This window comes from Nostoc sp. (assembly GCF_036917275.1).
Taxonomy (GTDB): Bacteria; Cyanobacteriota; Cyanobacteriia; order Cyanobacteriales; family Nostocaceae; genus Nostoc.
Map to the genome: position 1 here is coordinate 57,672 of NZ_JBALDF010000030.1, position 57,671 is coordinate 115,342.

Here is a 57,671-nt window from a genome sequence, read left to right on the forward strand (position 1 = left end):
AACCTAATAACCATTAGTCTCATCAATGGAGTTATTGCCAAAAACTGTCTCGTGATCATCGGCATGATCATCTAAATCTACTGATAATAATTGTGCCTTTGCAGCTTTCAATTAGTCTGCTCGTAGAAAGTTTGTTCCAATTATTATCTGTGTTTGTCGTAATTTTTACGGTATTTAAAAATAGCATCGTCTTGCTCCCACCAATTAGCGGATAGCCTAACAACCATCGACTCAGGTGATGATAAATATTCCCATAACAGATAAGACTTTTAAGTATTAGCAGCTAACTGCAATAGTTCATCATCTAGCAGTCCGTCGTAGTACAAAATGCTCAACAAATGCAGCATTAGGGGTTGATGGACAAGGGGAGATAATTCTTTTAACTTCGATTGGCTGGCAAATAAGCCTGTGTGTTTTCATAATGTAAAGAAATTTTAAGCGATCGCCCCACTGAAAATCCTCTGATTTGATTGATTGCGATATAGGGTTCTGTCAACGAGTGGCGAATACTCAGGTTCATTTAATTACACAGTGGCAGCTGCCTATGCCAACTATGATCGATTTATCAGTTTGCGAAAACAGGTAACAATCGGGAAAACAAAGTTTTGTATCAAAGCTGTTTTCTGATTGGTAAAAAACAGTGCTTGGGTAATTGAGTAGAGTATGAGCGATCGCCCTCTAAAATTATTGTTAATCGACCAAGACCCAATTTTTCGTCTGGGATTACGGGTAGCTTTGGAAGCAATTACTAATCTGCAAGTTACAGGAGTGGTAGAAACTGATACTGCTGCCTTGCAAATTTTAGCAGAAATTGCCAAAGAGGACCCTAACCAGGTAAATTTGGTGGTTTTAGAATTCGGTAATGGCCGCTCCACCACCAGTCAGCAGCTAGGTTTACAATTCTGTCGCCAACTCAGAGCCTTATATCCCAACCTACCAATTTTGCTCCTCAGTTCTGTTCAAGAACAAGGACTAGTATTGGCTGCAAAATCTATTGGTATTAATGGCTACTGTCCCAAAGGCACACCACTTACTGAGTTAGTCGCCGCCATGCAAGAAGTTGCAGATGGTGGTTCCTATTGGTTTCAGGACACGGAAGCAATAATCACTCCTAATTCCTCACTCCTCATTGCCCCTAATCCCCAGAGGGAGCCGCGAGTTCCCCACTCTCCACTTCCCTTTTTTAGACTGCGAAATAATTTACGTTTGTCAGGAATTGCTTACATTGACGCTACCCTAGCCGCAGTAACAGCACAATTACAAGTTCCGGGACTACCAGTATTAGATCGAGCAATTCTGGCTGGACAGTGGCGAGAACTGCTAGCGGCTCGTTGGTTAATAAATCGGTTGTTGGTTTCATCACAAGAAAGGCAAGACAAACATATCCCCATTGCTAATCAGCCGCCTGTGGTTCCTTCATTGAGTAGTGCCATTCAACAAAGACAAACAGTGTCGCCTTTACTTAGTCCGGGAACACTACAATCTGAGTTGTTTGCATCTTGCGTTACTAAACTTCAATTTACTTTACGAAATATCACAGATATTCCTTTAGAAATTGACATCTTTCGTGAAGACAAAAAACGGGAGTTACTTTATCTTATCCTACAAAAATTGGCTGAACAGTTGGATGAACTGCGTGCTTCTCAAATAGAGATAAATCAATTATATGAGGTAAAATTTATCCTATTACGTGATTTATGGCAAGCAGCAATTACAGAGTTTTTTGGAAAATTTTCTCGGATAAAATTAGGAAATCAAAATATAGAAACTGTTAATTTTTTGCTCCAAAATACAGAGGTTGTGCAAAGAGATATTCTCAATAAAATTCCCCTATATTGTGAGTTTTATTCTTATCTGCTATTTCAAACAGAATTAAACATTGATAATACTTCTTATCCAGTAGTGAGTGCTGAAGCCAAGTCCCAAGCATTAATGATTTTAGAGAACTTGTTGATTCAGGTAGCAAATGGGGTAGTGCAACCACTGCTAAACTCTCTAGCAGATGTAGAAACGATTAAAAAAAAATTTTATGGACGCCAATTAATTTCCACACGAGAGATTGAACGATTTAGAAATGATTTATCGTGGAAATATCGTTTAGCTAATTATATAAATGAGCCGAAAGCAGTTTTTGAAAGTCGGTATGAGCTATTTGTAATTACGCCTCGTGGCATTGCCAATACTTCAGTTTATGCTCCTCGAAATCAGGAGTTAGTAAAACTTTCTAATATTCCTTTAGTAGTGACGTTGCTCTTAGAATTTAGTGATGCGATCGCACCGCGTTTAAAATCACTATTAGCTTTTTTAGGTAGTGGTATAGTCTTTATCCTTACCCAAGTAATTGGTCAGGGTTTAGGTTTAATCGGTCGTGGTATTCTTCAAGGTATTGGTAGTGTTTCGTTAGGAGAAAAGAACTTTAAACGAAATAGCGATCGGTCTAAATGAAGAAGTACTATTGATAATTGACCAATGCCCTATGACAAATGGCAAATGACTAACAATGATTTTATCGGGCTAGCAATTTCTTATGTTTACGCGATTAGTCTGCTTGTGATTGGCGAGGGACTGCGTAGGCTGTTTGCTGTAAAGCCGGATTTGACCCGCAAAGTGATCCATATTGGTGCAGGGATGTGGGTTTTCGGCGTCCTGCTGCTGTTTAAGCACTGGGAAATTGGAATTATACCTTTTGCTACCTTTATCGGACTTAACTACCTGTTTTACCGCTACCGAATCATCGGTGCAATGGATACCCAGGATAGCTCACCTGGCACAGTTTATTTCGCTATCTCAGTGACACTGCTTTTCGGGCTACTGTGGCGACCAGACGGGCCAGTAGATAGTGCCCCAATCGCTGTAGCCGGAATAATGGCGATGACTTGGGGGGATGCACTAGCAGCATTAATCGGTAGACGCTTCGGACAGCATAAATACCAAGTGGGAAATTCTGTGCGTTCCTGGGAAGGTTCGGCAGCAATGTTTGTAGCGAGTACAGTAGTTATTTTCTTAGTGCTGTTGCTGCTACCTCGTTCGTCGCTGAGTCCCCTAGCAACGCCTTTAGGTTTAGGATCGGCTTTGTTGACGGCGGTAATAACTGCTACTTTTGCCACCATAGCAGAGGCAGTCTCACCCCACGGTACAGATAACCTCAGCGTGCCTCTGGTAGCTGCGGGGGTAGTGTGGGTAGTGATGCACGGATTTTAATGCACTCCCAATTACCTCATTCCCAGTCTCAGACTAGAATTTAAGTCACTAATAATACTAGTAATATACATATAAATACAGTAGCTATTGACACCACCTCACAGTTAGCCCCCGAAAAGTTTGGAATGGATATTTAGGAAACTGCATGAAAGCTGTGAATTTCGCGGTTGGCTAGTAAATCCGTAGTTTGTGATTAGCTGATGGCGGTGGGGTAAATCAGTGGAAAGTTATGGGACTTCCAGAAATTAAATTATTCAATTCTGAGAGCAAAGATGAATATGAGATTCTTTCTCCCCCTGCTCCCCCTAGCAACTGTATATTTATTTACTTGGAAGCCCCTTGTACGCCGATTGTTAATTAGCGATGAAGCACCCACTGTTGGTGTCTATCGTTATTATTGCATTCATCAATAAAAACGGGCTGTCGATTACCAGGTTTAGAAATGGTCAGGCATTTGCCTGACTGCAATTCACGGATTTGTCCGACTGAAGTGACGGTAAATTGTTGGTTTGGACCATAATAGCAACGCCAAAGTTGTACAGGAGTGTTGTCCTTGACAGTGCGACCACGAATATCAAGACACAAACCAAAAAGACCAACGACGGCACTGGAATTGTCTGCACCATCGGTAAAAGTCCAGCGTTGGTTTTGACGTCCATGACATCTGTATATGTAAACTTCGCGACCTTCCTGATGTTGATCTTCGCTGGCATCAAGACAGTACCCACTATTGAACTTAGATTGAACAGTGAAGTTAACGCCGTGTTCAAAAGCAATACTGGGATAACTTGCCGTTACTGTACCGAAAAACACTACTCCTAGGGCAATGCTACTTGAAGCTAGTTTTTTTAACACGAAAACTCCCCTATCCATAGACTGATTTACTGATTTAGACTTCCTGGTTTCATAAAAGGTTCAATTAGACTTACGTCAATGTTGTGTAGTTAATATGTCAATTTTGTGCTTCTTACCCGCTGCCTTTTTTTTGCTCTTAACCTCGCCACAAATTACAGCAAGCGATCGCCAAGCTGGGGAATTTTGGCGGCGGTCAAAGAATCGGGAAGAGGTTAGCCAATAGCAGGAACCTGTTATTATTGCCAAAACTTGTTATTCCAAATATCTAAGAAAATAGATGCGGTATGTCAGCTTGCCGAGAAGCAAACTCATCCGCGATGGCATCCGCCCGCAAGCGATCGCGTCATCAGCTGGAGTGCCAGAAATAGTATCGTTTAAATTAGTAATAGTGATGTATAGCACCAACTGCGATCGCAACCTTAGCAGTAGATGTGGAATGGGGCAAATTGGATTATTTATTAATAGATTTACCTCCCGGTAGAGGTAATGCTCAAATAACAATTATCCAAGAAACCCCAGTTTGTGGAGTTATTATAATGACAACACCCTACTCACAAATTCCAATTGCGGCGAAAATGGAAGAAGCCTTCTAAAAATTCTTGCAAAGCAATATTACTATTTAACCTCTGCTTACTCCACTCTCTTGCAGTTTGCTCCAGAATTTCTGAGAAACTGGGATAGACAGGAGATAGATTTACTAAATCTTTAATTTTAATTTTTTGGGACATTGCCAAAGCAATCAAATTAATCAACTCTCCAGCTTCTGTCCCCAATATCGAAGCTCCCAAAATTTCACCGTCGTGTAGCACAATTAATTTATACATCCCAGTGGTTTCGTCCCGAAGTTGGGCTGCTGCCACTGTTTTAAAATATTGTCGCAAAACTAAAATTTCATCTCGACCAAATTGGCTTTTTGCCTGTGCCTCTGTCAAACCCACTTGCGCCACCATCGGTACAGAAAACATTGCCCAAGGAATGGAGTGATAATTTACTTTTAACCTGGGGAAAAAGAGGGCATTGTTCAGAGCAATTTTTGCTTCATAATTAGCGATATTGGCAAAGTCGTAACCACCAATTACATCACCACAAGCGTAAATGCGGTGGTTAGTAGTTTGTAATTTATCATTCACTACTAAACTACGCCGATGCCATTTCACGCCTACCGTTGCCAAATTTAGAAATTCAAAATTCGGCTGTTGTCCAGTCGCCACTAGAATTTCATCAGTTTCAATGGCTTTATCTCCTGCTTGAATCCACTTTTTATCCTCAATTAGCCTCACCTGAGTTACTGGTTTATCAGTGAGGACGCATACACCTTCAACTTCCAACTGTGCCTGAAGCAGTATGGCTATCTCAGGGTCAAGATGGAGTAAAACATAGGGATGCTTGACTACCAGCGTCACACTGCAACCAAACCGGGCTAAAGTTTGAGCGATTTCAATGCTTTGGGGAATCCCGCCAATAATTACCCAATTTTTGGGTAATGTCGCTCCCTTTAAGGATTGCCAAATATTAGATAGGGTAAAGTAGCCAGTGGCTTGCAATCCTTCAATCTCTGGAATTTCTGGACGCGAACCACTGGCCAGCAAATAGGTACGGGCGCGTAGTAGGCGATTGTTAACAGCAAAAGCTAGTTGAGGTGAAGATTGAAATTGACCACTACCAACTATTACATCTACCCCCAGCGCGGCTAGGATGGCTGGAGAATGCTGTTCTTTGAGATTTGAGGCGATGCATTGAGCATACAGCATCGCCTCTTGCCATGCCATAGATATGTGGCATTCTTCTGAGGTATCAGTGTGTGTGGCATGAATACCAAAACTAGCGGCATCATTCAACTTCTGCGCCAGTTTACCGATTTCGGTAAGAGCATGGTGATCAGTAAACCCGTAGTCTACTTTGGGTTCCACCAGGGCAACTGTAGCACGTAGTTGGATGGCAGCAAGGGCAGCGTAGTATCCAGCAAGACTGCCACCAATAATTACAACATCATAGTCAACGGTCACGCGAATTTAAAGTTAGTAGTTAGGAATTAGGAGTTAGGAGTTAGAAGTTAAAACCCTTTTTATAGGGCTTCTGGATTGAGTTCAATATAGACCTAACCCCCAGCCCCTTCCCTGCAAGAAAAGGGGAGTAAGATTCAAAGCCTTTCTCGTTTTAGGAGAGAGGAATGGAAGTGAGGTCAGAGTGGATTGCATACAAACGATCGCTCGCTATAAACTCATAACTCATAATCTTATAACTTATAACTCCTAACTCTCTTTTAGCGCTGTTAGTAAGCGTTGGTTATCGGACTCTTCACGTACAGCAACCCGGAAAAAGCGATCGCCTAGTTCTTTAAAACTAATGCAATCGCGGATTAAAATCTGGTGATGCTGGAGTAATTGTTGCTGTAACTGCGAAGTAGACTGTTGGGACTCAACTAATAAAAAGTTAGCAGCACTAGCTTGGGGTTGCAATCCTGGGATTTTAGCTAAACCCTGAAAGAGTTGGTTTCGTGCAGGTGATAGCCATGCCCAGGTTTGCTGTTGAAACTCTGTATCCTGGAGGGCTGCAATTGCTGCCGCTGCCGCTAGCGTGTTTACGGGCCAAGGGTCGCGCCATAGCTGCCATTTAGCCAGCCAGTCGGGGTGTGCGATCGCATATCCCAATCGCAGTCCTGGGAGACTGTAAAATTTGGTCAGCGATCGCAATACTACTAAATTTGCATATTCCTGCACCACCGGAATTAGGCTTTGTTCCTCATTAGGCGGCACAAAATCCATAAATGCTTCATCCACCACAACCAAAGCAAATTGCTCCAGGTAGGGCAAAATAGAGTCCCGCGAAAGTAGTTTTCCGGTTGGGTTGTGGGGGTTGTTTAGCAGTAAGGCGCAGTCAGTAGAATCAAGTCCTGAGTGCTGAGTCTTGAGTAAAACTTTTAACTCAGCAACACCAGTTGCTACAACTTTAGGAAAGTTAGCAACACACTGGCTCTTCAGGACTGGTTGCTCAGAACTAATCAGCGGACACTCCAGCACTTTAGCGTTGTATGCCCTCAGGGTTCGGTAATAGTCGCCAAAGGCTGGAGTGATTAAAATTGTCGCGGCTAATTGAGCTAATTCCCTACCTACTAAAGTGAGTAATTCTGCGGAGCCGTTACCCGGCAGAATCCACTCAGGCGGCAATTGATGGAAGTGACTGAGAGCTAGTCTCAGTTCACTATAGTTTGGGTCTGGATAGTGCTTAAGATTACCAATTTGGGACAGGATAGCAGCGATCGCGCTGTTTGGAGGCCCCAACGGGCTGATACTAGCAGAAAAATCCAGAATAGCGTCAGGGGAACAGCCAGCCAGTGCTGCTGCCCAGGCTAAATTTCCCCCGTGTGCAGGTTGCCGCATTAAAAAAGGGTTCCAGAAGATAGAACCTATGATTTTGGGGGTGCTACCTTTTCTCTAAACAGTTTTCCTGCCGAGAAAGCAGGAACTCTCGTCGCTGGAATCTCCATTTTTTCATTTGTTTTCGGGTTGCGACCTTCGCGGGCTTTACGTTCCCGTGATTCAAATGAGCCAAATCCTACCAACGTTACCTTATCACCAGAGGAAACTGCTTCAATAATCGTTTCCAAAGCGGCAGTTAAGACTGCATCCGCTTGTTTCTTGGTAACACTAGCCTTTTCAGCTACGGCATCAACTAATTCACCTTTGTTCATGTCAAACTCCTGAAGGTTTACTTGAGATTCTTTACGGATGTAGTTTGGTACATCTGTACTAAAATCTTTGTTCGTAGAAATACAAAAATCATCCTTTGGGAGTATTTTTACTCAAAATGGCTGTACATCCCATCGGCTCGACTTTTCAATGAATCATTCTAAGGTGTTGTAGCCTGATGTGGATAGATGAAACCATTAATTTATATAGATTTCAGGATGTTTTGTCATTTTAGGGTACTTGTTTCACTAAAAACCACCCCAAAAGTAGGAAAAAATACTTATTAAAACTGCGTAGGCGCAGCCTGCGGCAGGCATCGCCAAGGGAATAAGGGAGTGGGAAGGTGAGAGATGGTTAGTATTTGTTGAGATTAATTAAGGATTTGAAGAGTTATTGAAAATTGAAGCCTCAGATCCCGGACAACTTTTACGAAGTTGGGGATATTGTTGACTTTTCACCTGATTTGGAAAAATCAAAGCTTCTCCCTGTCCTGACTTTTTAGCTAAATACAAAAGACCTCTAAGAGGTTTTTCTACGCAAAACCGTCCCTCTCCGACTCGGAGAGGGACAGACTTGAACTTTAGTTCAAGGCAGGGAGAGGTTCGAGGATTTGAGCCAGAGGTGACTCACCTACCCATTATCTTTATTACCTACCAGGAACCTTCAAGCCCCGACGCTCAAGGATTTGCCGCACCTCTGGGCTGGGGGTGTAGTTATAGCCGTAGGAAGAGTTCTCTGTGTCATCCATAATCTGAGGTGTGAGTAACACAATCACCTCATTGCGCTGGTTATTTCTGTTTGTACTTCTAAACAGCGCACCAATCAGTGGAAGATCACCCAAAATGGGAACCTTGGAAACAGTTGTCCGGTCTGCATCTTGAATGATGCCACTCAGGATTAGTGTCTGACCATCTCGTAAGCGAATTAAGCCAGAAGTAAGGGAGCGCTGAGCCACTAAAGTAATAGTTCCATTTCCTGTATCTTGTGAGCCTGAAGGAGCGCTAACAGTAGGAGCAACCGATAGAGAAACGAAACCATTATCGTCAATGCGCTCAATTTTCACATTCAAGGTTAAGCCAACGTTTTGTTTAACAATGTTTCTTTCTGTCCTAGAACCACCAGAAGTATCCGTTGTTTGGAGGGTTATATTTCCTACTACTTCTTGAGTCAGGTTGATAAGAGCCTGCTGACCTTCTTGCACAATCAAGGTTGGGTCAGTCAAAATCTTGGCATTGCCATTTGTAACCTGAGCCTGCAAGCTAGTGAGAAGAGATTTGGTGAACTTGTATGGAGAGGTGAAAGCAGATGTTAGATTCTCAATCGTTGGTGGACCTAGACCTCCAGGAGTTAGTGCATTTGGAACGCTACTTCTTACTTCAGAACTAGTAGGTGTTCTGGAACCGCCAAAATTTAGAGTTGCTGCACCACCATCATTTGAAAAGAAGCTGTTGCCAAGCCCAAAAGAAAAGCTAGAGTTGTAGTCCTGAATGTTATTGAGATTAACATCGATAATCTTGACGTTAACTACCACTTGACGACGGCGAATATCAAGCTGAGTTAGTTGAGCCATCGCCATCTCGACTAGCCGGGGAGCGCCAATTAAGGTAATGGCATTGGTGCGCTCATCTCCTAATGCCTGTAAACCTCTCAGTAATGGGCTAGAGTCTGTAAAATTAACACGTTGAGTTTCAACTCTGGTTTCTGTGGTCGTCTGAGTTTGGGTGATAGGAGCAACTCCAGTCCCAACAGGCACAGCATCAACACTGGTAACTTGTCGTTCGCGGCTGACGGCACTTTCTGCCCCTAAGCCGACCAAAAAGTTCAGGGCTACTCCCACTGATACCTGATTGAGTCGCAGGCTACGCATAATCATGTCACGGGTCGCATTAGGTAGTTTAGCCCCTACAAAAACTGTACGACCACTGCGGTTAGCTTCTAGACCACTTAAGCGCAAGACGTAGTTAAACACATCTTGCACTGGCTCATTTTCTATATCTAGGGAGATTGTTTGAGAGGTTGCTTGTGCAGCGCCACCTTTCTGACCTCCAGCAGCTTGTTCACCTCCAATATAAGCCAGGTTCAAATTAGCAGCACGGGCAAGCAGTGACAAAACCTCACGCACCGGCGCATCTCGCAGCACTAGGCGGGGTACACGTTCCTGAGTTCCTAAGTCAATGCTGCTAGGAGAAGCATCAGTATTGGAGATGGCAATATCTCCCACAGGTGGGGCGACGGCTCTAGGTAAGAAAGGTGGAGCCTGACTCACAGGTTGACCTGTCCCAGGAGCTTGTGCAGGTTTTCCGTCAATCGTGATTTCTGGGTTAGGAACCAGAACACCTGGCTTTTGACCCGGTTGGGCTGGAGTAGTAGCAGGCGGTGCTGTGGATGTTGGCACTGTTGGCGTTGGTGCTGATGCTATAGTGCCTGCGGATGGGCTAAACCTGAGTGTAATTCCATTTGGCGATCGCACCACTGGTTGACTGCTAGGTACGTTATTGCTGCCAGTTACCGTCACCCGAATGCTATTGGCATCAAGCTGACTAACCTCCACGGAAGCAATTCCTGGTGCTGGGCTATCTTGACGAAAGCTATTGCCTTGTGGTAATCGTAATTGAGTATTGATAACATCTGCGACTAAAGCCTTACCTCTTTTTGTCGTGAAAACTTGGGGGCGCGACCCTGAAGAAGTTTTCAAAGCAACGCTAATTCCACCATTAACTGGATTTAACTGTACATTAGTAACTTGACTAATTTGTGCCCAAACTGGTTGAGCTACCAAAAATACAAAAGCGGCAGTACCTAATATAAAACTATTACCGTGAAGCTGTTTCACAGTTCATTCCTCACTTAATAAAACCTTGTTTACAAACAATTGTGAATAGTTAGGAGTGAGGAGTGAATAGTCAGGAATGATAACTCATAATTCCTAACTCCTGTATAGACACGATTAATCGCGTCTCCTAACTCCTGTACAGACGCGATTAATCGCGTCTCCTAACTACTTTTTCGGGGCAGTTTTAGCGGCAGCTGCCGCCGCAGCCGCTATTTCTTCTGGACTAAGTGGCATCAATATCTGCAACTGAAATGATGTATTAATCGCTGCTGGGCCAACCTGCACAGGCGTTTTATCTAATGGGGATCTTGACTCTACTGGAGCCAAAGTTGCTTGATAATCTTTAATTATTAACAATGGCTGTAAACGCTCAATGTTACGGATTATTGATTGCGTTTGTTCATAAGTTCCTGTAATTTCAGCATTGATATTGCTACGTTCCAGCTTGCCGTCAACCAGTAGTCCTAAACTTCCATCAATAATTGGTTCTGGTTTTTGAGAAACTGGCACAAATTTCTTCAGTTTGGCTCTTACTGCATTTATAGAAGTTGGAGTATTGCCAGACTCAACTAAACGATTCATATCCAACAGCAATGTATCCGAAGTTTTTTCGTTAGCAAATAAACTTAAAACTTGAACTTTTTGCTGTTTTGCCTGTGCTAGTTCGTTTTTAACTTGATCAATCTGTTTGATATTGGCTTTTTTTTGGGCAACTTGCGCTTGCAGTTCCAAGCTTTTTGCTTGCTGCTGCTGATAACTTTCCCAAGCTGGCATCAGCAGGTTTAAAAATATATAAGCTGCTCCCGCTAAACCAATTACCCCTACCAAGATCCCAATGATTTTTGGTGTGAAGGCAATGCCAAATACCACAGGGTAGGCTGGCGTTGCAGAATCAAATTCCCCACCATGTTCGGCAAAATTTAAATCATCACTCAGCGTCATTTTGAAATGACTCCTGTTTGTTGCATACTACGAATTCGAGTCACTAACCCCACTGTGCCTTTTTTTTCTAACTCCCGAATTAATTCCGAAGCTGGAACATCGTTCATGCTCGATTGAATAGTGTATTTTACTAGTTGGGGTGGCTTAATTATTACACTACTAATAGGTTGACCCACACCTGGTGTTAAGGGAGCATCTACTAACGTTGCCGTCAGAATTCTGCTTTCTGTGGATTTCAAGAACTGAGACTGTTGTAAAGTCAATAAAAAATCATTGACATCGTTAAAAGAACGAGCCAATCCAGTAATTTCTAATCCCCCGGCGGGATTGTTTGCTGGCTGACCTACTGCTGCTACAATTGGTGGGATTTGCTTGATATTCTCGATTTGCACTGCTGCTGGGGTGCGATCGCGCAAATCTTGCAGCATTGCTGACCAAGGTCGAATTTGGTCAAATACAGTGACCAAAGCTTGGGTTTCCCCTTTTATTGCATTCGTCTCGGCTTTAATTTTGTTAATATTTCCGATTTCTGTATCTAATCTCTTGCTTTCTTGGTCAAGTTGTGCTATCTGACCATTTAATTCAACAATCTTCCCTTGCAAAAACCACCAACTAACTCCCAATAAAGCTGGAAGACCTACACCTATCGCAACTCCCACATACACTGGTGTTAAATTCCCCGTAGGCAGATTTAGGGATATGCCTCCTTTTCTCTTAGGCTGTTCCTGGTATGCTGGGCGGTCTTTAAGAAAGTTAACATCCAAACTGTACATTTTCTCACACCAACTACGAATAAATATTATGGTTTGAGAATTCTCAAACAGCGTGACTGTCAAAACAGATAATCTTTTCGGCTTGGTGCAGTTGCTCATGAGGAGCCACTGCGGTGGACGGGTTACCCGGCATAAAAGAGGCAGTGCGCCCTTGCGGTTTCCCGATTTGTTCGCGCAGCGTCTCCCCTTGGGAGAGGCTAACGCCAAGGGAGAGGACTGCGTTGCTTCACCAAAATTTAAAATCCAAAATCTAAAATTGGTATTACACCTCCCGCATTCCTAGACCAAGTACAATCGCCAAGCCAGAGCGTTGCACCTGTGGATATTTATCAGTGTCAACTTCCAAGGACAAAGCCCCGATTGGATCTATTTGGGTAGTTGGCAAGCTCAATCGTTGGGTAAAGAATTCATCTAGCTGTTGGAGTCCACCTCCTGGCCCAGCTAATAAAATCTGCGCTACCTCCAAATTTTCACTTTGATTAAGGTAAAAATCGATGGAACGGCGCAGTTCATCCGTTAGTTCTCCCAATACTCTCAATATGGCTGCCATCCCAGGATCAAGTTCAGTAACGCCGGTTTTCCCACCGTCTATGGGAGTTGGGGGAATAATCATTCCGTGCAAGAGTTCCATATCTCGTGATGTGGGTAAGCTCATTGTCCTTGCTAAGGCAGTTTGCATTTGATAAGTCCCGATTGGGACTGTGCGCGAAAATTGCGGCACTCCGTTAACGATGATGGCGATTTCTGTACTATCGAACTCTATATCAACTAGTACTGCTGCTTCTTGCGGTCCAAATTGTCGCAGCTGATCGCGAATAGTCCGAATCAGAGCAAAACTGTTAATTTCTAAAACATCGATTTGTAATCCTGCCTGCTCGAATGTATTTATATAGGTATCCGTTATCTCCTTGCGGGTAGCTACTAGGAGTACATATACTTTTTCAATGCCATCTTCATCTACAAAATACCCAAGTTTCTGATAATCTACATCAGCCTCTTCACGAGGATAGGGTAAATACAAACCTGCTTCATGGTTCAGCACCATTTCTCGCAGTTCTTTGTCGTCTAACTCAGCTGGCACTGGTATAATCCGAACGATGGAATCTCGCCCCGGTACACCAGTGGCAACACGAGAAGTTTTGATTTTGCTCTCAGCTAGCCCCTGCTGGATTAATTGCGCCATTGCTGCGGGGTCGTTAATTTGACCATCGGTAACTATGCCTTCTGGAACTGCTACCGATGTAAAGGTTTCTAGTTTCAAGCCTTGACCCTGCTTGCGTAACTGAACTATATTTACCCGTTCGGGAGCAAGTTCAATCCCAACCCCTTTATTCGATTTGCCAAACAGACCATTGAACCTTTTTACTACAAGTTCAAGGCCGACCCCTTTATTCGATTTGCCAAACAGACTAGTGAAGCTTTTTACCACAGTTGTGCCCGCTGGACTGCTAAATTGAAAATTTAAATGATGCTAAAAAACGGACTTTGTGCTAAGTAATTTATTTAGCCGATAACCTCGACAATTCTGCCTAAGCTTTTCACACTGAGCAAGCGTAAAAATACTGGGAAAATGATTCAATTGCGAAAATTTAAACAACTTGTTGCTTTTGTACTGCTTGGCTTATTAACCAGTTGGATTGTAAGTTGCAGCATAGGTAATGTTGGTACAGGTACAAAACAAGCTAGTTCAGGAACGGGAACTGTTGAGTTTTGGACGATGCAACTCCAACCTCAATTTACCGACTACTTCAAAAGCCTAATTGCGAGTTTTGAATCGCAAAATCCTGGTATAAAGATTAACTGGGTTGATGTACCTTGGGCGGCGATGGAGAACAAAATTTTAACTGCTGTCTCAGCAAAAACGCCACCTGATGTAGTTAACCTCAATCCAGGTTTTGCTTCCCAACTTGCGGGACGAAATGCCTGGTTAAATTTAGATGCTAAAGTCTCAAACGATGTACGTTCCTCCTATCTACCAAATATCTGGAAGGCAAGCACGCTTAATGGCAAGAGTTTTGGGATTCCCTGGTATCTCACCACACGGTTAACCATTTATAACACCGATTTATTAAAACAGGCAGGTATCAATAAACCACCTGCAACCTACAGAGAATTGGCACAAGCAGCTCAACAAATTAAAGATAAAACTGGCAAATATGCCTTTTTTGTGACTTTTGTACCGCAAGATTCTGGTGAAGTGCTGGAATCTTTTGTGCAAATGGGAGTCACCCTAGTAGATGCTGAGGGGAAAGCAGCGTTTAATTCAGCACAAGGTAAAGCAGCGTTTCAGTATTGGGTAGACTTGTATAAAAAAGGGTTGCTTCCAAAAGAAGCTTTGACGCAAGGACATCGCCACGCGATCGATTTATACCAATCTGGAGAGACTGCGTTTCTAGCTTCTGGACCAGAGTTTCTGAAAACGATCGCTAATAATGCCCCGAAAATTGCTCAAGCTTCGGGAATAGCCCCTCAACTCACTGGTGACACAGGCAAGAAAAATGTTGCGGTGATGAACATAGTTATTCCCCGCGACACTAAACAACCAGACGGCGCTGTGAAGTTTGCTTTATTTGTTACTAATGACGAAAATCAGTTAGCCTTTGCTAAAGCTGCAAATGTCCTACCTTCTACAGTGAAAGCATTGTCTGATAGTTACTTTAAAGATATTCCAGCTAATGCTTCAACAGTAGAAAAAGCGCGAGTTATTAGTGCTAAAGAACTACAACATGCAGAAATATTAACCCCGACTTTGAAGGATTTCAACCTTTTGCAAAAAGCAGTTTATGAAAACTTGCAAGCAGCAATGTTAGGCGAGAAGAGTGTGGATAAAGCCGTAGAAGATGCGGCACAACAGTGGAATCAAAGATAAATTTTGTAATTCGTAATTATGATTTACGAATTATATTGGTTGTAGATAAAAAATCGCCTACTAAATAAAGGGAACCACACAAAACGATTAAATCGTCTGTGGTAGCAGTTGAGGTTGCGGCTTCTAATGCTGTGAATAAATCTGGATAGATTTGGCGATCGCCTAATTCTGGACAAAGGCTGTAAGCTAGGTTTGCTAGGTAGTCTAAATCAGCAGAAGTTCTACCCGGCCAAGGTTCTATTGATATTGGTACTAGATAAAGGCGATCGCCTGGGCGCAGCAGGGCGGCAAAAATATCTGCATGATCCTTATCGGAAAACATTCCTATAACCCAATTGACTGGCTTGTGGTTAACTGCGTCTAAGCTATCAACATACTGACGAAGAACTTGGGCAGCAGCTGGATTATGAGCACCATCAATTAATAATTTATGGTTGTTCCAAGTAGTCCATTGCATCCGCCCCGGCCACTTAGTTTTTGCCATGCCGTTAATTATGGCTTTGTCTGAAATCTGCCAACCCTGTTGTTGGAGAATTTCTAAAGCAGTTAAAGCCAAAACTGAATTAGTTAATTGAATTTGTCCGGCTAATGGTAAAGGATATTTAATTAATTTAGAATTTTGAATAGTTTGATATTCTGCCCATCCTGACGCTATTTGACGGGCGGGTTGAGGCGTAAAAATCGAACATTGTAATTCTAAAGCACGCGATCGCACAACTTTCTCTGCATCCGGTAGCAATGGCCCAACCACAACCGGACATCCAGTTTTGAGAATACCTGCTTTTTCTCTAGCAATATCGGCGACGGTGGGACCAAGTTGCTGCCAGTGTTCCCGGCTGATGGAAGTGATAATAGTAACCAGCGGTTTTAAGCAGACATTGGTAGCATCCAAGCGCCCTCCTAGTCCGACTTCTACCACAGCCACATCCACTTGCTGCTGGGCAAAATACAACCAAGCAGCTGCGGTAATTACCTCAAACTGAGTTGCCGATTCGTCCTGAGGACGAATCGCAGCTTGGACTTTTTCTAATAATTGGCTCAATTCCTCTGAGGAAATTGGCTGTTCATTTAAACAAATACGTTCCGTCCAATCAACTAAATGGGGGGAAATGTAGCGTCCTGTCCGATAACCAGCCTCAGTAAGTACTGAGGAAAGATAGGCACAAACCGAACCTTTGCCATTAGTGCCAGCAACGTGAATTACTGGGATTTGGTGATGAGGATTACCGAGATTTGCCAATAGGTTGACAATGCGATCAAGTCCCAAATGGACACCAAAGCGTTGAAGGGGTTGTATTACAGAATCGATATTCAAGGAAGAAGGAGTGGGGAGTCGGGAATCTTACTTGTTTAGGACTTACGCAAGAATTGCTAAAAAGCTTAATTTATTGTAGACATGTAGTGGCTTGCCGCAGGCTACCGCCAATTATACCAGACACTACGTGAACGCCTTTAGTCTCACACAGAAGACGCTAAGAGAGCCAACTCTACCAGATGCTGTGCGATCGCACAGCATCTGGTAAAGAAGAATTCGGAGAGTGTGCCTAAGTCCTATTCTTTACTTAGAACTTGGAAAAGAGAAACTGACTGCCCCTGTGAAGAGAAACAGTCGGTTGAAGAGTGATGATATTGAGCCGAATTTAAGCTTCCCGATCAAAAAAGCCTTGAATTTGTCTTAAAGCCGCAGCGCCAATATTAAACACTGCCCAGCTAGCGGCAATGGCAATTGGTGCTAAAACTATCGCTATACGGAAATCGATATCCATATTTAGAACCCCTCTTTTAAGTAGAAATTAAAGTTTTGTCAACTGCTCTCATTTTTATTTTTAGCTGAAGTGGGCAACTTTTCCCAACCTATATGTAAAGAATGTTTAAATTATGGGGCATTGGACAATTCAATTTTGGATTTTCGATTGACGATAGCGCAGGTTATCGAGTCCGCGTTCGCGTAGCGTCTCGTAGAGAGCGTCTTTTTGATTAAATTTAAATCGAAAATCTAAAATTCTTACTCCTGACTCCTTAAAACTTCTTAAACCCGATATCAGTACCCTTGCCAGCATGAACTAAAGCTAACTTTTGGTAACGTTTAGCGTGTTCAATGAGTTCTGCGGCTTCAGCTTCTGCTACTTGCCGTAACACTTTGCCAGGAATGCCCACAACTAAGGACAACGGAGGTACATCCTTAGTTACGACTGCGCCAGCACCGATAATACTACCAGCACCCACTCTTACCCCGTCTAAAATCACCGCGCCAATGCCAATCAAACTTCCACGCTCAATGTAAGCGGAATGTATCACAGCGCGATGCCCTACGGTAACATGATCTTCTAAAATTGTCGGAAAACCAGGATCACCATGTAGAATTGCCCCATCTTGAATATTTGTATATTCGCCAATTTCAATCCGTTCTACATCTCCTCTAACCACTGCTCCATACCAGATGCTCGCCCCTGCTGCTATATTTACCGAACCCATGACAACAGCATTAGCTGCGATAAAGGCAGCTTGAGAAAAATCGACAGATGTCCAGTAAGAAGCGGTAGACACGATAGAATATGAATATGGTACCCAGGAACACTGGAGAAAATCCAACTTGTGAGGCTAGTTTCACAACCAGGATATCACAGCGTCAAGCCTTTACGCTGAGGAAAACACTAGTTAGCAATGTTACTGCTGCAAGCCCGTGTCTTTGCAGAAGTGAGTAAGTAACCCAAAGTGGCGAAGCTGAAGTGTATAATCCAACCTACTAGTGCTGGTGAAGACAAAATTATGTTTGTACGCACTTCATGATGAATCTAGGCTTGCAGTACCCGATGTTTGGACCTGAAATACAGTGTCCCCATTGTCGCCAGACTATTCCGGCGCTGACATTAACAGATACCTATTTGTGTCCGCGTCATGGCGCGTTTGAAGCTAATCCTGAAAATGGAGAGTTAATCCATTTGCAATCGGGACGTCATTGGCGAAGGTGGAATAATGAATGGTATAGGCAGCATACTCATCCCGATGGTATTCGCTTTGAAATTCACGAAGCATTAGACAAGCTTTATACCCAAGGCTATCGAGCAACAAAAGTGATCATCGCTCAACGCTATCAGGAATTGATGAGTGGCTACTTGGAACGCAGTACACCTTGGCGTTCTGGACAACCGGAAGCTACTGCTGCTCGACTATACGGCTTACCCGTGGAGTTTAGCCCTGATACCTCAGAAGATGCCTGTTGGGAAGTGATTAATTTTGACTTGGAAAAAGAGCCTGGCGTCCCTGTACGCTACCCCTATTTCAGGTTATTTGAGTAAAGTTAGAAGTTAGGAGTTAGAAGTTAGGAGTTAAATTCAATTTATAACTCATAATCTACAACTCCTAACTTTTGTTATGCACCACGTTTCTATTCGGACTGCAAATATTCATCGAGCGATCGCTTTCTACGAACATTTAGGGTTTACAATTTCGGAACGCTTTACTACAGGCTACACCTTAGCTTGCTGGATGCAAGGATTAGGCGGCAGAATTGAACTGATCCAAATACCTGAACCAAAGCCAGCCCCAGATGCTTTTGCTGACGAACATTATGTGGGATACTATCATCTCTCGTTCGATTTAACTGAGATTACACCAGACTTACCTAGCTGGTTGACAAACTTACAAGAACGTGTATCACTAACCGCTGAGAGTCAACCTGAAGTATTACAACCGTTGAAAGTACTTTTAGAACCGACACAACAGCAAATAGGCGATCGCATTTACGAAGTGGCTTTCATCGCCGATACCGATGGCTTACCTCTGGAATTCATTCGGGTTTTAGCAAAATTCCCATAATTTAGCTTTTTTATTACCTTTGTTGCTAATATATTGTTTTTCTGTATTGTTGCTGAGGCAACAGATTTTTTGGACAGATTAAACTAAAATAACTCTCCAAAATAACTATGTAACTTAATTTACAGATATATAGCAATCCTATCTGAGTTGTGAAAAATGTAGATAATGAAACGAACCGCCAAGGACGAGCCAGTGCGTTGGGCGGCTGTGCCGACTTGAAGCAACTGGCGTGCCAAGGACGCAAAGGGAAGAAAGAAGAAAGAGACATATAATTTTCACAAATGATTTAGGACTGCTATATTTGCTAAATACATGTATGGATTTTCCAGATTTTATAAATATCCTTTGCCGTTATTACTTTTAAACTTATGGCTAGTAGCGGTTTTTTTGTTGAGCGATCAACCTGCTCATAGCGAACATACAGCCATATTTAACCAAGAAAAATACCAGTCAACCTTGCTAGCAAAAAGAATAATGCCCTCAACACTGACAGAAAATGTCCGCAAGACAGTGCTGGAGAATGGTTTAACTGTTCTGACAAAAGAAGTACATACTGCGCCAGTCGTGACGGTGCAGGTGTGGTACAAGGTTGGCTCACGCAACGAAGAACTGGGCGTGAATGGCATTGCCCACCAGTTGGAACACATGATGTTTAAAGGTACTCTAAATCGTCCGATTCAATTTGGACGTTTGTTTAGTGCTTTAGGTAGTGATTCTAATGCTTTCACCAGCTATGACCAAACTGCATATTACGGTACCGTGGAACGAAATAAGCTGAAAGCGCTCTTAGTGCTAGAAGCAGACAGAATGCAAAATTCCCAGATTAAGCCAGAGCAACTAGCGAATGAAAAGCGGGTAGTAATTTCCGAGTTGCAGGGTTACGAAAATAGCCCAGAATATCGGCTCAACCGTGCCGTCATGCAGGCGGTGTTTCCCAATCACGCCTATGGGTTGCCTGTAGGTGGTACCAAAGCTGATGTCGAGAAATTTGAAGTTGAGCAGGTACAAAAATATTACCGCAATTTTTATAGTCCTGATAATGCCGTCTTAGTGATTGTTGGAGATTTTCAAACTGCAAATACCCTGGAAACAATTAAAGAGGTGTTTGGCAAACTACTGAAAAGGCAGGATACCGCAGCGATAGCGAGTCCGCAAGCGTCGGCAGGAGGCAGGAGGCAGCAGGTAGGAGTTATTTCTCCCTCATCCCCCTCATCCCCGATAGTGTTGCGAGAACCGGGAGCAGGGAGGCTATTGCAGGCAGTGTATCCGCTACCGGATGCAAATCAACCGGATGTGCCGGCGCTGGATGTGATGGATTACATCTTGACAGAGGGACGGAATTCTCGGCTTTATCAGGTATTAGTAGAATCAGGTTTAGCTAGTGAAGTCACAGCATCCGTTACCAGTTTGCGAGAATCTGGCTGGTATGAGGTGTTGGTGACGGCTGGATCTAAACAAGATTTGAAAAAAATTGACTTAGTGTTGAGTAATGCGATCGCTAATGTAGCAGAAAAAGGTGTGACATCTGAGGAAGTAGAACGAGCTAAAACTCAATTAACAGCAGACGTAATTTTGAGTAACCGTGATATCACCTCTCAAGCAATGCGATTGGGCAATGATGAGACAACTGCTGGTGATTATCGCTACACAGACCGCTATTTGGCAGCTGTCCGTTTGGTGAAGCCGACGGATGTTGTTGCTGTGATTAACAAATACTTGACAAAAGAAGCCCGGATAGCAGGCTTTTTTGAACCAACCCAGAAGCGGATAACAGGAGTTGGTGACAAACCAGACTCAGCCCAAACTAAAGAGAATTTCTCTCCTGGCGTACCCGTGCTTCCTTCTGAGGTAGCGAAATACTTACCGCCTGTGGATTCAGTAACAGATGCGTTGCTTGCCGTCGGAGACATCGCACGAGTCTTACCACAGGAATTCAAATTTACTAACGGACTGCGGATATTACTGTTACCTGATAATAGCACTCCTACCGTTACTCTGAGCGGCCACATTCAAGCTGGGACGGAATTTGATCCAGATGAGCAAGCCGGACTAGCTGCTTTTGTCGCAGATAATTTGCTCAATGGTACTAAGAGCAAGGATGTCTTAACTATTGCCAAAGTCTTAGCAGAACGAGGAGTGAGTCTAAACTTTCAAACCTACCGCGAAGGTGTACATATCGAAGGTGATAGTTTAGCTCTTGATTTGCCGATAATCCTGGAGATATTGGCTGATGTTGTAAAAAATAGTACCTTTCCAGTCAAAGAATTGGAATTGCATCGCCAACAAACTTTAACTGATCTGCAACTAGAATTAGATGAGCCATCAGAAGTAGCCCGAAGAATATTTGTTCAGTCAATTTACCCGAAAAAACATCCCTTACATACTTTTCCCACAGAGAAGAGTCTACAGCAGATTCAGCGCCAGGATGTGATTGATTTCAAAGCCAAACATTATCGTCCAGACACGACAGTGCTAGCGCTGGTGGGAGATTTTGATCTAGACATTGTGCGATCGCTGATTAAAAATGAGTTTGGTAACTGGGAAGTTAGTGGCCAAGCACCAACATTAAAATATCCCACGGTATCAATGCCGGAGAAAATAGTCACTGTCAACCCAGTTTTACCAGGTAAAGCCCAGGCTGTTACTTATATGGGTTACACAGGTATTAACCGTTATGATCCTCGGTTTCATGCAGCCTTAGTATTAAACCAGATTTTGGGAGGCGATACCCTATCTAGTAGACTAGGTGCAGAAGTGCGCGATCGCCAAGGTTTGAGTTATGGAATTTATAGCTCTTTCCAAACCGGAAAGAATGCAGGCATATTTTTGATTGAGATGCAGACTAGTCCAGAAGATAGCAGTAAAGCGATCGCTAGTACCAGCCAAATATTACAGCAAATCCATCAACAAGGTGTCACTGCCCTGGAAGTAGAAACAGCTAAACGCACCTTCATCAGTAACTACAACGTTTCCCTGGCAAACCCAGAAGAATTAACAGATAAAATTCTGATGAATGAGGTGTACGGACTAGATAAAGGAGAATTGCACTCTTTCACTGATAAAATCCAGAAAGTCACTCTTGACCAAGTTAATCAAGCGGCTCGTGAATTACTCCACCCAGATCAAATCGTGGTCGTCACTGCTGGGCCATCTGTGTTAGCAGAGAAGAATACTCGCTAATTGGGGAATCGGGAATAGGGACAAATGACAACAATTAATCTAGCTCATCAGGATTCACGCCTAACTGACGCAAACGTTCTGTTAATTGTTCTGCCTTTTCTCTTGCTTGAGCCGCTTCTTGTCTTGCTTGAGCCGCTTCTTGTTTAGCCGTAACGGCTTCTTCTGTGGGTAGTGGAATTAATTCTCCTGCTAAGGTAAACCACCTTAACCACAACTTGGGAATATCTTGAAATGACCCCTGCCATAATCCCAAACTTAAACCCAACTCTGGCATTGGTAAACGTCCCTCAGTCAAATTCATCGGTTCATAGTGAGCGCCTACTAGCTGAAAAGCTTGGAGTTCATCAGTATAGTGACTAAAAACAATATAGTAGGGAATCCGCAGAATTCGCTCATAAACTTCCCATTTGCTGGGAGGCTTATGGGCTGCGTTTTTTTTCATGCCTAAATCTTCCGCTTCTGTACCTGGAGATAATAATTCCACTACCACAAAGGGATTTGCTGGTTCTTGCCAAGTTACATAACTTAAACGCAAGTCCTCCCCTTTGTAGAGTTTTGATACTCCTACCACACCAAACCAATCTGGGCGCTTATACCATAGAGGATGCTGGAGATCATAGTAGAGATTAAGGTCAGCAGCGCTGTAAACTAATTCTGGATTCCAGATAGTGGGTTGAAAAGTTAAGTATAAAAGTAAAGGCTGTAAAAAGTGAAAATCGTCTGGCAAACCTGGTTCCTCTGGGTTATCACTTGGTAAATCATACATCGTTGGTAGGGTTTCCCAAGGAGGAAGGGGAGGGTCAGATTGAGGGATAAAGGGAGGAGAGGAAGTCATAAGCAGTTTGGCAGGAAATTGATTAATTATATTGATAAATGCTATCAGTTGCGGTTAACTAATCCTAGTCAACTGAAACACGATTTTACCGCCAAAGATTTTGCCGATGACATCTGAACGCAAAAACTCGAAGCGGGGAAAGTAGAAATTAAAGGAGCCATTCATGAATTGGAACTCAAGTCCAACACATCAGGAGTACGTGAATGTGTTATTGTATATACGTTAGCGGCTAAACTGGAAGAATCCCTATCAGAGATTGAAATAACTTAAATATAGATATTATTTCTCAAGTAATCTAGAGAAAGCATTGATACTTCAGCGGCAGAGCCACCAGTAATTATTAATTTCCTATGAACATTTTCAGTAACTTACTTCCTCAAACAACTCAGCCTACAACATCGAAAAAACAGCGCCGAGGAATTGAAATTAAATCGCCGCGTGAAATTGAAATCATGCGGCAATCAGCGACAATTGTGGCAACTGTCCTAAAAGAAATTTCCGAGCTAGTAAAGCCAGGAATGACAACGGCTGATTTGGATGCTCATGCAGAAAAACGCATCCGCGAAATGGGTGCAACACCGAGTTTTAAAGGATATCACGGTTTTCCAGGTTCTATCTGCTCCAGCATTAATAATGAAGCAGTGCATGGTATTCCTAGTCCTAAGAAAGTCATCCGCGTGGGGGATGTATTAAAAGTAGATACGGGAGCTTATTATCAAGGCTTTCATGGTGATTCTTGCATTTCAATTGCTGTCGGTGAAGTGACGCAAGAAGCTGCTAAATTAATTCGCGTAGCAGAAGAAGCTTTATATAAGGGCATTGAACAAGTAAAGGCTGGTGTATACCTGCTTGACTTAGCTGGAGCAATTGAAGACCATGTGAAACTTAACGGCTTTAGTATAGTCGAAGAGTTCACTGGACATGGTGTCGGTCGTAATCTGCATGAAGAACCTTCAGTATTCAACTACCGGACCCGCGAGATGCCAAATGTTAAACTCCGTGCGGGGATGACGCTGGCAATTGAGCCAATTTTAAATGCGGGTTCTAGACACACGCGGACATTATCTGACCGTTGGACAGCAGTCACTGTGGATAATTCTTTGTCGGCTCAGTTTGAGCATACAGTGTTGGTGACAGAGACTGGTTATGAGATTTTGACTGACCGTTCTAAGGTGTAATTGTTAATTGTAATTATCTGTTGTTGAGAGAGGTGAAGCGTCAAAAAAAGGCGATTTACCTCTTATTTTTTTATGAAAATCGAAAGGCTCGGATTCGTGACTTCTTAGATAAATCATAAATATCTTAATCGGTTTTTAGTTTTGAATTATTTATCTGATCGCCGCATAGTTAGTTTTATAAAGGTTTAGGGATTGTAAAGATTAGTAATCAATTTTCGTAATTATTGGAATTTCTAGTTCGATTTTAAGTTGTAGGTTTAGATATACTATTGCGAGGAATTTTATGATACTTTTAAAACATCCTCTGATAAATCGATTGCCTGTTGCCATTTGTCTTGCGCTTCCTACCGAACTAATAGTGAATGAGACGAATTTTGTACAAATAAATTAGCTTATATTGCTAGTTTTTGGGCTGACTCTAAATTTGCTAAGGCTTTCTTTTGAATTAACACTCTTTGACTTATAGATTTATAGTTAATTCGATAGTAAGCCAATTTCTTCTTTGCGCGCTCAGAAACTGATGTTTCATTAGGAATACTATCTAACAAGATTATTGCCTGATACCATTTAGTTTCTGCTTCTTGCCAGACTTGTAGAGGATGCGGCGGATTTTGAACCAGAGAAGCAGCCTCCATACCGAGTTTTTCAGCAGATTTAAACTTGGCGATGGCGGAGCCATCGTCTGCGACGAACGCACTTCCTTCTTGAGTTAAACTTAGACTTTGCTCTTTAATTTTCCAACTACCAAAACCTAAGATTAATAAACTTGAGGCTACTATCAAACCCAAACGCACTATTTTGTGTGTCGAAAACTTTGGTACTCTTTTTACTTGCTGGCTAATAATTGATTCTTTACTAATTTCTTGTTCAATCTTTTTCAAGGCTTGTTCTGCCTGTTCCCTTAAAGTATCACCCTGAATAATTAAAGCAGCAATTTGTTCATGGAAAAAATCACAATCATTAAGAATATCTGTCAACTCTTGAAATTTACCATCACTCGATATAATTAATTCGTGATCGTCATCTAACCACTCTAAAGCGAAGCCAGATTTACCATAAAAAGCAGACACACCTAATAAAATATTTAATAAACTATGACTATTTTTAATAGTATTAAAAATATAATTCAATTTTTGTTGTAATTGTAATAGCTCATTTTGATAATTGCTGATTTTCTGAATTTGATGCTCTAAAAGATTAAAGTTGTCCAAATTTAAGTTAATCTTTAAACTTTTAGCAATTACCTGAAAATTAGCGGTTAGGCTAAGATGATTAATATCAGAATTTATTTGATTTACCAACTGAATATCACTGAGAATATCGGCGGCTATTGCCTGCAAAAAATAACCCCATTCAATCCAAGAATCAATTTTTGATTGTAAATCAGTTAATGAAATTTTAGTTTCTGAGTTGCCAAATTTTTCTGCTATGGCTGGATCTACTAATTCAATACTAGGTATAAAAAAACTAGCTGCTATATTTATGCGAGGTAGTGTAGCGATCGCAGAATTGTTGATATTCTCAAATTTCAATTCCTGAGCAATTAATTTTTGAATATTCCGTAGTTGTTCCTGAGCATTATTGATCAGAATAATTTGTTCCATGATTTGATTAGAATCGCCAATAGTCAGTCTGAGACTCTGAATCAGTGTTGGCAGTTCACTAACAAGTATTTCTAGGTTAGCCATAAATGCCCCTTAGGGATTTGTCGAAAGTTTATGCGAAACAATTAAAATGGCTTGAGTAAGAACATAACCACGCCTGTTGTATCTTGAGCATCCTGAGTGAGTGACATATCTCAGGAGCTATAAAATGTATAGTTCCCGGAAATCCTGCTAAAGTAACAATTGAAGTTTCAAAATTTCAGAGAAAGCCAAAATTACCCATTCACTAACTTATGAATGAAGTTGATTTAGCGTTTACCCCAGCACTAGAGTTGGCGCAATTAATTCGTCGCCGGGAAGTATCACCGCTAGAGTTGGTGGAAATATATTTAAAACGGATTGGGCAGTTAAATCCCCAATTAGGAAGTTATTTTACGGTGACAGCAGAACTAGCGATCGCAGATGCCAAAGCCAAAACAGAATTATTGACAACTACCTCCGAACTACCGCCATTTTTTGGGGTGCCGATTTCCATTAAAGACCTCAATGCTGTAGCGGGTGTCACCTGTACTTTTGGAAATCCGGCATTACTGAACAACATCCCTAACTATGATGATGGGATTGTGACGCGAATTAAGCAAGGTGGGTTTACTATTCTCGGTAAAACAGCCACTTCTGAATTAGGTTCATTTCCATACAGCGAACCTACGGGTTTTCCCCCAGCCAGAAATCCGTGGAATTTAGAATACACCCCTGGCGGTTCTAGTGGTGGCGCAGCTGCGGCAGTAGCGGCGGGATTATGTGCGATCGCTCAAGGTTCTGATGGTGGTGGTTCAATTCGGGGGCCTGCGGCTTGTTGTGGTTTGGTGGGACTAAAACCATCTAGGGGCAGAGTGAGTAAAGCACCTGTGGGCGAACGCCTTGCTGGAATTGCCGCCAACGGCCCAATCGCCCGGACTGTGGCTGATGCTGCTGCCCTTTTGGATACCATAAGTGGCTATGTCACAGGCGATCCTTACTGGTTGCCCGATCCTGAACCATCATTTCTCGCCGCCACTCAGACAAAACTCGGTGCTTTGCGAATTGCCTTTGACACTAGCATTTCTCCTTTGGGAGAAGCTGACGCCAACTGTCAGCAAGGTGTCCGCCAAACAGTCAAGTTATTAGAACAACTTGGTCACCACGTTGAACAGAAATCCCCGGATTTTAGTGGTTTAGTTGAACCGTTTCAAATCGTTTGGCAAGCTGGGGTAGCTGCGTCAGGACTTCCTGTTGAAGCCTTGCAGCCAGTGAATCGATGGCTATTTGCCCGTACAGGTTCTGTTGCAGAATACCTGCAAGCAGTTTCCCAAATGCAGATAGTGGTACGGCAGATTGTGGCGTTTTTCGATACCGTGGATGTGCTGGTATTGCCAGTTTATTTACATTCACCTATCCGCGTTGGGGAATGGGCTTCGCTCAGTCCAGAAGAGACATTCCAAAATATTATTGAATGGGTTGCCCCTTGTCCACCTGCTAATGCAACTGGACAACCTGCGATCGCAATTCCTGTAGGCTTTGATAGTAAGGGTTTACCCATCAGTGTGCAGCTAATTGGCAAACCTGCGGCTGAAGCTACCCTGATCAGTCTAGCAGCACAATTAGAAGCGGCTAACCCTTGGATTGATCATCGTCCAGCCTTTGCAATATCGGGCTAATTATGCAGGCATCCCTGGAACAACTTTCACAAATTATTGTGTTTTCAGGTTTAGAAACAGCAGACAAAGTAAATTTGCAACCTTACACTCAAGTGCAACGCTATCGCAAAGGAGAGATTATTCTGCATGAGAGCGATCGCTTACCAGCAAAACTATATGCTGTTGTCAGTGGATCAATTCAAGTTACCAAAACAGCGATAACGGGGAAAGAAACGATTCTCCGCGCCTTAACTGCTGGAGAAATTTTTGCGGCTCCAGCTTTATTAGGAAATGGAATTTCTCCGGCAACTGTGACTGCTGAATCTGATTGTGAGATTCTGACTGTAGAGCGAGATGCTTTATTAAAAGCTATTGGGCAAAATCCAGAAATTGCATTACGAATGCTGATGGTTTTTAACAGTCGGATTCAGCAATTGCATGAAACAGTCCACGGATTAGTTTCTGAAAGAGCTATTGTTCGTCTTGCCAGGTTAATTCAATATTTTGCTACTGAATCGGGAACTAATTCAAGTCCACAAGGCGAGTGTTTAAAAGTCAAGTTATCTTATTACCGCATGGCTCGGAGTAGCGGCATTACTTACGAAGAATGTGTGCGGTTAATAAAAAGTCTCAAATCAGTAATTACCTATCGTCGGGGTGGGACGATTATAATCCTTGATGCTGATAAATTGGATGCGATCGCTTCTGGGACAATCCCACCTGAACATATTAACTAATCCGCTCTAGACAAATCCGGTTTTATTTTTGAAAAAGACTACAAAAGAATATAAATAATGTCTCAAATTTGCGCGTTTCTAGTAAAACCTTTTAAGGTATATATAATAATGAATTCTAAATCAGAGCGCAACTTAGAAATTATGTGCAAGTTAATTTTGCGAACCATCTGCAAAGCATTGTTGTTACCAAAGTGACCATTTAGTACTAAATACGTCAGGGGAATAAAGCCAGTTAATAACTTGAATAGTGTTTTTGAAGGTAATTCTCTAAAAGCCCAATTTTCTACTACTGTTATATGCAATTTTGCTTTATTTATTGTATTTTTATCTCAAAAGCGTCTTATAGAGCATCTTTACTATCCGATTCCCAACATGAAATACATAAAGTAATTTGATTGTCTCCTAGACGTTTCATCTCTTCTGGTGAAAATGACATATTACACTGTTCTTCATATTCGTAATATATCCACACGGATATATTATCTTTGTGAACCCCAAGCATAGAAAGCTTTTGATATTTGTCTTCTAGAAGATTTAAAAATCTATCTACAAAATTTACTGGAGAGTTAAAAGCTTCTTCAATAAGTATTTGCTCCCAATAACAATTATTAGAGTTAGTATCAACACCCAAAATATCATTGACTATTTTTATTTTGTCTTTTCCACAATTAATTCTCAAAATATATGTATACCTCACGGTGTGGCTCTTAATTTTCTTTTTACTTAAATATTTTAGTATTCTTTCAGCATGAAAGGAGTAGAACTAGACACAAAGCTGTGATGTTTTCCACTCGTGGTCAAGGATAGCGTAAAGAAAGTTGTCGTACCATCTACCTTTAATTAACTCTTTTTCTCGTAGATGACCCTCACGAAGCATACCAATTTTTTCTAATACCCTTACAGAAGCAACATTCTCTGCAACACACCAAGACCAGATACGATGCATTCCCAGTTCTTCAAAGCCGAACTTTAAAATTGCCTGTGCTGCTTCTGTTGCATAACCTTGTCCCCAATACTGAGTATTTAGTTCATAACCGATATTTGCTTCCCGCATTTTTGCGTCGTTTACACGAATACCACAATTGCCAATAAGCTGAGTTTCTTCTTTGAGGACAACAGCTAACTGAAACTTTGTGCGTGGTTGCTCTTTTTGCTCATCAATAAACATCTGGATAAACTCGCAAACATTTTTCTGTGTGCGGTGCGTCCAATCGTTGTAACGCAAGTACAAAGGATCAGATTGATAAACAAAAACCGCCTGCTAGTCTGCCTCTATAAAGTCACGCATTAGCAAGCGGTGTGTTTCTAAGATCATGTCTTTTCTCTATGCGCTGAGTGCAGGCAATCTAAGAATTTTAACTTTTACATTTTGCACCCTGCTAAATCTATGTAAGCTAATGAAATAATTAAATTGCCCGATCAATTTTTTGCACTTCTTGATCAGATAGTTTCACATTCATAGCTTCTGCTGAGTCTTCAATGCTGGAAATCTTGCTAGCACCAGGAATTGGCAAGATAGCGGGCGATTTTGAACGCAACCACGCCAAAACTATATTATACACGGACACGCCTTTTTCTTTAGCTAACTGAGCGATCGCAGGAATATCCTGCAAGTCCTGATGGCGACGTCTACCACCCAACGGACTCCAAGGCAAAAAGGTCAATCCTTGCTGTTCGCAATACTTCAACACGCCATCTTTTTCTGGCTGTCGTTGCCAAGGGCTATATTGATTCTGCACCGAGATAATATCTACCACATCCCGCGCCTGCTTAATTTGTTCAACGGAAAAGTTAGAAACTCCCACAAACCGAATCAAACCAGCCTCCACTGCTTCTTTAACTGGTGTAAGGGATTCTTCAATAGTGTAATTAGTATCAGGGGAATGGTATTGCCAAACATCGATGGGTTTAGCACCACCCAACGCCTCAAAACTGACTTGAATTGTTTGGCGCAAATGTTCTGGGTTGCCGTTGCTTGTCCAATTGCCATTGGGACGCATCAAACCGCCCTTAGTTGCCACAATTACTTTGCTAACATCGCCTTTGTAACTACTAAGTGCCTTGTGAATTAATTTCTCGTTGTGGTGCTTATCTGACTCATCTTTGCAGTAAGAATCGGCAGTGTCAATAAATGTAATACCCAGATCCAAGGCCCGATGAATAACTTGGATTGATTCCGATTCGGGAGGGCGATTAGAAATTGACATGGGCATACCACCCAAACCGATCGCACTCACAAAGATACCAGTTTTTCCTAGCTGTTTGGTTTCCATACTTCTAGCTATAGCTTTCTGCCCCAATTATCTACCAGCTAGCCAAAGATTTTTTAGGGATTCATCGGAAATCTTCCCTAGTACTTAGATTTGGCGATAAGTGAATGGGCTATCAGGGGAATACTCTTCTTAGGGATTAAGTATTCTATACACAGGCACTGATGAAAATTGTAGAGGAAACCCGTACTAGATTGCAGCTAAAGCATCAACCACTTAGATATTGGTTCAGCGGGTGGTGCATTTTTACTATCTGTTTAAGCTTTTTGATTTACTGCTTAGTTTTTGATTCTGCTTCAGTTAGTCTCAGTTGTACTCGACCTTCACCAAACCAAATTAACTGTGAATTGAAGCGGTTTAATTTGCTGGGAAGTATGGAGAAACTCAAAATGTTTGATCTCCAGGAAGCATACATTCTTACAAAGACTGGTAGCAAAGGAGCAAAAACTTATCAAGTTATGATTGTGACTCCATTTGGAGACTTTGCTCTGCTGTCACATGTTAGCTATCAAGAGAATCAAGAAGTTGTCTTTCAAATCAACGATTTTATCAACTCTGGGCAAACTTCCCTATTAGTGCAGCAGAATCAACGGAATTATCTATTTTTCTTAAATTTATTTACATTGATTATTATGGCGATCGCTGCTTTTTTCGCCACATCACCTGTAACTATCTGCACCTTGTATAAAAGTGTCGATAAGGTATTTATCGAACGTAAAAGTCTGCGTGGTAACCAAATTATTGAACATCCATTAGAATATATTTTACGTTTTGATATCCAAGCAAAGCAATATAAATACTCCAAGCTTTATCGGGCTGTAATTGTGCTTAAATCCTTCAAGAAAATCCCAATTAATCCACAATACACTGATGAAAGCAGCATCCGATATGTAATTTATAAAATCAACTCATTCCTAAGATCGTAACAAAAATAACTTGCCCAGTTTTGACTTATTTAAACTTCTGGCAATCTATAATTTACTGAAATTATACCAAGTTTACCCTTTGCTTGTTGAATCAAAAACATAATGATTACAAGCATTGGCATCACTAAATTTATTGCTCTACTTTAACATCAGCACTTGTCAATAAAAAAACTGGAATAATCAGAATTTCCAATTGAGAAAATAGAATGCTTAACACACTTGCCATTCTGGCTTCTGGCTCCTGACTTGTGAGTTCTTCTTAGTCAACTACAAATACTCAATGTTTTGCATAAATCGTTTCAATACCTATAATTTATGATTTATGAAGATTTTTTAAGAAATTATGTATGATGTAGCTACTAGCACTACATTGCAAGGTTGATAAAGCTTATTAGCTTGATGTAATTAACCAAAAATTAATTAAAATATGAAACCATTAGCATTAGGTAGTTCCTTGTTAACTATTGTTGGATCGGTAGTCAGTTTAACACTGCCTGCAACAGCAATCAACACTGCATTCTTTGCCAAGACAACACAGACTCTTTATTTGCCTACTACTGGAGGTCAGCAACTCAGACTAACGCAAATTTTTCTTCCTGCTGGTCAGTGGGTAATTAATTATTCAGCGACAGCTGTAAACTTTGGAGCGAATGACACCGTGCGATGCTCTGTCCGCGCCAGAGAAACAGGTCAGAATTTTTCTGAACACGTAGCCGTCGTTGGAACACAACAGGGTGCATCTCTGGGATCTACAATCAGTGGGGTTACACTCGCTAATTTAATTGAGCCAACCACAATGGTTCTTACCTGTACCCATGATACCACTGGTACGAGATACATTGATGCTGGTGCTGAGATAGTCGCTTACTAAGCAACCCCTTAGAAGTTGTTTGAAAAGTGGTTTGTTGTGATTTTAGTCAAATTTTTACCCCCCTTAATCCCCCCTTTATAAGGGGGGAAACAATAAAAAAATCCGGTTTCCTCCCCTTTATAAGGGGAGGGTTAAGGTGGGGTAATAACATTTGACACATCAATCATGACTTTTCAAACATCCTCTTAAAGAAACCTTATTGGGTATAGCCGCGACTTCAGGATACTGGAGTCGTTTTGCTTATTAACACAACCTAGTCAACTAGAAATACTCACTTTGTCAGTTTGTCTAATTAAGCTATGTTTAGTAAATAAAATAAGTAGCCTACATGAGCGGCTGTTATTCCACACTTGACATAAAGCATTGTGAGTGCAAAACGTCTGCCAGAAACCATTGCCCATGTCAGAATTACCCGCCAATCCTGGCAACACGGCTTCCTTGAGGGTGAAGTGAGTGCAGGTGAGTTTGAGTGGCATTTCCAGTGGCATTTTCGCCGGGGAGAACTTGCCGTCAAGCCTTCCCAAGGCCGCGCCTTAATCAAAGAACCCCTCGGTCGATTTTTGGAGCAACAAGATTACCAGCTAGAGCCTGGAGGAGATTATGCTTTTACTATTCGGGCGGAACTTTAGGAGTTAGGAGCCATTCAATTTTGGATTTTGGATTTTAGATTGGAGAAAAAAGCGTTCGACTGAGCGCTCACGCCGAAGTCTAAAATCTAAAATTGGCTGACTGCTGATTCAGTGAGGCGATTTAAGTACCTTTCGATTAAGAGGATGGCAACAATGTCATCTATCGGTCTTGGTGGCTGTCGCAGACCCTGGGGCAATAGCTTTATTAGCCCTTTGGGCGGGAACATTTGCCAATAGCGATCGCGTGCTTCTAAAGTTGTGTAGCGCTCATCTACTAAAATGATATTCAGCGGTTCTGTCAATTCCTGATATAATTGCTGTCTCCACTGCTTGGCTGTAGTTTGGTCTCCCATGACCATCAAGGAGATCGGAAACTTTTGACGCAGTGTCTCAATGGTAGCGATCGCCTCTTTTGCTAGCACGACCTGATGATAATGCAGTTGCCGATCCAGTCCCATCACCGCTAAACCACACTTATCTCGACCTGGATCAAACCCCAAAATAACTGGTTGCGTTGGTGAAAATTCACGGAAAATCATAATAAATTAAAAATTAAAAATTAAGAATTAGAAACGTTCTCATAGCATCTCGTAAACAAGAAATGCAATCACAGCAAGTATTTTAGTTGCTGTTCAAATATGTTTAAATCTTACTAATAACAGTGTGCAAATATTTTTTTATTTTTTAAGTACTAAAAATGATTTGTCCGTTTACTATTGCCACTAATTTTACTCTCAATGGCCCGGCTGTATAAGTGTCCTCTGCTGCGATCGCTTTGATCTCCAATGGTTGATTATACTGTCTTAATTGGGTGACAAAGCGTAAGAAAGTCCCTTCTACTTGCACATTTTCGACGATTCCGGCGTTCCGGGCCCGAAATTGGGAAGCAGAAATCAGTATTTCCAGTCGCTGCTGTAATTGATAGGATGTCATGGTTTTGGAATCAGCAGTAGTCGTTGCCAGCACTGCACCTCCCGAAAAAACCAGTTGATTCCGGGCTGTATCGGCGAAAAATTCTATCTGCTTTTCTCCCCTCACATAATTACCAGCCGAGAAAATTCGCACCACGTATTCTTGACCATCGCCAATCTGCTTGCTTAATTGCTCAACCCTATCCTGGGTTACGCGCAATAGCTCTACATTTGCCGGATTTGCACCAGGCTCACTTAATTCTAGGTTGGCATTGCGATTGGCTTCTTGTAAAAGTTGTACCACTGCTTGACGAGCAGCACCAGGTTGGGTAACACGAACTACAGCAGCAGACAGAACTTGACCACGAACTAAGGCCAGCTTACCTAGACGCAGGTCGCGGTAGGACTGATAATATTTTTCCAACCTTGCAACTTCCATTTCTAGCTGCTCTTGTTGTGCTTCCAATTCTTTGAGGCGCGATTCTCGTGTGGCAATCACTTGCTCTCGCGCTGCAACTTCTACATTCCGCTTTTGAATCAACTGATCGAGTTGGGAGATTTTTTGATCGCGCACTTCTATGGCTTCTTGACGGTTAGCTAGTTCGCGATCGCGTTTTTCAATAGCTGTTTTGGCTTCGTCAATAGCTTTTTTAGCTTCAGCGTACAGTCGTTGACGTTCTGTTTTTAGTAGTTCAACTGCCGCCTGTAGCTCCTTTCTCTGATTGTAAACGCTTTGCAATTCAGCTATAGCTTTTTGGTACTGAGGTACAACTTGTTCTAGCTGACCTTGAGTGCGTTGGAGTTGAGTTTGAGTTTGGGCTTGTTGGTTAATCGTGCGGTTCAACTGAACTTGGGTTTGGCGTTGTTTGGCATTCGCCGCCTGCAAATATTGATTGATTACCTGCAAGTCTTGTTGTGCTTTTGCTTGGGCAATTCTTGCTTGGTTTAGCTCACTCTCTACCTGACTTTTCTGAGTTTCTGCGGTTTTTAGCTGTTCCCGCTTCTGCCTGAGGTCTGTTTGAATATCCTCTAATTCAAAGACTCCCTTTCGCAAGCCTTCATCGGCAGCGAATAAAATCCCTAAAGTTGATGCTGAAATCAAACCACCCGTAAAAATTGTTACTAGTACAGCAGTATTTTTCGGACGAAGATTAAAAAGTGAGAGGCGGGCTTTGCCAACTCGTGTGCCGATGCGATCACCCACGGTTGCAATTACGCCTCCCAGAATTAAAATTGCTGCGATGAGGATGTATCCGGTGGTCATCTTTAGCTACCGAAATCCTTCCAGATACAGCCTACTACTTTTAACCATTGTCTGGAAATAAGTGGAGATTGGCAATAGCAGAAATTACTCAATTTTAGATTTACCTCTAGCTATTAGTGTCATTTTTCAAAATACAACACGCGCCGATTCCCCTTTCTCCAGTTGCATTTATGTGAATTGCCTACTTAAGGTAACAGGTTTGTGCACAGTAATTTTCTTTTTGTGGATAGAAATCATCTTTTTTTCACGCAAATCTCCCAGTAGCCTAGTGACAGTAACACGAGTTGAACCAATTGCTTCTGCGATCGCTTGATGAGATAACTTCAGATCAATAGTGATCCCATCTGCACAAGGAACCCCAAAATCCCGACAAAGAATTAACAAAAAACTCACCAACCTGGAACCCATATCTCGGTGAGCGAGAGTTTCAATCATCATCTCCGTCTGTAAAATGCGCGAAGACAGACCTCGCAACATTAACATTGATAATTCTGGATTTTCCTTGAGTGCTTGCTCCACTTGTTCAATTGGTGCTGACAGTAATTCCACAGGGGTAAATGCAACCGCATGGTAAAACCTATCCGACTTATTTCCTGTCAGCAAAGACAATACACCAAAAACACTATTTTCTCGCAGCAGTGCTACCGTTATTTCCTCTCCTGCCTCGTACACCCTGGAAAGTTTAACAGCACCTTTCAAAAGAAAATAAACTCGTTCGGCAGGATCGCCAGGAAAAAAGATCGTTTTATTGCGTTCAAACGTTTCCACAACTGGCGGAAACGCCCCGGTCGCCATCTGACGAAATACATTTGCTAGGGCTTTATCTTGTGTCACGATCATCTCCCTTCCCCTACCCAATGCCGGAAAAACAAAAACTGATTACCTAAGAATACACCTGAAAAATGAATAAAGCACCGTCAACCTTTCTGTACTTTCCTATACTCAAACTAATCGCTTCATAACTCTTTGTTTATAATGATACATAATTGTTGATCCTTTCAGCTACTAGTTCTTGATAAGTAGTTCCAATAGCTGTATTAAAAAGGGTTTTTTAAAGAACAAATAAAGATATCTTGAGAATATCTTTAGGAAAAATCAAGATTTTTGTCACAGGAAACACTCTTACCAATATTCATTTTTGTAAATCCTGTGTAAAACAAAGACAAAACGTGCCTCAGATTCTAGTATGCTCCTAATGATCGATCGCATTAATAATTTCTATGCTGAATCTGACTGGAAAAAATGCTCTTATTACAGGTATTGCCAATAACCGCTCGATCGCCTGGGGCATCGCCCAACAGCTGCATAAAGCCGGAGCAAACCTGGGTATTACCTACCTGCCGGATGAACGCGGCAAGATGGAGAAAAAAGTTGCGGAATTGGTAGAATCCCTCAACCCCAGCTTATTTCTTCCCTGTAATGTCCAAAATGATCAACAGATTCAATCTACCTTTGAGGCAATCCGTGATCAATGGGGAAAGCTAGACATTCTCATCCATTGTCTTGCCTTTGCTAGCAAAGATGATTTGAGTGGAGATTTTAGCCAAACCTCTCGTTCAGGCTTCAACACCGCCTTAGAAATCAGTACCTACTCGCTGGTGCAGTTAAGTGGTGCAGCTAAACCTTTGATGACGGACGGAGGTAGTATCGTCACCCTGACATATTTAGGCGGTGTCAGGGCAATCCCTAACTATAACGTTATGGGAGTTGCCAAGGCGGGGTTAGAAATTAGTGTGCGTTACTTGGCGGCTGAACTAGGACCGCAAAATATCCGCGTCAATGCCATCTCCGCAGGTCCCATCCGCACTTTGGCATCTTCAGCGGTAGGCGGGATTTTGGATATGATTCATCATGTAGAAGAAGTAGCTCCCCTACGACGTACCGTTACTCAGTTAGAAGTGGGCAATGCTGCGGCTTTCTTGTGTAGTGATTTGTCCAGCGGCATTACCGGACAAGTTCTATATGTAGATGCAGGATATGAAATTATGGGAATGTGACGCGATAAAGTGAGGAGTTAGGAGTTAAAAATTCATAACTCATAACTCCTAACTTGTAACTTTTTCTCCTCCCCATGCAAACAACCAATCGCCAAGTTAATTCAAGCTACGACCAGTCAACTAAAACCCCTCGGATTGCTACTGTTCACCGCACCACTGGTGAAACCAATGTGCAAGTTACCATCAACCTGGATGGTAGAGGAACTTGCAGCGCAGCAACTGGCATTCCGTTTTTGGATCATATGTTGCATCAAATTGCCTCCCACGGGCTGATTGATATAGATGTTCAAGCCAAAGGAGACTGGGAAATTGATGACCACCACACCAACGAAGATGTAGGCATTACCTTAGGGCAAGCTTTGAACCAAGCACTGGGCGACAAAAAGGGCATTGTCCGCTTTGGTAATTTTCTCGCACCACTGGATGAAGCCTTAGTTCAGGTAGCACTAGACTTTTCCGGACGTCCTCATCTTAGCTACGGCTTGCAAATTCCTAGCCAGCGGGTAGGAACCTATGATACCCAACTGGTGCGCGAATTCTTTGTGGCACTGGTGAACCATAGCCAAATGACACTGCATATTCGGCAACTGGATGGCATTAATTCCCATCACATTATTGAAGCAACATTTAAAGCGTTTGCGAGAGCAACCCGGTTGGCAGTGGAAATTGACCCCCGTCGGGCTGGTGTCATTCCCAGTTCTAAAGGCGTTCTCTGAAAAGAGTCAAATGGGGCATTGAGCATGGGGCGTTAGTTATTCCCAGTCCCCAGTCCCTGATCCCCAATTCCCAATCCCCAATCCCCAATCCCCAATAATTGACACACTGCTTGGTGATGGTTATTATCAGCCTATCGGGTAACTTGTAATTTATACCAAGCTGGTAAATAGCGATTTAATCGAGATGAAGTCTGTTGCAGATGACCCTGATTCTCAACTTAACCCGACAGACACTCCGCCAGTAGTCCTAACTTCTGAGTTGCGAAAAGTCTATCGCACTGGTTTTTGGCTAAATCAAAAAGTCGTATCTCTCAAAAACTGTTCTTTAACGGTTAATAAAGGGGAAACCTTTGGGTTGCTAGGGCCAAACGGTGCTGGTAAAACCACCCTTTTAAAATTGTTGCTGGGAATTATTCGTCCTACTTCTGGACGGGGATTATTATTGGGTGAGCCACTAGGCGATCGCAATGTTAAGCAACATATCGGCTATCTGCCGGAAAATCCTTATTTGTATGACTATCTCACTGGCTGGGAATTTTTGCAGCTAGCAGCTGGGCTATTCCAAATTCCCAAAAGTGAACAACGCCAACGCATTCCCCAACTGCTGGAATTAGTGGGTTTATCCCAAGCCGATGCCCGCAAAAAGCTGCTGCGCCGCTATTCCAAAGGAATGTTACAGCGTGTTGGCATGGCACAGGCGCTAATTAACGAGCCAGATTTGGTTTTTCTTGATGAACCGATGTCTGGTCTTGATCCGGTGGGACGCTACCAAATGCGGGAAATTATCCTGGCGCTAAAAGCCGCTGGTAAGACAATTTTTTTTAACAGCCACATTCTTAGTGAAGTAGAACAGATTTGCGATCGCATTGCCATCCTCGCTCAAGGTGAATTAATTTGCTCTGGTTCCCTTAATGAACTCTTAGGCACAAAAAACACATATCACGTCAAAGGACAAGGTGGTGACTGGGAAATTCTCAAAAAATGGATACCTACTCTCAGATTTGAACCTGATGGTTCCTGGCAAGGTACACTACAAGACGATTACTATGATTTTCTTGCCAGTCTTCGTATCATGGAGGGTAAAATTATTGCCATGAACTTGTCGCGTTACTCCCTTGAAGAGTTTTTTATTCAACAAATCGAAAAAAAATAACTCACTGAATTAGTCTTGTTGTTTATTGCCAAACAGGAAATTTTGGGTGTTTAAAATTGCTATATCCATCAAGCAGGGTTAACTTTAAATTAACTTCACTAAAAATTCAAATTCAATCAACAAATTTCCTCCGGAAAATCACACTTTTCGAGGAAAATAAGAGTGTCGGGGAACTTGAATACTTAGGTATAGTCCAAATAAAAATGTTTAGACAGTACATTATTGATCGTAGTTTCAGAGTCTCAAATAAATATGCTTAACAGAAGTTTGTTTAAATTCCTAACTCAGCCAGTTGTGGGTGTGGCTTTGTTAACTGCTGTCAATGCCGCTGTGCCATGTATCAGTCTAGCTCAGGGACAACCATTATCACCAACTACACAAACACAAATAGATACTAATTATTCATTAGGAGGCGGCGATCGCATCCGTGTAAATGTATTTGAAGTACCTGAATATACAGGTGAATACCAAATTCCCCCAGGTGGAGCAATCAACCTACCTTTAATTGGCAGTGTGTCAGTCCTCGGTCTAACAACTGAACAGGCTGCTGACGAAATTGCTAGAAGATATGCTCGCTTCCTCAAACGTCCCTTAATCTCAATCAATTTGTTATCGCCTCGTCCCATCAATGTTTTCGTTGCTGGAGAGGTGACACGTCCAGGAGCTTACACTCTCAGCTTGAGCGGAGGCGCGGGAGATAATCCAGGCGTACAATACCCCACTGTATTAACTGCATTGACAACAGCACAGGGGGTAACCCTGGCTGCGGATGTGACTCAAGTTCAATTACGGCGTAAAATAGGACGCTCCTCAGAGCAAACCGTCAGTGTCAATTTGAAGGAACTCATTCAAACAGGCAGATTATCACAGGATGTTACCTTGCGAGATGGAGACACCATAGTTGTCCCAACAGCAACCAACTTCAACGTAGCAGAATCCCGCAATCTGTTTGCATCCAACTTTGCCGCTAGCCAAACCACACCCCGCACAGTAACAATTATTGGTGAAGTTAACCGTCCCGGTTCCTATCTTGTCACCCCAGGTAACACAGATGCCCAGGGGAACGCAACCCCTAACAACGTTAACAGTGGCACTGCCAATCCCGCTGGTCTACCAAATGTGACGCGGGTAATTCAACTAGCTGGGGGAATTACAGCACAGGCTGATGTTCGTAATCTCAGGCTACGCCGACCTACACGATCCGGCTCAGAACAAGCTATAGATATTAATCTTTGGCAATTATTGCAGAGTGGTGACGCTAATCAAGACATTATTGTGCAAGACGGAGATACAATTGTTATTCCGACGGCTACTGAAATCAACCCCGCAGAAGCTACTCAATTAGCTACCACTACTCTGTCTCCTACACGCATTCAAGTTGGTGTAGTAGGCGAAGTTAAAAAACCAGGCTTAACAGACGTTCAGCCGAATAGCTCTTTAAATCAAGCTATACTCGCTGCTGGCGGATTTAATGATGCCAGAGCTAGTAGTAAGGCTGTTGATTTGATTCGCCTTAACCCTAATGGTTCTGTCACTAAACGCATAGTAAAAGTGGATTTCTCAGCTGGGATTAATGAGCAAACTAATCCTATACTCCGTAATAATGATGTTGTGGTAGTCAACCGATCTGGTTCAGCTAAGACTGGCGATACTATAAGCACTATAACTGGGCCTCTAGGTGTTATCTTTAGTCTTTTGAATTTGATCGGACTTTAGTTTAAAATACAGATGTGAATTGGGGGCGTTGGTCAACCCACTGCGTCCCCCAAATTACACTATTTATGAGTCAAAGCTTAATAGTCAAGAGTTAATATAACCCTACTTAATCATTGAGAAAAGAGGAAAAAGCTGAAAAGTTTATAACTACGTACTTTTAACAAGAAAGAATTCAGGAGTCAAGAGTCAGGAGCCAGAATTCAAAATTGAATTCTGTGCGACTGGTGAGGCAGCGCGGTCTTCTCCCTACAGCCCTGCAAGGAGACGCTCTTTCGTTCGGGCATCCTACGGCAGGCGTTAACGTCTCCGCCAGAAGAAGGCTGGATGAATAAACGGGTTAAGTCCGCCACCAAATTTTCTTGTTTTGTGGTCAACTTTCGTAGTAGTGGGTCTGAATCCCCCACGCTCATTGATTCTGAATACAGAATCAATGAGCGTATTTTCTCAAGATTTAATTTTGATTGCTATAAAAAATAACTTTCTTATTCATAATGGGACTATTAAATTAACTCTTGTACTGCCTTTTGAGGGTAAGAATAAACGATAGAGCCGTACTCTTGTAGAGAAGCAAGCTACACAAAGCATCTTTTATTCCAAAGAAAAAGCTTTTGGTTTACTGAGAATAGCTGTTCTCGTACTCCTACAGACAAGCAAGCTACGCGCCGCCTCGACCATAAAAGAAGACAAGATTAGAGTACAGAACTGGCTTGCCTTTCGGATCGCTTACTCAAAAATTGTATTTTATATCCTCAAATGTGGATAGTTTTAGGTACTATTACTCATTTACAAATCCTGTAGACCTAAAATCATCACTGAAAATTATTAATATGCCATTGATAAGCTATTCCAAACTTTGTTTTAGTTACTCTAATTTTTTATGATAATGAGAATCTTTTAAAAGACAAAGGCGATAATTCTAGTCTCTGTCTTTATTCTAATAATTCTTTGATTATTATTATCATAAGAATTATTTAAGTAAATTAACTGATTGATGACAGATATACTATCTTAACCAAAGATACCGCGTATACACAGTACAATGATGTCGAATTGGAAATGATGGCATTTGTACAGTTGCTTCGTGTCCATTTATTGGGTATCTCTGGATACTGATAATTTTTCTTCAGTACTTTTACCAGATATGTGCCAGTTTTTGGAAAACGAGCTAAAAAGGCTTTTCAGCCGTATTTACGTGGAAATTCCCAGGTGGTAACCTAATAAACCATGTATAAACTTAACAAACGGCAGTTACACAACCAGATCCAATATTGAGTTATTTACTAAGGCTAGAGCTACTGACCGTTGACAATTCAGTTTTTGCAACATACCTATTTTTCCCTATGATGATTCATGGTTTCGGCTTTCTCAGTTTGAGCGCATCTCTTGTACTTCCCTGGGCATTAACAGGTCTGGCTGCAGGAGAGAGAATAACAGAGTCTTTAGCTAAAGATGTTCGTCAGTCATTCACTGATCAGGAAATCCCACTACCAAGCCGCAAGCTGATCAGTGCTATTTCAACTAAGACAACATACTATGTTAGTGGTAACGGAAACGACAGAAATAGCGGACTCTCTACCTCATCCGCGTTTAGGACACTTGAAAGGGCAGCAAACCTGACTGACCCTGGGGATACAGTACTCATTATGAACGGAGTATACAAAAATACAAGCAAAGTGGGAACGGTACTAGATATTAAACGCTCTGGAAAGGCAAATGCATGGATTACGTATAAAGCATATCCTGGACATCGGCCGAAACTTCAGAGCAATGGATGGCATGGAGTTATGATTTCCAATGGAGCGTCATATATTGAGGTAAACGGGCTGGAGGTTGTAGGGAATAATAGCAATATAACCCTTAGTTATGCTCAAAATCAGAAGAAAAACACATCAAACCCGCTGACGAATGGAAACTGCATTTCCATAGATGGAAAAAATCGTCTCACCCACCATATACGTATTCTTAATAACAAGGTACACGATTGTGGAGGTGGAGGTATTGGATCGATGGAATCGGACTATGTGACACTGGATAATAACGAGGTGTTTAATAATGCTTGGTACTCAGTCTACGCCTGTAGTGGCATTGGGGTGGTCACCTCTCGGAATTATGACAACAGCCGAGATTACAAGATATTTGTGACCAGAAACAAGGTCTATAACAATCAAATGTTAATTCCCTGGTATCGCAACAATAGGATTCAAGACGGTAATGGCATTATTGTTGATAGTAACAGAAGGTTTGGGTATAAAGGACGTACTTTGATTGCAAACAATATCTCATATAAAAATGGTGGTTCCGGCATTCATTCTTATGAAAGCGAACATGTAGATATTGTTCACAACACAGCTTATCTGAATAACCAGACTCCAGTAATTAATTACGGGCAAATCATGAGTAATTATTCAGGTGATATCAAAGTTTTCAATAACATCCTTTATTCTGCGCGTAACAGACCAATAAGCTCAATAAATCAAAGTCCCAACAGTACTTTTAACTATAACCTCTACAACAACAATGGTTCTAGTCAAATTGCTGTCGGGCCTAATGATATTATGGCAGATCCACAGTTTATTAATCCCTCGATTGGTGACTTTAGACTGAAACGGGGGAGTCCGGCAATCAATAAAGGTTTTAAGTGGAATAATTTAAAAACTGATGCTCTAGGCAACCCTCGTGTGTATGGTCCAGCCTCCGATAGAGGGGCATACGAAATGCGGTATTAGTGAACAATGACCTTTGCCAATTTACGAGGATTGACATAAAACAAAACTGGATGATGCGTGCTGTTGCCATCAAGTAAAAACTGATACAATAAAACCCTGTATGGTTTTTGTGGAAGGAATTTTTACTGTGGTATCTGCATGCAGTCCAACTCTATGTTTTGCTTAACACTCAAGCACACACTTACCTTGGGTCGTTTCGGTAAAAGTTAAACTTACTTTTGTTTTTGGCAAAGGTATTGGGTAAATAGTAGTATGGCATAGGGTTGTATGGCAAAATCCTGATTTCTAGAAAGTTTTTGTCTACAACCCGTTGTTGTAACCCACATTCCGAACCTAATATAAAACCTTGATTTTAATGACGTAGCATAAATACAGCACTTCCCGCTATAGTCAATGGTTTATTGATATCTCTTTTGGTAGCCCCTAAACTTTGGAGATTTTACTTTTTTGCAAGTCCCTTAAGTTCTTTTGTCAACTCCCTTGGTTTAAAATATTCATGCTCATGATATAAATAAATACTAGAATCATTTTTATCAATGATTCCATTTACAACTAAACCCAAGACGTTGTAATTGGATCTCTCTAATATCTCTTGAGCAGCGTTAGCACTATTAGAATCAATTACCCCAGGTCTAGCTACTAACAAAATCCCATCAGTCATTTGGCTTAAAGTCAAAGCATCGGCTGCTAAAAGGAGGGGAGGAGCATCAATAATTACAAAATCATAGTTATTTTGAGATGAGAAATTTTCAATTAATGATGCCATCCGTTTTGAGTCAAGCAAAGCAAGTGGGTTGGGAGGTCTAACTCCAGCAGTTAAGACATCAAGATTATCCATTACCTTAGATACAGTAATGTCAAATTCAGCCTGACCTACAAGAACCTCGCTCAAACCAACTGCATTGGTTAGTTGCCAGAGATGATGCTGAGAAGGAACTCGCATATCTGCATCAATTAGTAAAACTTTACGTCCTAGTTGAGCGATCGCTGCTGCCAAATTAGCTGAAACTGTAGACTTGCCTTCTTTAGGAACTGCGCTAGTTACCACGATAGTTTTGAGCACTTTATCTGAACTCAGGAATTTCAGATTGGCTTGAATCATCCTGTACATTTCGCTCGTTAAAGAGTGGGGCGTATCTCTGACGGCAATTGTTTGAACTGTTGATTCTGAATTTGAGGAACGAATTTTTTTAACAGACAAAGGAATAATTCCCAGCAAAGTATATCCAAATACATCTCTGACTTCCTTAAGTGTTTTCAGAGATCTATCTCTCATTCCTAGAAAGAGAACGGTTGTAGTGGCCAAAAATAAACCGAACATCACTCCTAGCACTAAAACCACAACTTTTTTGCCTTCTACTGGTTTATTGGGAACTGAAGCCTGAGCAATAATCCGCGAACTGGCTGTATTTGTATTCTCAACTAACTGTAATTCTTGAACCTTTTTCAATAGAGTTTGATATGTGGATTCTGCAACATCAACTTTCCGTTGTAACTCTCCCTGATTTTGTGCTAATTGGGGTATGATTTTCACTCGCTGTTCGTAGGTAGAACGGGAATTATTTAGAGAGGAAAGTCTTTTAATTAAGCCAAAGCGCTGTATTTCTGACTGGAGAAAATTTTCGATCAGGTTTTGTCTGAGTTCTCCAATCTGCAATAGGTTCTGCGGAATTTGTGTTTGATTGCCAACAGTCTGACCAATTTGCTGTTGCAGGAGAGATTTTAAGCTAGCTTTTTTTGCTACTAAGTTAACAATTACGGGGTTGTCATCTAGGAAACGGCTACGCTCAATCGCTAGCTGTTGGTCGGTTTCTTGAAGTTGTGTAAGAATTCCCTGGATTGCAGGTGACTGACTTAGGGCACTGACAGCGATCGCTTGCTGAGAATTTAGCTCTACTTTTTGGCGCAGTTCACTGTTTTGGGCGTTTACCTCATCCAGTTGAGCCTTAACAGTATCCATCTCATTGTCTAGATTTCCAATAGTCGTAACGGCTGACTTTGTTTCCTCTGATAGATCTGCTATCTGATGCTTCTGTTTAAATATACGTAGTGCTACTTCTGCATTATTAACAGCCTCTTGAGTTTTAGGAAGCTGCCTGGCAATAAATTGACGAGTTGCTCCTGCCTCAGAGCGATTTGTCAGAATATCATTTTCTAAATAAAGCTTCATGATTGTGTTGACCACTGCCGCTGATTGTTCAGGGTCACGGCTGGTATAGCTAATTCGCAATACATCTGTGCCGCCAACAATTTTCATGACCACAGATTTTCGTAGTTTTTCTACTTCCAGAGGTTTACCTTTTTGGTCCTTAAGTCGTAGTTTGTCTATTACTTGCTGCAATAAAGTAGGTGAAGAAATAACTTCAATTTGAGTATTTATAGGATTTTGAGTTGCTAGTAAGGATTTTAAATCTCCTGGATCTCCTCCTTCACCGTTGCTAGGCAAAAGATTAGATCCTACTACTTTAAAAGAAGGAATTCTAAATAACAGCTTTCCTTCAGCTTCATAGGATGGCTTCATAAATTGTGTAGCTATAGCACTGAGCATAACTGTAGCTGCAAATATTGCAGTAGCAGGTAGCCACCATCGTTTCAAGATCAATAAGTAACGACTAAGGTCTAAATCAATAGATTCTCTAGATTCCATAGATTTTTCCAACATAAATCTTCCAAAGTACAGATATTAAGCAAGAAACTAAAAATTGACTTAGACAATGCACAAACCACTGCAATTGACAAGAAAGACTGAACAGATACGGTTTGACAATATGACAATAGTATAGACTATCTAAGTTATAAATTTAGTTCCGATTTTGGCACCATAGTGCCATAGTGTTGATCCGATGCTAATCAGCAAAAAACTTGGGAAATTCTAGATTTGAGGCGAGTTAAAGGTCTCATAACTCTCTGCCGCATCATAAATCAACCCTTTAGCCACACCACATTCACTTAAAGTTTTTTTGCCATTAGCCATTATGATTAAAATTTATTTCTCGATTATCAAGGGATTGATTTTTTTCCTCGAAGATTATTTATATGGTTCTCCCCCTTGTCAAATCACTCATGCTGTCCAAAGTTACTCAGGCCAGTAAAAACTTCACTGTCTAGTCAGTTTGCGATTTTAACCATAAATATTTACCATTACTCAGACTCACTTAATAGTGATTCCTGAATTTAAACTAACTACTAGCTTTGCCATATTTTATCATAAGCCTCTAACAGTTTCGGAGCTTGATATTGCCACTCAAGGATCTTCTCCATTCTGCGTCGCCCCTCGGCTCCTATCTTTTCTCTACGTTCAGGAGAATCTAGAAGCTCTAGAATTTTATCGGCAAATTCCACCTCATTATTAGGCTTGGCATAAAGAGATGCTTCCTGTGCAGAACGTCTACCCTCTCGCAAATCAAACTGGACAATTGCTTTTCCCATTGCCATGTATTCGAGGATTTTATTCATGGTGCAGTTTTCGTTATAAGCAGATGTTGGAGAGGGTTCTACACACACGTCGCAACTAGAAAGCCGCTCTAAAAGTTCCTCCCCTTGCTTAAACCCTGTAAATTCTACAAACTCATTCACTTCTAGCTCTTTAGATAAAACTTTAAGTTTTTCGGCTGCTGGTCCACTACCAATTAACATAAAGTGAATATCTTGGCGATTTTTTTTGCGGACAATGTAATATACCATTCTCAGGAGATAATCAATTCCCTCTGGTTCACCCATAACTCCCATGTACCCTATCAAGTAGTTCTTACCTCTACGGTAATTGAGATTTGGAGACATTCGGCAAAAACGGGAAAGGTCGGGTGCACTACGAACTACAAAGATTTTCTCTGGTTTCTTGTGCCCTCGGGTAAGAGCTACCTCTCTGTGCGATTCGTTCGTTGAAATTACTATATCTGCTGTGGCATAGGTCAAGCGTTCAGCCCAGCGTAATCCATGATAAAAAATATCCCGCCGTTGATACTTAGCTTCATACATCTCTGGACTGAGGTCATGATGATCGAAGATAACCCATGTGCCATAAAATAATTTAAACCATCCTGCTACTAAAAAAAGTAAATCCGGCGGATTACAAATGTGGATGACATCAAAACCACGCTCTTGCCATACCCGTTGAGCTAGACGGAATTGCCAGTTAATTGCCCAACTATACTCTCGAAGATACCCAATGACAGAACTTTCTTCTGGTGGTAGAGGATGACGGTAGACGTGAATCTGCTCAATAACCTCGTAGTCTTTTTCAAAACCATTACCTGTGGGTGAAATTACAGTAACTTCATATCCAGCTTTTTGCAAAGTAGTTGCTTCCATCCATACCCGCCGATCAAAGGGAACTGGCAGATTTTCAACGATAATTAGTACTTTTCTAGGTAATGCCATAATCTCAATTCTTAATGAGTTTAGTAAAAGACTGACTTGTCAATTCTAAAATCTGCCTTTTTTGGGGAAATTTTAGTCATACCTGGCGAAACTGGACTCAATAACCTGCATATCTGCATCCTTATAGCTTTCAGTCGTGCAATTGCTAGTTGTTTACACTCACATTATGATCATTTGAATTTAATAGTGAACGATATAAATCAAGAAAAGAAACCCAGTGATTTTTGATATCAAGAGCAAAAACACTTGTTCTCGCTTTAGAACCTAGAGAAAGCCTCAAAGCCTCATTTCCAATTAAAGACTTTATAGCATCTGATAACTGCTCAACATTACCTGAATTAACGATTAATCCATTTTCCGATTGAGTAACTATTTCAGGTATGCCTCCTACTGGTGTAACTATGACTGGTAGCTCCCAAGCCATTGCTTCCAGCATTGCTAATGGAAGACCTTCGTTGTAAGAGGGCAACACAAAAACATTTGCTTTAGTTAAAAGAATATCACGTTCATCTGACCCTATCCAGCCAGGCAATTGTATATAATTTTCTAGATTTAAAGTCGTAACTAAATTACGTGCTTGTTCTATATCTCCATCTCCTGCCATAATCATACTTGATCTGGCTTGATATTCAGTAGGCAAAAAAGAAAAAGCTTTGATCAAATCAAATGCTCCTTTCCGTTGACCGATTCGCCCTAAAAAAAGTAAGTTCACTTTTTTAGAAACTGAACGGTCTGGAACTTCAGCAGGAATTTTTACTGGATTGTAAAAAACTACAACTTGTTCAGGTTTCAGACCAAGGTTTTCTGTGTAGAAGCTTTTCCAGCTTTCAGATAATACAATTAAGCGTTGACACTTACCAAATACCCAACTTAGTAATTTCTGAACCCATTTTGCGAGTCCAGCGTAGAAAAGATGAAATTGACTACCATGAGCATGTAAAATTATCGGTTTGTGAAATCCCCAAGCTAAAAGTATCATAATTGCTTGTCGGAAAACACTGCCACGCTGTGAAATTTGAATTTGAACAATATCAACTTCTTCCTTTATTAACATCCATAAAAATTTCCATATAGCTTTCAAAAAAACCATGATTTTGAGTGCTATAGATCCTTCCTCATGAGTAATAATATGAAATATTTTGACTTCCGAAGGAGCATACGCCAAAAAAAGTTTCTCGTAACCAGAAATACCACCCTGCTGGAGTAAACTAGGACCTAGCATGATAATCTTGAGAGTATTAGTTCGACACATAAGCTGTAATTTTTTAATAATTTGGTCTATTTTTGATTAATGTATCAACGAAAGAATGACAAGTTATCGTTTGATTTATTTTCCCAGATTCAAAGCGCTGCCAAGCCTTTTCTTAAAACCGGGAAAGTCTATTGATTCTATTTTTACAGATTTGCGCGTGTAGAAAGTTTGTTTGATAATATTGCTGATACATAAAGTATCCATTGCAGACTATTTTGTTCTAAGAATGTAGTTTCAGCAAGATTTGTAAGAATAATAACGGTAAAATAGACTAAAAGCCATAAGCTTTCAGATGTTTGATTCCATCGGATTAAATATATTGCTTTTAATAAATTAATAACGAACCCAATTAAGAAAACCGAGAATCCTAGTAAACCCAACTGTAGCCAGAGATCCAGAAAACCATTGTGAGAATTAGGAGCATTCCATTGTATCGTTTGTTGAACAAGAGTAGACTCACTATTATTCTCTATCCAGAATGCTCCATAGCCATATCCTAGTAACGGTTTTTTCGCAATCATTTCCAATACAGCAGACCATATTTCTGAACGTCCAGTAAGTGTTGTGTTCTTACCTACTGATCCTAAAATTGTATCCGCTTCTGATACAAACCAGGTATAAAAAGCTATGGCAATAGTCGATATGAAGGTCAAAATAGGTATCATTACTTTATACTTTAAATGTAAAATTCGATAATATATAACAACAGCTGCTGTAATGATTATAAAATTAACTATAGATGTTGTTGATTTTGAGAAGAATATAAGTACTCCAGAAGTAACATAGCCAAGCCATGAAACCCAGCGATTTTCTTGATTAGTCATGGCTTGGAAGAAAAATATTGCTGCACTCACTACAAATGTCTCGCCAAGAACATTCTTGCTTGGGTATATTCCTTGCCAACCAGCTCCATCAACATCGTTTCCAAGACTATATTGTGGTAGAAATATAACAAATAAGAAGCACATTACTGCTGAGAAGCCAAACATGTATGCACATAACTTCAGTTGCTCCTTTAAGGTGTAGCGTGAAGCTAAATAAAGTCCAAAGATAGTTGTTGCTGCCAGAGCAAAAAAACGACGTACAGTAGTGTCTGGATCTGAAGACCAAAAACTAGAAAATGCACAAACTCCAATCAATGCCCAAATAAACTTATCTCTGCTAAAAACATAAGTAACCTTCTTCCAGCGTAAAGCAATTAACGAAAGGCTAACTATATATGTAAAAGTATAAAATAATCTAAATATAATTTTATCAGTGTCTTTTACGGTAAAGCCATCCGTCAGAAGAGAGATTAGCGGATTTCCTGAGTAGATTATCAAGCAAGTTACTGTAAGTATTTGTTCGGCAGAAATTAAAAATTTCCTCATTTTTTCTGATTATGTATACATATAGAAAACAGATTAAGCAAGTCAGGGATTCCTAGTTGGTAGTCTAAGTTGATTGTGAGAAATACTTTGTTTATTAGATTTGTAATTATTATTTTCGTTAAATGCCATAATGAGTACAATTGTATTAATGCCTCATTTTTATGGTTTTTTGATAAACTTCTACAGTTTGACCAGCAATATTTGACCAATTTAAATCTTCCTGAGAGCGAGCTAGTGCCGCTGTTTGCATACCTTGTTGCAAGTTGCGATCCTTTAGCAAACAAATGATAGCATCAGCTAGAGCTGAAACGTCACGGGGTGGAACTAATAACCCATCTTTTTTATGCTGAACTATCTCACTTAATCCCCCCACCTCAGAAGCTACCACCAGCGTTCCCATTCCATAAGACAAAGCTGCCACACCACTTTGAGACGCTTCGATATATGGCAGAACTGTTGCCGTGCTGCGTTTAAATAGATTACCTACTTCTTCAAGTGGGATAAAGTCATTGATAATCTTGTAGCGTTTCTCATCATAACCATTAGGGAAATACTGCCTTATATTTTCTCCCTTTCCAGCAATAATCAGCTTGACTTCAGGTATACATTCAGCAATTAAGGGCATAGCTTCAAGCAAATATTTCAATCCCTTATAGGGCAAGATCCGTCCAAAAAATAGCAAGGTACATGGCTCACGGACTTGAATGTTTTGACTACTTCGACGCTGATACAAACTACCAAGTTCCCCATGAGGTAAAACATTGACTCGCTCTTGAGGTATACGAAATTGCTCAATTAGAATCTTTTTTAGTTGATTAGTATGGACAATCAATTGTTGGGAACGGTAGAAGCCAATACGTCTGGTATACTCGGAACCAAATGCAGTGCTGTTATCCCCTGGGTGACGGAATATATCGTGGAAAGTTGTCACTAATGGTGGCATTTTGTTGAGTAACAAAGTCCAATCGTACCAAGGATCGTTAGTTTCTTGCACATGTAAAATATCTGGCTGTATGTTTTTGATAATATGTATCATACTGCCCATAGACAATAGGTTGCGCGGGTCACGAATCCGTGGTTTTTTAAAGCTAACGACGCGGATATTGGAATCAAGAACCTTAGTACAGACATCTGAGATTTTTTCTGGATGAATTAGCGTTAAATCAACATATTTAACCAAACTGTTTGCTAATTCGATAGTGTAGTCTTCAAAGCCAAAATGTAATAGAGCAACCTTAATCATAATTAAAATTATATTCTCATTTAAATTATTTCTTTAATCAACAAATTTAGATGCATTACTAGCAGGATTTTTTATTAAACAATTTATTAAACTCTTAAAATTTTTATGAAACCCACTAAACGCACGAATACCTAGATAGCTCACAAATAAACCATGGCACAAATTGCAATAATTAGAGTGAACATAAAATCTAAGCTAATTTTTTGTAATAAGACGAATACAAGTATCATTAAGGGTCTGATCATAATTCGCCATAAGTTTAATTAAAATAGGCGAATATGGTGAAATAAATAAACTGGCTAAAACCAAGAATAGTCATTAATAATACCATGAAAGCTGCATCAATTAACTTATATTGCGAAACTAATGCAACACCTCCCAAGCTTATCAATGTATTACTAATAACTACTTCACGCAGGTTAATTATCTCAAAACCATATGTCATAACTTGACTTTTTGAGATATATATAGTTAGAAATCTTTCTAGCTGTTATATACATACCTGGCCTTGTTCTTCCTTAGTAAGCACCTTCTTTTTTCAAAACTACCATAACTGTTTTGAGCAGAATTTCAAAGTCTAACCCAAGCGACCAATTTTCAATATAGCTAAGATCAAGATTAATCACTTGTTCAAAATCTAAAATATCCGAGCGACCTGAGACTTGCCAAAGACCTGTAATACCAGGTAAAACTTCATGTCGGATAAAATGATGTTCAGAAAACTTATCAACATCTCTAGTAGGTAAAGGGCGAGGTCCTACTATACTCATTTCTCCAAAGATAACATTAAAAAGTTGAGGTAATTCGTCTAAGCTGTAACGACGAAGAAATTTTCCAACACGGGTAATGCGAGGATCGTCTTTAATTTTAAAGATAATCCCATCTTTCGCTTCATTTAATGCTTCTAATTCTTTCTGTAATTTTTCTGCATCAGACTTCATAGTTCTGAATTTCCACACTTTAAACTGTTGCCCATGTAAACCTATACGGGTTTGCCTGTAAAATATTGTGCCGGGAGAGTCCAGTTTGATAGCTATAGCTATAGTTATATAAATAGGGAATGATAACATTACAAATAAAGCTGCAAAGCAAAAATCACAACTGCGCTTTATCCAAAAATCTTTACCTGTAATTATCGGACAATCCAAGCTTAGACAAGGCATTCCTCCTATTCTATTAAATTCTACATTCTTATAAATCGGTTTTAATTCCATTGGCAAAATATGCACTTGGATGCCAGATGCTTGAAATAACCAGCATAAAAACATTCTGTTTTTTAGAGCATCCCAAGATATAAAAACTTCTGTTACAGCTAATTGATTAAGTTGATTCAAGGTTTGCTGACGTTGATATCTGTCTAATGAATTAGCATTCGCCGTTCCAGATACGATGTAATGTTTTTCTTTTTTTATAAAACTAGCAATCTGTTCATGATCTTGAGGATCACAAATAATGAATACAGAAGAGCGAACTATTTTTTTCTGTTTACGCAGATATTCAAGAGTAATATTTACAGCATATCTACCAATACAAATAAATAATATACTTAGTACCCAAGATAATAAAATTAATCTTGGGCGTGTAATATCAACAACTGGTTTATACAAAGAACAAACAAGAAGTATTAATCCATGAGCAAAAGTTAGTGATTTGATGATATTGAAATAGTCATAACGTTTTTGACCTTCTCGATAAATACCTTGGACAGCTAGTGATCCTATTTGAATCCCAATAGTTATTAAAATCGGTAAATAATGACTCGGTATATACCAAGTAAAATGCCCATAAGAAGATTGATATCCAGCTAAAACCCAAGCTAAGGATAAAAGAGTATAGTCTACTAAAAACAGCGTTGTTAATCTCAACCACCACGAACCCTTGCGTACCCGGACAAATGCAGATGCACGTAGATCCAAAGGCACCTCACTGAATTTATTTGTTGTAATGCTTTGATTACTCATAGTTAGGAACACTTAATGTAGTTATTTGATGGAAATTTATATAATACAAGTAGAGTATCTCACATTTTTCTTTCAAAGAAACTTGGGCTTTGTAGTCTACTATTAACCATTTTGTTTGGAATAACTTTAAGTTCTTAAGCAAAAGCATTTTGTAGGGTCGGTTTGAGTGCGGTTACTACCCAGATATTTAGCTTTTGTTGCAGGGTAAAATCCAGTTTAGTCTGGAAATTTTGAGCTTTGATGCCAAAAATTTGTTGGCGAGTCAACTTAATAGTTGAATAAAATTCCTAACCTTAATAATCAAGTAGGTCAGGTATAAATATTAGGATTTTTAAGTTGCGTAATAATTGAACTGAATTACTACAGTTCCATTGCAGAGTTGCACTTCTATAAAACAATAATAATGATATTCCTTCCTAAATCACTGTAGCATGTTTAGCTAGACTAATTTAGCCTTGCTTAGAAGTTCTCTCTTTATTTACGCATAATTACTGATTAACAAAACTTACAACCATAACTTATAATAAAATGCATCAAATATTTGATTATTGTTACAAAACTTTACATATTAAATATTGTGGTTATTGGTCAGTTTGATGGGCATTTCTAGACAATTGGTCACAGATTAATGAAAATAAATTCTAATAACTGGAAATAATATCAACAAAGCTTCATCTTTGTAAGTCTTATCATATCTAGGTTATAGACATTTTTATCTCCTGACGGAGAGCCAATTTTTTTGTGCCTGTAACATTGTATTTTGAACGGTTCTAATCTTGAACTATTAAAAATTGAGGGATTGGGCACGGTAGCATCACCATAAAAAATTAACATTGGATTTGCTTGCTGCAAGTCTTGGCTTGTAGCCAAAGAGCTTGAGTAGGTGTTCGCTGCAAGAAAAAACTGAAGATTTTATTGGTATCTTACGTCACATTGATACATATGTTAAGTCCATGTGCAAAATTTTAGCTTCATATATGCTTTATCTGTAGTGACATAAAACCCATCTGATGAGGGTTTCACTGAGTCGGCATAGTAGGAAAGCACAAATTAAAGATAACTATCTAAAAAAAGATGAACGAGGCTAAAATCCTCTTTTTTGCAGCCTCCTGCATTATTCCAATGATAACTTTTTACACCAACCTACTTAATTATTTAAGCAAATCATAATTATAGCTTTACATTATTTTTACATATGAAGAAACATAATGAAGATTCAGTAATAATTATTTTTTCATTTAGTAAATTGTTATAAAAAAGGATAAAGTCTTTTCAGTATTGTATTTAGTCTACCTAAGTACGTAAAAAAATATTTGCCAAACAAAGGTAAAACCGCGAATCAAATGCTTTTGTCTAACTGGACTTTAACAATGTAATAGGGTATTTTTTGATTTTAATCTGATTTAAAAGTTTTAGTTAGAGAGTAAAGAATAAAAATATGCGAATTATTATGTTAAGTAGAAATCGATTAGCTAGAGCTTTAAATACCAATTATTTTTGAAGATGCGTATAATTGGTCTGCGTTCAGCTTTGCCATTGCCATTCGCGCAGCGTCCCGCTCTTAAAGCAAGGTAGGCTTTGCTTCTATAACTTTAGACTTCTATCTTGAGGGCGTTAATATGCAGCATTACATATAAATAATTTGCGATAAACACACCATACATACTAATAAATAAATTAAAAAAATGCTATTTCCTGATGGAGTTGATATTTAGAAAATGCAGATAAATAGCCAAACTTCAGAATATAAGCAAAATATTCCGTTAGATACCTTAAGTCAGATCATTGGCACTCAAGTTTTACAGGAATGCAATGAAACTCAAGTAGTTCATCATCACGATCTGTGCATCCACCAAATGTTTGAGATGCAAGTAGAGCGATCGCCCCAAGCCATTGCTGTAGTATTTGAAAATACACAACTTACTTATCGGCAGTTAAACCACCGGGCCAATCAACTAGCGCACTACCTACGTGCTTTAGGGGTTGGACCTGAAGTACTTGTAGGCATTTGCCTAGAGCGCTCCTTGGAGATGATTGTAGGACTGCTAGGAATTCTTAAAGCTGGAGGTGCTTATGTACCTTTAGACCCGGCATATCCCTCGGAGCGTTTAGCCTTCATTTTGGAAGATACGCAGACACCAGTATTGTTAACCCAAGAAAAATTTGTTAAAAATCTACCACCGCATCAAGCACAAGTAATTTGTTTGAACTCAAACTGGCAAGGGAATATCAGAAACGGTCAAGAAAATCCTGTAAATGAGACAACGGCTGATCATCTCATCTACGTAATCTACACATCAGGATCTACAGGACAACCCAAGGGTGTAATGATCCCACATCGGGGGATTTGCAATCAACTCTACTGGAAGCAAACAACTTTTGGATTAACTCAGGCTGACAAAGTTTTACTGACTATTTCTTTTAGCTTCGACCCCTCAGTGTGGCAGATATTCTGGCCATTGTGCTTCGGAGGGCAATTGATCATGGCTCGCCCTGGTGGACATCAAGATACTGCCTACCTTGTGAAGGTGATTACTGAGCAGCAAATCACAGTGCTGGCCTTGGTTCCTTCCATACTTCGTGTCTTACTGGAAGAGAAGGGAATTGAGAATTGCCGATTCATCAAGCACATTATCTGCGGTGGTGAAGCTTTACCTGGCGAACTCATAGAGCGCTTTTTTGATCAACTGAATTTGGACAATGTTCTCCATAATTGCTATGGTCCGACAGAAGCTTCCATTGATACCACTTTCTGGACTTGCCAGCGCGGCACTAATTACGCCATTGCTCCCATTGGTCGCCCGATTACTAATGCAGAGATTCACATCCTCGATGAAAATTTGCAGCCTGTGCCTTTTGGTGAATCAGGTGAACTGCATATTGGCGGTATTGGTCTAGCGCGAGCCTATCTTAACCGTCCAGAATTGACCATAGATAAGTTCATCTTCGACCCTTTTAGTTCTAAAAGAGAGGCATATCTTTACAAAACTGGGGATTTAGCACGTTATTTGAGCGATGGTAATATCGAGTTCCTTGGTCGTATTGACCACCAAGTGAAAATACGTGGCTTCCGAATTGAATTGGGAGAAATTGAAACCATATTAGTTCAACATCCGGCACTGACACAAACTCTAGTCATAGCTAGAGAGGATGTTCCTGGTGACAAACAACTCGTGGCATATGTTGTTGCCAGTCCAGAGCAAATCCCTAGCCAGTCTGAATTGCGTCGCTTTTTGGAAACTCGGCTACCTGAATACATGGTGCCTAGTTTCTTTGTATTTTTGGACACCCTACCCCTAACCCCCAACGGTAAAATAGACCGCAGCGCCTTGCCTGCACCGGATACATTGACTCTTAGGCTGTCAACTAACTTTGTTCCACCTGAGAATTCCACAGAAGAAGTCTTAGCTACCATCTGGGCGAAAGTTTTACGTCTGGAACAAGTAGGCATCCACGACAATTTTTTTGAATTGGGAGGTCATTCGCTGCTGGCTACTCAAGTGATGTCTCGGGTTCGCCAAGCCTTTGGGATAGAAATACCGTTGCAACTCTTATTTGAGAATCCAACGATCGCTACTTTAGCTCAAGCGTTGGCCCAAAATGAGAGTCAAGAAAATGATCCCCAAAATCAAACTATTCCCCAAATAGCCAACCGGGAGTCAGCCCCTTTATCCTTTGCCCAGCAGCGAGTGTGGTTTTTGCAGCAGTTGCAACCCGACAGCCGAGCATATATCCTCTCGAATGCACAGCGCTTAACGGGCAAGTTAAATGCGCGTGTATTACAACAGTCATTAGATGCGATCGTTGTCCATCACCAGACACTGCGAACAAACTTTATTACATCACTTGATGGTAGCCCCATACAAGTAATTGGCACGCCTCGGCCAGTGGAATTCAAAATAATTAAGGTAGCACCGGAGCAAGTGGAATGTCTCCTAAATCAAGAGGCGCAACGCCCCTTCAACTTAGAATCTGACTTGATGCTGAGAGCTACTTTGCTCCAGATAGATGAACAGGAGCATATACTCTTGTTGGTCATGCACCACATCGCCTCAGATGGTTGGTCAATAGGCATTATCGAGCAGCAGTTAGCAG

Annotated in this window: 46 protein-coding genes and 3 pseudogenes (1 of these 49 only partly in view); 22 read left to right on the plus strand and 27 right to left on the minus strand. The window is 40.9% G+C overall.

Translation table 11 applies throughout. The features are described from left to right. Positions 1–663 precede the first annotated feature (663 nt). Both V7K35_RS10565 and V7K35_RS10570 read left to right on the plus strand, forming a co-directional pair. Entirely contained in the window at positions 664–2,445 is a 1,782-nt protein-coding gene (locus V7K35_RS10565; RefSeq protein WP_335078705.1) for a DUF3685 domain-containing protein, read from the plus strand. 45 nt (positions 2,446–2,490) lie between these two features. Further along, complete coding sequence (locus V7K35_RS10570) at positions 2,491–3,201, plus strand: diacylglycerol/polyprenol kinase family protein (protein ID WP_335078707.1); 711 nt, start codon at positions 2,491–2,493, stop codon at positions 3,199–3,201. Between the two features lie 357 nt (positions 3,202–3,558). Here the strand turns inward: V7K35_RS10570 and V7K35_RS10575 are convergent, their stop codons facing one another. Beyond that, positions 3,559–4,014 (minus strand): RICIN domain-containing protein, encoded by a 456-nt coding sequence (locus V7K35_RS10575; protein ID WP_334793370.1) that lies wholly within the window; start codon positions 4,012–4,014, stop codon positions 3,559–3,561. 117 nt (positions 4,015–4,131) lie between these two features. Continuing rightward, positions 4,132–4,302, minus strand: a complete 171-nt coding sequence (locus V7K35_RS10580) for a hypothetical protein (RefSeq protein WP_335078709.1) — start codon at positions 4,300–4,302, stop codon at positions 4,132–4,134. 31 nt (positions 4,303–4,333) lie between these two features. Between V7K35_RS10580 and V7K35_RS10585 the strand changes: the two genes are divergently transcribed. Continuing rightward, positions 4,334–4,537: a hypothetical protein gene (locus V7K35_RS10585; protein WP_335078895.1), complete on the plus strand. Its 204-nt coding sequence runs from the start codon at positions 4,334–4,336 to the stop codon at positions 4,535–4,537. Next, a complete protein-coding gene (locus tag V7K35_RS10590; protein ID WP_335078711.1) occupies positions 4,488–4,649 on the plus strand; it encodes a P-loop NTPase in 162 nt (53 codons plus the stop codon). The genes V7K35_RS10585 and V7K35_RS10590 overlap by 50 nt, the downstream gene beginning before the upstream one ends. Here V7K35_RS10590 and V7K35_RS10595 read toward each other — a convergent pair. The 7 genes from V7K35_RS10595 to pilM all read right to left on the minus strand — a co-directional run bounded on the left by V7K35_RS10595 (position 4,608) and on the right by pilM (position 13,701). Beyond that, positions 4,608–6,062 carry a dihydrolipoyl dehydrogenase family protein gene (locus V7K35_RS10595; protein ID WP_335078713.1) on the minus strand — a complete coding sequence of 485 codons (1,455 nt, stop codon included), beginning with the start codon at positions 6,060–6,062 and terminating at the stop codon, positions 4,608–4,610. The two genes, V7K35_RS10590 and V7K35_RS10595, sit on opposite strands and share 42 nt — an antisense overlap. Positions 6,063–6,308: 246 nt before the next feature. Continuing rightward, positions 6,309–7,436: a threonine-phosphate decarboxylase CobD gene (gene cobD / locus V7K35_RS10600; protein WP_335078716.1), complete on the minus strand. Its 1,128-nt coding sequence runs from the start codon at positions 7,434–7,436 to the stop codon at positions 6,309–6,311. A gap of 26 nt (positions 7,437–7,462) precedes the next feature. Continuing rightward, positions 7,463–7,747, minus strand: a complete 285-nt coding sequence (locus V7K35_RS10605) for an HU family DNA-binding protein (protein ID WP_103137906.1) — start codon at positions 7,745–7,747, stop codon at positions 7,463–7,465. A gap of 644 nt (positions 7,748–8,391) precedes the next feature. After that, positions 8,392–10,578 (minus strand): AMIN domain-containing protein, encoded by a 2,187-nt coding sequence (locus V7K35_RS10610; protein WP_335078718.1) that lies wholly within the window; start codon positions 10,576–10,578, stop codon positions 8,392–8,394. 165 nt (positions 10,579–10,743) lie between these two features. After that, the gene (locus tag V7K35_RS10615; RefSeq protein ID WP_335078720.1) at positions 10,744–11,520 is read right to left on the minus strand and encodes a pilus assembly protein PilO; all 777 of its coding nucleotides are present in this window, start codon (positions 11,518–11,520) and stop codon (positions 10,744–10,746) included. Continuing rightward, positions 11,517–12,293 (minus strand): PilN domain-containing protein, encoded by a 777-nt coding sequence (locus tag V7K35_RS10620; RefSeq protein ID WP_335078891.1) that lies wholly within the window; start codon positions 12,291–12,293, stop codon positions 11,517–11,519. Before V7K35_RS10620 ends, V7K35_RS10615 begins: the two co-directional genes overlap by 4 nt. Positions 12,294–12,555: 262 nt before the next feature. After that, positions 12,556–13,701: a type IV pilus biogenesis protein PilM gene (gene pilM / locus V7K35_RS10625; RefSeq protein WP_335078893.1), complete on the minus strand. Its 1,146-nt coding sequence runs from the start codon at positions 13,699–13,701 to the stop codon at positions 12,556–12,558. Positions 13,702–13,863: 162 nt separating this feature from the next. Here pilM and V7K35_RS10630 point away from each other — a divergent pair, with 162 nt between their 5' ends. Next, positions 13,864–15,162 (plus strand): ABC transporter substrate-binding protein, encoded by a 1,299-nt coding sequence (locus tag V7K35_RS10630; RefSeq protein ID WP_335078721.1) that lies wholly within the window; start codon positions 13,864–13,866, stop codon positions 15,160–15,162. 16 nt (positions 15,163–15,178) lie between these two features. On the opposite strand, the gene V7K35_RS10635 is transcribed toward V7K35_RS10630, so the two are convergent. From V7K35_RS10635 to V7K35_RS10645, 3 genes are all read right to left on the minus strand, one after another. Next, positions 15,179–16,477, minus strand: coding sequence for a bifunctional folylpolyglutamate synthase/dihydrofolate synthase (locus tag V7K35_RS10635; protein WP_335078723.1), 1,299 nt, complete (start codon positions 16,475–16,477; stop codon positions 15,179–15,181). A 325-nt stretch (positions 16,478–16,802) separates the two neighbouring features. Continuing rightward, entirely contained in the window at positions 16,803–16,928 is a 126-nt protein-coding gene (locus V7K35_RS10640) for a photosystem II protein Y (RefSeq protein ID WP_104908377.1), read from the minus strand. 253 nt (positions 16,929–17,181) lie between these two features. Further along, the gene (locus tag V7K35_RS10645; RefSeq protein ID WP_335078725.1) at positions 17,182–17,709 is read right to left on the minus strand and encodes a gamma carbonic anhydrase family protein; all 528 of its coding nucleotides are present in this window, start codon (positions 17,707–17,709) and stop codon (positions 17,182–17,184) included. 242 nt (positions 17,710–17,951) lie between these two features. Here V7K35_RS10645 and V7K35_RS10650 point away from each other — a divergent pair, with 242 nt between their 5' ends. The 4 genes from V7K35_RS10650 to V7K35_RS10665 all read left to right on the plus strand — a co-directional run bounded on the left by V7K35_RS10650 (position 17,952) and on the right by V7K35_RS10665 (position 22,161). Continuing rightward, a complete protein-coding gene (locus V7K35_RS10650; protein WP_442939713.1) occupies positions 17,952–18,461 on the plus strand; it encodes a TIGR02652 family protein in 510 nt (169 codons plus the stop codon). A gap of 76 nt (positions 18,462–18,537) precedes the next feature. Next, positions 18,538–18,981 carry a VOC family protein gene (locus V7K35_RS10655; RefSeq protein ID WP_335078729.1) on the plus strand — a complete coding sequence of 148 codons (444 nt, stop codon included), beginning with the start codon at positions 18,538–18,540 and terminating at the stop codon, positions 18,979–18,981. 149 nt (positions 18,982–19,130) lie between these two features. Further along, positions 19,131–19,253: a hypothetical protein gene (locus tag V7K35_RS10660; RefSeq protein ID WP_335077043.1), complete on the plus strand. Its 123-nt coding sequence runs from the start codon at positions 19,131–19,133 to the stop codon at positions 19,251–19,253. Positions 19,254–19,293: 40 nt separating this feature from the next. After that, entirely contained in the window at positions 19,294–22,161 is a 2,868-nt protein-coding gene (locus tag V7K35_RS10665) for a M16 family metallopeptidase (protein WP_335078731.1), read from the plus strand. 34 nt (positions 22,162–22,195) lie between these two features. Here V7K35_RS10665 and V7K35_RS10670 read toward each other — a convergent pair whose 3' ends face one another. Beyond that, entirely contained in the window at positions 22,196–22,996 is an 801-nt protein-coding gene (locus V7K35_RS10670) for a Uma2 family endonuclease (RefSeq protein WP_335078733.1), read from the minus strand. Positions 22,997–23,032: 36 nt separating this feature from the next. Here V7K35_RS10670 and V7K35_RS10675 point away from each other — a divergent pair. Further along, positions 23,033–23,176: pseudogene (locus tag V7K35_RS10675) on the plus strand (copper-binding protein); the annotation flags it as partial. A gap of 170 nt (positions 23,177–23,346) precedes the next feature. Then, positions 23,347–24,174, plus strand: a complete 828-nt coding sequence (gene map, locus V7K35_RS10680) for a type I methionyl aminopeptidase (RefSeq protein WP_335078735.1) — start codon at positions 23,347–23,349, stop codon at positions 24,172–24,174. 392 nt (positions 24,175–24,566) lie between these two features. On the opposite strand, the gene V7K35_RS10685 is transcribed toward map, so the two are convergent. Then, positions 24,567–25,862 (minus strand): hypothetical protein, encoded by a 1,296-nt coding sequence (locus V7K35_RS10685; RefSeq protein WP_335078737.1) that lies wholly within the window; start codon positions 25,860–25,862, stop codon positions 24,567–24,569. Positions 25,863–26,071: 209 nt separating this feature from the next. On the opposite strand from V7K35_RS10685, the gene V7K35_RS10690 reads away from it, so the two are divergent. Both V7K35_RS10690 and V7K35_RS10695 read left to right on the plus strand, forming a co-directional pair. Beyond that, on the plus strand, positions 26,072–27,475 hold the full coding sequence (locus V7K35_RS10690) for an amidase (RefSeq protein WP_335078739.1): 1,404 nt from the start codon (positions 26,072–26,074) through the stop codon (positions 27,473–27,475). 2 nt (positions 27,476–27,477) lie between these two features. Then, positions 27,478–28,191: a Crp/Fnr family transcriptional regulator gene (locus V7K35_RS10695; protein WP_335078741.1), complete on the plus strand. Its 714-nt coding sequence runs from the start codon at positions 27,478–27,480 to the stop codon at positions 28,189–28,191. Between the two features lie 62 nt (positions 28,192–28,253). On the opposite strand, the gene V7K35_RS29660 is transcribed toward V7K35_RS10695, so the two are convergent. From V7K35_RS29660 to V7K35_RS10715, 4 genes and pseudogenes are all read right to left on the minus strand, one after another. Continuing rightward, positions 28,254–28,493 carry a transposase gene (locus V7K35_RS29660; RefSeq protein ID WP_442939711.1) on the minus strand — a complete coding sequence of 80 codons (240 nt, stop codon included), beginning with the start codon at positions 28,491–28,493 and terminating at the stop codon, positions 28,254–28,256. 38 nt (positions 28,494–28,531) lie between these two features. Then, on the minus strand, positions 28,532–28,888 hold the full coding sequence (locus tag V7K35_RS10705; RefSeq protein ID WP_335078743.1) for a hypothetical protein: 357 nt from the start codon (positions 28,886–28,888) through the stop codon (positions 28,532–28,534). A 66-nt stretch (positions 28,889–28,954) separates the two neighbouring features. Next, positions 28,955–29,434 (minus strand): annotated as a pseudogene (locus V7K35_RS10710) (GNAT family N-acetyltransferase); the annotation flags it as partial. Positions 29,435–29,597: 163 nt separating this feature from the next. Then, positions 29,598–30,464 (minus strand): aldo/keto reductase, encoded by an 867-nt coding sequence (locus tag V7K35_RS10715; protein ID WP_335078745.1) that lies wholly within the window; start codon positions 30,462–30,464, stop codon positions 29,598–29,600. A 371-nt stretch (positions 30,465–30,835) separates the two neighbouring features. Between V7K35_RS10715 and V7K35_RS10720 the strand changes: the two genes are divergently transcribed. The 3 genes from V7K35_RS10720 to V7K35_RS10730 all read left to right on the plus strand — a co-directional run bounded on the left by V7K35_RS10720 (position 30,836) and on the right by V7K35_RS10730 (position 32,887). Beyond that, positions 30,836–31,387 (plus strand): hypothetical protein, encoded by a 552-nt coding sequence (locus V7K35_RS10720; RefSeq protein WP_335078747.1) that lies wholly within the window; start codon positions 30,836–30,838, stop codon positions 31,385–31,387. A gap of 427 nt (positions 31,388–31,814) precedes the next feature. Next, the gene (locus V7K35_RS10725; RefSeq protein WP_335078749.1) at positions 31,815–32,258 is read left to right on the plus strand and encodes a hypothetical protein; all 444 of its coding nucleotides are present in this window, start codon (positions 31,815–31,817) and stop codon (positions 32,256–32,258) included. A gap of 365 nt (positions 32,259–32,623) precedes the next feature. Beyond that, positions 32,624–32,887 (plus strand): DUF3146 family protein, encoded by a 264-nt coding sequence (locus V7K35_RS10730; protein ID WP_069070640.1) that lies wholly within the window; start codon positions 32,624–32,626, stop codon positions 32,885–32,887. An 86-nt stretch (positions 32,888–32,973) separates the two neighbouring features. Here the strand turns inward: V7K35_RS10730 and V7K35_RS10735 are convergent, their stop codons facing one another. The 3 genes from V7K35_RS10735 to ntcA form a co-directional block, all read right to left on the minus strand. Further along, positions 32,974–33,426, minus strand: coding sequence for a Holliday junction resolvase RuvX (locus V7K35_RS10735; RefSeq protein ID WP_334793391.1), 453 nt, complete (start codon positions 33,424–33,426; stop codon positions 32,974–32,976). A 145-nt stretch (positions 33,427–33,571) separates the two neighbouring features. Further along, positions 33,572–35,062 carry a DUF3084 domain-containing protein gene (locus tag V7K35_RS10740; protein WP_335078751.1) on the minus strand — a complete coding sequence of 497 codons (1,491 nt, stop codon included), beginning with the start codon at positions 35,060–35,062 and terminating at the stop codon, positions 33,572–33,574. A gap of 168 nt (positions 35,063–35,230) precedes the next feature. Next, complete coding sequence (gene ntcA / locus V7K35_RS10745; RefSeq protein WP_010998529.1) at positions 35,231–35,902, minus strand: global nitrogen regulator NtcA; 672 nt, start codon at positions 35,900–35,902, stop codon at positions 35,231–35,233. A 380-nt stretch (positions 35,903–36,282) separates the two neighbouring features. Between ntcA and fabI the strand changes: the two genes are divergently transcribed. The 5 genes from fabI to V7K35_RS10770 all read left to right on the plus strand — a co-directional run bounded on the left by fabI (position 36,283) and on the right by V7K35_RS10770 (position 43,370). Then, positions 36,283–37,059 carry an enoyl-ACP reductase FabI gene (fabI, locus tag V7K35_RS10750; RefSeq protein ID WP_335078753.1) on the plus strand — a complete coding sequence of 259 codons (777 nt, stop codon included), beginning with the start codon at positions 36,283–36,285 and terminating at the stop codon, positions 37,057–37,059. 74 nt (positions 37,060–37,133) lie between these two features. After that, a complete protein-coding gene (hisB, locus tag V7K35_RS10755) occupies positions 37,134–37,775 on the plus strand; it encodes an imidazoleglycerol-phosphate dehydratase HisB (RefSeq protein ID WP_335078755.1) in 642 nt (213 codons plus the stop codon). Between the two features lie 184 nt (positions 37,776–37,959). After that, complete coding sequence (locus V7K35_RS10760; protein WP_335078757.1) at positions 37,960–38,928, plus strand: ABC transporter ATP-binding protein; 969 nt, start codon at positions 37,960–37,962, stop codon at positions 38,926–38,928. Positions 38,929–39,180: 252 nt separating this feature from the next. Continuing rightward, positions 39,181–40,644: an SLBB domain-containing protein gene (locus V7K35_RS10765; protein WP_335078759.1), complete on the plus strand. Its 1,464-nt coding sequence runs from the start codon at positions 39,181–39,183 to the stop codon at positions 40,642–40,644. Between the two features lie 1,340 nt (positions 40,645–41,984). Beyond that, positions 41,985–43,370 carry a right-handed parallel beta-helix repeat-containing protein gene (locus V7K35_RS10770; RefSeq protein WP_335078761.1) on the plus strand — a complete coding sequence of 462 codons (1,386 nt, stop codon included), beginning with the start codon at positions 41,985–41,987 and terminating at the stop codon, positions 43,368–43,370. Between the two features lie 439 nt (positions 43,371–43,809). Here V7K35_RS10770 and V7K35_RS10775 read toward each other — a convergent pair whose 3' ends face one another. The 6 genes from V7K35_RS10775 to V7K35_RS10800 form a co-directional block, all read right to left on the minus strand. Next, entirely contained in the window at positions 43,810–46,017 is a 2,208-nt protein-coding gene (locus V7K35_RS10775; protein WP_335078763.1) for a GumC family protein, read from the minus strand. 539 nt (positions 46,018–46,556) lie between these two features. Continuing rightward, positions 46,557–47,750 carry a glycosyltransferase family 4 protein gene (locus V7K35_RS10780; RefSeq protein ID WP_334793400.1) on the minus strand — a complete coding sequence of 398 codons (1,194 nt, stop codon included), beginning with the start codon at positions 47,748–47,750 and terminating at the stop codon, positions 46,557–46,559. A gap of 145 nt (positions 47,751–47,895) precedes the next feature. After that, positions 47,896–48,972 (minus strand): glycosyltransferase family 4 protein, encoded by a 1,077-nt coding sequence (locus tag V7K35_RS10785; protein ID WP_335078764.1) that lies wholly within the window; start codon positions 48,970–48,972, stop codon positions 47,896–47,898. Positions 48,973–49,145: 173 nt separating this feature from the next. Beyond that, on the minus strand, positions 49,146–50,372 hold the full coding sequence (locus tag V7K35_RS10790; protein ID WP_335078766.1) for an O-antigen ligase family protein: 1,227 nt from the start codon (positions 50,370–50,372) through the stop codon (positions 49,146–49,148). 145 nt (positions 50,373–50,517) lie between these two features. Next, complete coding sequence (locus V7K35_RS10795) at positions 50,518–51,615, minus strand: glycosyltransferase family 4 protein (protein ID WP_335078768.1); 1,098 nt, start codon at positions 51,613–51,615, stop codon at positions 50,518–50,520. 518 nt (positions 51,616–52,133) lie between these two features. After that, positions 52,134–53,576, minus strand: coding sequence for a sugar transferase (locus V7K35_RS10800; RefSeq protein WP_335078770.1), 1,443 nt, complete (start codon positions 53,574–53,576; stop codon positions 52,134–52,136). Positions 53,577–55,294: 1,718 nt separating this feature from the next. Here V7K35_RS10800 and V7K35_RS10805 point away from each other — a divergent pair. Beyond that, positions 55,295–57,671 (plus strand): annotated as a pseudogene (locus tag V7K35_RS10805) (amino acid adenylation domain-containing protein) (its annotated part continues 3,533 nt past the right edge of the window); the annotation flags it as partial.

What these genes read in the sequence shown, in the direction of transcription:
- V7K35_RS10565 (WP_335078705.1), top strand. Translation starts at nt 664, where the DNA reads ATGAGCGATCGCCCTCTAAAATTATTGTTAATCGACCAAGACCCAATT.
- V7K35_RS10570 (WP_335078707.1), top strand. Translation starts at nt 2,491, where the DNA reads ATGACTAACAATGATTTTATCGGGCTAGCAATTTCTTATGTTTACGCG.
- V7K35_RS10585 (WP_335078895.1), top strand. Translation starts at nt 4,334, where the DNA reads ATGCGGTATGTCAGCTTGCCGAGAAGCAAACTCATCCGCGATGGCATC.
- cobD (WP_335078716.1), bottom strand. Translation starts at nt 7,436, where the DNA reads ATGCGGCAACCTGCACACGGGGGAAATTTAGCCTGGGCAGCAGCACTG.
- V7K35_RS10605 (WP_103137906.1), bottom strand. Translation starts at nt 7,747, where the DNA reads ATGAACAAAGGTGAATTAGTTGATGCCGTAGCTGAAAAGGCTAGTGTT.
- V7K35_RS10615 (WP_335078720.1), bottom strand. Translation starts at nt 11,520, where the DNA reads ATGACGCTGAGTGATGATTTAAATTTTGCCGAACATGGTGGGGAATTT.
- V7K35_RS10620 (WP_335078891.1), bottom strand. Translation starts at nt 12,293, where the DNA reads ATGTACAGTTTGGATGTTAACTTTCTTAAAGACCGCCCAGCATACCAG.
- V7K35_RS10630 (WP_335078721.1), top strand. Translation starts at nt 13,864, where the DNA reads ATGATTCAATTGCGAAAATTTAAACAACTTGTTGCTTTTGTACTGCTT.
- V7K35_RS10640 (WP_104908377.1), bottom strand. Translation starts at nt 16,928, where the DNA reads ATGGATATCGATTTCCGTATAGCGATAGTTTTAGCACCAATTGCCATT.
- V7K35_RS10650 (WP_442939713.1), top strand. Translation starts at nt 17,952, where the DNA reads ATGAATCTAGGCTTGCAGTACCCGATGTTTGGACCTGAAATACAGTGT.
- V7K35_RS10655 (WP_335078729.1), top strand. Translation starts at nt 18,538, where the DNA reads ATGCACCACGTTTCTATTCGGACTGCAAATATTCATCGAGCGATCGCT.
- V7K35_RS10665 (WP_335078731.1), top strand. Translation starts at nt 19,294, where the DNA reads ATGTATGGATTTTCCAGATTTTATAAATATCCTTTGCCGTTATTACTT.
- V7K35_RS10670 (WP_335078733.1), bottom strand. Translation starts at nt 22,996, where the DNA reads ATGACTTCCTCTCCTCCCTTTATCCCTCAATCTGACCCTCCCCTTCCT.
- map (WP_335078735.1), top strand. Translation starts at nt 23,347, where the DNA reads ATGAACATTTTCAGTAACTTACTTCCTCAAACAACTCAGCCTACAACA.
- V7K35_RS10685 (WP_335078737.1), bottom strand. Translation starts at nt 25,862, where the DNA reads ATGGCTAACCTAGAAATACTTGTTAGTGAACTGCCAACACTGATTCAG.
- V7K35_RS10690 (WP_335078739.1), top strand. Translation starts at nt 26,072, where the DNA reads ATGAATGAAGTTGATTTAGCGTTTACCCCAGCACTAGAGTTGGCGCAA.
- V7K35_RS10695 (WP_335078741.1), top strand. Translation starts at nt 27,478, where the DNA reads ATGCAGGCATCCCTGGAACAACTTTCACAAATTATTGTGTTTTCAGGT.
- V7K35_RS10715 (WP_335078745.1), bottom strand. Translation starts at nt 30,464, where the DNA reads ATGGAAACCAAACAGCTAGGAAAAACTGGTATCTTTGTGAGTGCGATC.
- V7K35_RS10720 (WP_335078747.1), top strand. Translation starts at nt 30,836, where the DNA reads ATGGAGAAACTCAAAATGTTTGATCTCCAGGAAGCATACATTCTTACA.
- V7K35_RS10725 (WP_335078749.1), top strand. Translation starts at nt 31,815, where the DNA reads ATGAAACCATTAGCATTAGGTAGTTCCTTGTTAACTATTGTTGGATCG.
- V7K35_RS10735 (WP_334793391.1), bottom strand. Translation starts at nt 33,426, where the DNA reads ATGATTTTCCGTGAATTTTCACCAACGCAACCAGTTATTTTGGGGTTT.
- V7K35_RS10740 (WP_335078751.1), bottom strand. Translation starts at nt 35,062, where the DNA reads ATGACCACCGGATACATCCTCATCGCAGCAATTTTAATTCTGGGAGGC.
- ntcA (WP_010998529.1), bottom strand. Translation starts at nt 35,902, where the DNA reads ATGATCGTGACACAAGATAAAGCCCTAGCAAATGTATTTCGTCAGATG.
- fabI (WP_335078753.1), top strand. Translation starts at nt 36,283, where the DNA reads ATGCTGAATCTGACTGGAAAAAATGCTCTTATTACAGGTATTGCCAAT.
- hisB (WP_335078755.1), top strand. Translation starts at nt 37,134, where the DNA reads ATGCAAACAACCAATCGCCAAGTTAATTCAAGCTACGACCAGTCAACT.
- V7K35_RS10760 (WP_335078757.1), top strand. Translation starts at nt 37,960, where the DNA reads ATGAAGTCTGTTGCAGATGACCCTGATTCTCAACTTAACCCGACAGAC.
- V7K35_RS10765 (WP_335078759.1), top strand. Translation starts at nt 39,181, where the DNA reads ATGCTTAACAGAAGTTTGTTTAAATTCCTAACTCAGCCAGTTGTGGGT.
- V7K35_RS10770 (WP_335078761.1), top strand. Translation starts at nt 41,985, where the DNA reads ATGATGATTCATGGTTTCGGCTTTCTCAGTTTGAGCGCATCTCTTGTA.
- V7K35_RS10775 (WP_335078763.1), bottom strand. Translation starts at nt 46,017, where the DNA reads ATGGAATCTAGAGAATCTATTGATTTAGACCTTAGTCGTTACTTATTG.
- V7K35_RS10780 (WP_334793400.1), bottom strand. Translation starts at nt 47,750, where the DNA reads ATGGCATTACCTAGAAAAGTACTAATTATCGTTGAAAATCTGCCAGTT.
- V7K35_RS10785 (WP_335078764.1), bottom strand. Translation starts at nt 48,972, where the DNA reads ATGCTAGGTCCTAGTTTACTCCAGCAGGGTGGTATTTCTGGTTACGAG.
- V7K35_RS10790 (WP_335078766.1), bottom strand. Translation starts at nt 50,372, where the DNA reads ATGAGGAAATTTTTAATTTCTGCCGAACAAATACTTACAGTAACTTGC.
- V7K35_RS10795 (WP_335078768.1), bottom strand. Translation starts at nt 51,615, where the DNA reads ATGATTAAGGTTGCTCTATTACATTTTGGCTTTGAAGACTACACTATC.
- V7K35_RS10800 (WP_335078770.1), bottom strand. Translation starts at nt 53,576, where the DNA reads ATGAGTAATCAAAGCATTACAACAAATAAATTCAGTGAGGTGCCTTTG.